Origin of the sequence: Rhizobium aouanii, assembly GCF_037002925.1 — a bacterium.
In the GTDB taxonomy this organism is placed as follows: Bacteria; Pseudomonadota; Alphaproteobacteria; order Rhizobiales; family Rhizobiaceae; genus Rhizobium; species Rhizobium aouanii.
On sequence record NZ_JBAMYD010000022.1, the window covers coordinates 55,661 to 97,628 of the forward strand.

The 41,968-nt window shown below is 60.8% G+C and carries 35 protein-coding genes and 3 pseudogenes (1 of these 38 only partly in view); 13 read left to right on the forward strand and 25 right to left on the reverse strand.

Features of this window, described 5'->3' with window-relative positions; translation table 11 throughout:
- The 3 genes from V8P77_RS30090 to V8P77_RS30100 all read left to right on the forward strand — a co-directional run.
- Positions 1-1,965: the 3' portion of a xanthine dehydrogenase family protein molybdopterin-binding subunit gene (locus V8P77_RS30090; RefSeq protein WP_335915836.1), read on the forward strand. It extends 351 nt beyond the left edge of the window; only the last 1,965 of its 2,316 coding nucleotides appear in the window; its start codon lies off the left edge, out of view; it ends in the stop codon at positions 1,963-1,965.
- A 179-nt stretch (positions 1,966-2,144) separates the two neighbouring features.
- Positions 2,145-2,786, forward strand: coding sequence for a DedA family protein (locus V8P77_RS30095; protein WP_335915837.1), 642 nt, complete (start codon positions 2,145-2,147; stop codon positions 2,784-2,786).
- 82 nt (positions 2,787-2,868) lie between these two features.
- Positions 2,869-3,486: a class I SAM-dependent methyltransferase gene (locus V8P77_RS30100; RefSeq protein ID WP_335915866.1), complete on the forward strand. Its 618-nt coding sequence runs from the start codon at positions 2,869-2,871 to the stop codon at positions 3,484-3,486.
- 429 nt (positions 3,487-3,915) lie between these two features.
- Here V8P77_RS30100 and V8P77_RS30105 read toward each other — a convergent pair whose 3' ends face one another.
- From V8P77_RS30105 to V8P77_RS30115, 3 genes are all read right to left on the reverse strand, one after another.
- The gene (locus V8P77_RS30105) at positions 3,916-5,013 is read right to left on the reverse strand and encodes an aldo/keto reductase (protein WP_335915839.1); all 1,098 of its coding nucleotides are present in this window, start codon (positions 5,011-5,013) and stop codon (positions 3,916-3,918) included.
- Positions 5,014-5,261: 248 nt separating this feature from the next.
- On the reverse strand, positions 5,262-5,846 hold the full coding sequence (locus tag V8P77_RS30110) for a dioxygenase family protein (protein WP_335915841.1): 585 nt from the start codon (positions 5,844-5,846) through the stop codon (positions 5,262-5,264).
- Between the two features lie 25 nt (positions 5,847-5,871).
- Positions 5,872-6,831, reverse strand: coding sequence for an MBL fold metallo-hydrolase (locus V8P77_RS30115; RefSeq protein WP_335915867.1), 960 nt, complete (start codon positions 6,829-6,831; stop codon positions 5,872-5,874).
- A gap of 138 nt (positions 6,832-6,969) precedes the next feature.
- Between V8P77_RS30115 and V8P77_RS30120 the strand changes: the two genes are divergently transcribed.
- Positions 6,970-7,929 carry a LysR family transcriptional regulator gene (locus tag V8P77_RS30120; RefSeq protein ID WP_335915868.1) on the forward strand — a complete coding sequence of 320 codons (960 nt, stop codon included), beginning with the start codon at positions 6,970-6,972 and terminating at the stop codon, positions 7,927-7,929.
- 339 nt (positions 7,930-8,268) lie between these two features.
- On the opposite strand, the gene V8P77_RS34850 is transcribed toward V8P77_RS30120, so the two are convergent.
- Entirely contained in the window at positions 8,269-8,421 is a 153-nt protein-coding gene (locus V8P77_RS34850) for a polysaccharide deacetylase family protein (protein WP_373694621.1), read from the reverse strand.
- Between the two features lie 173 nt (positions 8,422-8,594).
- A pseudogene (locus V8P77_RS30125) lies at positions 8,595-9,519 on the reverse strand (AraC family transcriptional regulator).
- Between the two features lie 398 nt (positions 9,520-9,917).
- On the opposite strand from V8P77_RS30125, the gene V8P77_RS30130 reads away from it, so the two are divergent.
- Complete coding sequence (locus tag V8P77_RS30130) at positions 9,918-10,769, forward strand: SDR family oxidoreductase (RefSeq protein WP_077976723.1); 852 nt, start codon at positions 9,918-9,920, stop codon at positions 10,767-10,769.
- A gap of 908 nt (positions 10,770-11,677) precedes the next feature.
- Here the strand turns inward: V8P77_RS30130 and V8P77_RS30135 are convergent.
- The 7 genes from V8P77_RS30135 to V8P77_RS30165 form a co-directional block, all read right to left on the reverse strand.
- The gene (locus V8P77_RS30135; protein ID WP_335915843.1) at positions 11,678-13,849 is read right to left on the reverse strand and encodes a xanthine dehydrogenase family protein molybdopterin-binding subunit; all 2,172 of its coding nucleotides are present in this window, start codon (positions 13,847-13,849) and stop codon (positions 11,678-11,680) included.
- A 10-nt stretch (positions 13,850-13,859) separates the two neighbouring features.
- Positions 13,860-16,016 (reverse strand): xanthine dehydrogenase family protein molybdopterin-binding subunit, encoded by a 2,157-nt coding sequence (locus V8P77_RS30140; protein ID WP_335915844.1) that lies wholly within the window; start codon positions 16,014-16,016, stop codon positions 13,860-13,862.
- On the reverse strand, positions 16,013-17,017 hold the full coding sequence (locus V8P77_RS30145) for an FAD binding domain-containing protein (RefSeq protein ID WP_077976719.1): 1,005 nt from the start codon (positions 17,015-17,017) through the stop codon (positions 16,013-16,015). Before V8P77_RS30145 ends, V8P77_RS30140 begins: the two co-directional genes overlap by 4 nt.
- Before the next feature lie 3 nt (positions 17,018-17,020).
- Complete coding sequence (locus V8P77_RS30150) at positions 17,021-17,593, reverse strand: (2Fe-2S)-binding protein (protein ID WP_131642924.1); 573 nt, start codon at positions 17,591-17,593, stop codon at positions 17,021-17,023.
- Positions 17,594-17,819: 226 nt separating this feature from the next.
- Entirely contained in the window at positions 17,820-18,725 is a 906-nt protein-coding gene (locus tag V8P77_RS30155) for an SDR family oxidoreductase (RefSeq protein WP_077976717.1), read from the reverse strand.
- A 78-nt stretch (positions 18,726-18,803) separates the two neighbouring features.
- On the reverse strand, positions 18,804-19,118 hold the full coding sequence (locus tag V8P77_RS30160) for a hypothetical protein (protein ID WP_335915845.1): 315 nt from the start codon (positions 19,116-19,118) through the stop codon (positions 18,804-18,806).
- Between the two features lie 83 nt (positions 19,119-19,201).
- Positions 19,202-19,669, reverse strand: coding sequence for a DUF6152 family protein (locus V8P77_RS30165; protein ID WP_077976715.1), 468 nt, complete (start codon positions 19,667-19,669; stop codon positions 19,202-19,204).
- A 116-nt stretch (positions 19,670-19,785) separates the two neighbouring features.
- On the opposite strand from V8P77_RS30165, the gene V8P77_RS30170 reads away from it, so the two are divergent.
- Entirely contained in the window at positions 19,786-20,751 is a 966-nt protein-coding gene (locus V8P77_RS30170) for an AraC family transcriptional regulator (protein WP_131661887.1), read from the forward strand.
- Positions 20,752-20,838: 87 nt separating this feature from the next.
- On the opposite strand, the pseudogene V8P77_RS30175 reads toward V8P77_RS30170, so the two are convergent.
- Positions 20,839-21,078, reverse strand: a pseudogene (locus V8P77_RS30175) (Lrp/AsnC ligand binding domain-containing protein); the annotation flags it as partial.
- On the opposite strand from V8P77_RS30175, the pseudogene V8P77_RS30180 reads away from it, so the two are divergent.
- Positions 21,078-21,275: pseudogene (locus tag V8P77_RS30180) on the forward strand (ISL3 family transposase); the annotation flags it as partial. The pseudogenes V8P77_RS30175 and V8P77_RS30180 sit on opposite strands and share 1 nt — an antisense overlap.
- 138 nt (positions 21,276-21,413) lie before the next feature.
- Entirely contained in the window at positions 21,414-22,526 is a 1,113-nt protein-coding gene (locus V8P77_RS30185) for a Fic family protein (RefSeq protein WP_168285969.1), read from the forward strand.
- Between the two features lie 335 nt (positions 22,527-22,861).
- Here the strand turns inward: V8P77_RS30185 and V8P77_RS30190 are convergent, their stop codons facing one another.
- The 8 genes from V8P77_RS30190 to V8P77_RS30225 all read right to left on the reverse strand — a co-directional run bounded on the left by V8P77_RS30190 (position 22,862) and on the right by V8P77_RS30225 (position 33,933).
- Positions 22,862-24,043, reverse strand: coding sequence for a Fic family protein (locus V8P77_RS30190; protein WP_077976712.1), 1,182 nt, complete (start codon positions 24,041-24,043; stop codon positions 22,862-22,864).
- 376 nt (positions 24,044-24,419) lie between these two features.
- The gene (locus tag V8P77_RS30195; protein WP_077976711.1) at positions 24,420-24,962 is read right to left on the reverse strand and encodes a GNAT family N-acetyltransferase; all 543 of its coding nucleotides are present in this window, start codon (positions 24,960-24,962) and stop codon (positions 24,420-24,422) included.
- Positions 24,962-25,270 carry a type II toxin-antitoxin system TacA family antitoxin gene (locus V8P77_RS30200; RefSeq protein WP_003563077.1) on the reverse strand — a complete coding sequence of 103 codons (309 nt, stop codon included), beginning with the start codon at positions 25,268-25,270 and terminating at the stop codon, positions 24,962-24,964. The genes V8P77_RS30195 and V8P77_RS30200 overlap by 1 nt, the downstream gene beginning before the upstream one ends.
- Positions 25,271-25,816: 546 nt before the next feature.
- Positions 25,817-27,343 (reverse strand): SulP family inorganic anion transporter, encoded by a 1,527-nt coding sequence (locus V8P77_RS30205; protein ID WP_221970428.1) that lies wholly within the window; start codon positions 27,341-27,343, stop codon positions 25,817-25,819.
- 4 nt (positions 27,344-27,347) lie between these two features.
- Positions 27,348-28,052, reverse strand: coding sequence for a carbonic anhydrase (locus V8P77_RS30210; RefSeq protein WP_335915849.1), 705 nt, complete (start codon positions 28,050-28,052; stop codon positions 27,348-27,350).
- Between the two features lie 445 nt (positions 28,053-28,497).
- On the reverse strand, positions 28,498-31,752 hold the full coding sequence (locus V8P77_RS30215) for an error-prone DNA polymerase (RefSeq protein ID WP_335915850.1): 3,255 nt from the start codon (positions 31,750-31,752) through the stop codon (positions 28,498-28,500).
- Entirely contained in the window at positions 31,749-33,260 is a 1,512-nt protein-coding gene (locus V8P77_RS30220; protein ID WP_335915852.1) for a Y-family DNA polymerase, read from the reverse strand. The genes V8P77_RS30215 and V8P77_RS30220 overlap by 4 nt, the downstream gene beginning before the upstream one ends.
- Positions 33,181-33,933 carry an ImuA family protein gene (locus V8P77_RS30225; protein WP_335915854.1) on the reverse strand — a complete coding sequence of 251 codons (753 nt, stop codon included), beginning with the start codon at positions 33,931-33,933 and terminating at the stop codon, positions 33,181-33,183. The genes V8P77_RS30220 and V8P77_RS30225 overlap by 80 nt, the downstream gene beginning before the upstream one ends.
- A 281-nt stretch (positions 33,934-34,214) precedes the next feature.
- Here V8P77_RS30225 and ligD point away from each other — a divergent pair, with 281 nt between their 5' ends.
- Both ligD and V8P77_RS30235 read left to right on the forward strand, forming a co-directional pair.
- Positions 34,215-35,279 carry a non-homologous end-joining DNA ligase gene (ligD, locus tag V8P77_RS30230; RefSeq protein ID WP_335915855.1) on the forward strand — a complete coding sequence of 355 codons (1,065 nt, stop codon included), beginning with the start codon at positions 34,215-34,217 and terminating at the stop codon, positions 35,277-35,279.
- Positions 35,280-35,342: 63 nt separating this feature from the next.
- Positions 35,343-36,116 (forward strand): SOS response-associated peptidase, encoded by a 774-nt coding sequence (locus tag V8P77_RS30235; protein WP_335915856.1) that lies wholly within the window; start codon positions 35,343-35,345, stop codon positions 36,114-36,116.
- Positions 36,117-36,408: 292 nt separating this feature from the next.
- Here the strand turns inward: V8P77_RS30235 and V8P77_RS30240 are convergent, their stop codons facing one another.
- A complete protein-coding gene (locus V8P77_RS30240) occupies positions 36,409-36,726 on the reverse strand; it encodes a hypothetical protein (RefSeq protein WP_335915869.1) in 318 nt (105 codons plus the stop codon).
- The gene (locus V8P77_RS30245; protein WP_335915870.1) at positions 36,609-36,869 is read right to left on the reverse strand and encodes a hypothetical protein; all 261 of its coding nucleotides are present in this window, start codon (positions 36,867-36,869) and stop codon (positions 36,609-36,611) included. The genes V8P77_RS30240 and V8P77_RS30245 overlap by 118 nt, the downstream gene beginning before the upstream one ends.
- A gap of 150 nt (positions 36,870-37,019) precedes the next feature.
- Between V8P77_RS30245 and V8P77_RS30250 the strand changes: the two genes are divergently transcribed.
- Positions 37,020-37,643: a plasmid pRiA4b ORF-3 family protein gene (locus tag V8P77_RS30250; RefSeq protein WP_335915857.1), complete on the forward strand. Its 624-nt coding sequence runs from the start codon at positions 37,020-37,022 to the stop codon at positions 37,641-37,643.
- 74 nt (positions 37,644-37,717) lie between these two features.
- Here the strand turns inward: V8P77_RS30250 and V8P77_RS30255 are convergent, their stop codons facing one another.
- Positions 37,718-38,644 carry an AraC family transcriptional regulator gene (locus tag V8P77_RS30255; RefSeq protein ID WP_335915858.1) on the reverse strand — a complete coding sequence of 309 codons (927 nt, stop codon included), beginning with the start codon at positions 38,642-38,644 and terminating at the stop codon, positions 37,718-37,720.
- Positions 38,645-38,744: 100 nt separating this feature from the next.
- On the opposite strand from V8P77_RS30255, the gene V8P77_RS30260 reads away from it, so the two are divergent.
- Positions 38,745-39,773 (forward strand): SDR family oxidoreductase, encoded by a 1,029-nt coding sequence (locus V8P77_RS30260; RefSeq protein WP_335915859.1) that lies wholly within the window; start codon positions 38,745-38,747, stop codon positions 39,771-39,773.
- Positions 39,774-40,327: 554 nt separating this feature from the next.
- Here the strand turns inward: V8P77_RS30260 and V8P77_RS30265 are convergent.
- The gene (locus tag V8P77_RS30265) at positions 40,328-41,203 is read right to left on the reverse strand and encodes a LysR family transcriptional regulator (RefSeq protein WP_335915860.1); all 876 of its coding nucleotides are present in this window, start codon (positions 41,201-41,203) and stop codon (positions 40,328-40,330) included.
- A gap of 172 nt (positions 41,204-41,375) precedes the next feature.
- Between V8P77_RS30265 and V8P77_RS30270 the strand changes: the two genes are divergently transcribed.
- Positions 41,376-41,968 (forward strand): AraC family transcriptional regulator (locus tag V8P77_RS30270; RefSeq protein ID WP_335915862.1); only part of this gene is annotated, 593 nt, incomplete at its 3' end.

Consider the following 41,968-nt stretch of genomic DNA (forward strand, 5'->3'; position numbering starts at 1 on the left):
CGCCCGGAAGAGGCGTCCGGACCGGTTGTTTGGGTGGGTCGGCGGGTGCTGGGGCAACTGGGCTTCATCGCCACCGGAGCGTCAGGCTCGACGATGGGTATGTGGCACCCGATGCGCGTGGCCGGTGCTTCGGCCCGCCACATGCTGCTGGCGGCGGCGGCGGCGCGGCTGGATGTGCCGGCCGCGGAGCTTGCCACCGGCGACGGATTTGTTCGCCACGTGTCGTCCGGCCAGCGGCTGTCCTACGGCGAGCTTGCCCGCGAGGCCGCCCTCCTGCCACCACCCGATCGTCCAGCGCTGAAACCTGCCTCCGAATGGCGGATCATTGGCCGGTCGCAGCCGCGGGTCGATCTCCCTGCCAAAGTGCGGGGTGAGCCGGTCTTCGGCATGGACATCGCTCTGCCTGACATGGTCCATGCCGCCATTCGGCATGCGCCGGTCTTCGGAGCCAAGGTGGGCCGCGTCGTCAATGAGGCCGAGGTTCGTGCTGCGCCCGGCGTGCGTGACGTCGCCGTCGTCGACGGGCAGAAGGTGGCTGTGGTCGCCGCTTCCTGGTGGCATGCCGAGCAGGCCGCCTGGCTCCTCGATATCGAGTGGACCAAGACCGATGCTGACGGTGTCAGCAGCACCGAGATGTCAGCGCGACTTCGATCCGCGCTCGCAAGCACGACCCCGTACGAGCATATTGACGACGGCGACGCCGATTCCGTGATCACAAACGCTTCGACGGTGCTCGAGGCGGATTACACGGTGCCATTCCTTCCCCATGCCTGCATGGAGCCGATCAATGCGACTGTGTTCATCCGCGACGACTTGACCGCAGAGGCGTGGGTCTCCTCGCAGTCGCCGATGGCCGTGCGGCAGGGCGTAGCCCGTGGCGCGGGGTTGGCGGGAGTCGAGCCAACCTCGGTGACCTGCAACATCACCATGAACGGCGGCGCCTTCGGCCGGCGCAGCGATCAGGACGTGGTGGCCGAGGCAGCTTTCCTCGCGGCGCGGCACCGTGGGCGACCGGTCAAACTGATCTGGTCGCGCGAGGAGGACATCGCACGCGGGCTATTCCGCAGCCATGCAGCTGCCCGACTGCGCGCTGCCCTCGGGCCGGACGGCCTGCCGGTTGCCTATGACGCGCTTGTCGCGACGCAATCAGTCATCGAATCGGTCGCCAGCCGCAACCTGCCCGTCAACCCCGGTCCCGATGGGGATCGCATTTCGGTCGAGGGGTTGGACAAGCTGCACTACGCCGTCCCCAACCGTCGGATCCGCAGCCAGCATGTACCCAGCCACATGCCGATCCACTTCTGGCGATCGAACGGCTTCTCGTTCAACACCTTCTTCACAGAGAGCTTCATCGATGAATGCGCCCTGGCTGCCAGGGCGGATCCTTTGGCCTATCGCAGGGCACTTCTTCGGGGCAGCCCGCGCCACCTCGCCGTGCTCAACCGCGTGGCCGAGTTGGCCAAATGGGGCACGCCTATGGCGCCAGGTCGCGGTCGCGGCATCGCCATCGAGGAGTGCTATCGCAGCGTCGTGGCGCAGGTGGCCGAGGTGACGGTGGCCGCAGACGGTGAAATCAGAGTGGACCACGTCTTCTGTGCAATCGATGCGGGGCTCGTAATCAACCCCGACGCTGTGATCGCCCAGATGGAGGGCGGCATCAGCTTCGGCGTGACGACCGCGCTGATGAGTGCCATTTCGCTCGATGCCGGCGCGGTCGTGGAATCGAACTTTCACGATTTCCCTATGCAGCGTCTGGCCAATGCGCCGGCGATAGAGGTCGCGATCGTCGACAGCGGCCTGCCGCCGGGCGGGGCGGGCGAGCCGGGGATCGTGCCCGTTGCCGGCGCGATCGCCAACGCCATCCAGGCAGCCACCGGCCGGCGGATACGATCGTTACCGCTGGCCGTCACCGAGACCGTCGACGAACGCCGAACCCGGACCGTTTTGTCCCCCGTCGCGACGTGAGGCGTGTGCTCGCCTTGGATCAGGAAAACTCCTGCCCGACGAGCCGACCAGAATTGCCACTGATCCTGTCTATCTGCGGGCGGCTTCAGAATCACCGGAGGCGGCCCACCTCCCTTCAGGTCGCGCGGTCCACATCCGGCGAAAGCTGCCCCTGTCATCGATCGAAGAGGAATGGCATTATGGATTTTGATCCGGTAGCAGCGATCATGGCGTGGATCGGCGCCTATGGGCTCGTTGGTCTTTTCGCCATCGCGCTGGCCGAGCGCTTCGTGCCGGTCATCCCATCCTACGGGCTGCTGCTGGCGATCGGAATCGGCGCAGCGGACGAGGCCTGGTCGCTGCCCGCTGCATTCCTTTCAACGGTCGCTGGCGGTATGTTCGGCTGCGCAGCCTTGTTCTACACCCTGCGTGGGTTGGGCACCACGCGGTCCGTGCGCCTCCTGAACGGAGCTGGGCGGATCTTCGGAATGTCAGTCGATCGCATTGAGCGCGGGACTTCGTCATTCCGCCGGAACCAGGCAATGCTTGCGTTCGCTCTCCAGCTCGTCCCCACCGTCCGGCTGTTCGCTCCGGCCTTCGCCGCCATTCTGCGCGGAAGGTCACGAAGCGTCCTCGTGGCATCGGCCGCCGGCATCGCCGTCTGGAACGGGCTGTTCATCGGCATCGGCTTCTACGCCTCCCACACGATCGAGAAGGGGAACATGACGGTCCTCGCTTTGGCAGCCCTGGGCTGCCTGCTCGTTACGGAAGTAGCCCTATTCTGGCTCGCACGATGGGTTCGCGCCCGTAGCAGACGGGTGCGCGCACTATGCCAAACCTGATGACATCTGGCGGGGGCGCGCAATCGACAATGCCACAAGCCCAAGAACATGTTCGGGGTGATATCCAATGAAACAGCAGCGTATGGCCGAGACGTTCGGCTTCTTACGAGCCTGGCTTAAGAATCCTCTGCGCATCGCCGCCGTCGCGCCGTCGGGACGGGCGCTGGCCAACCTCATCACCTGCGAAATATCGCGCGACACCGGGCCGGTGATCGAGCTTGGCCCCGGCACGGGCGCATTCACACGCGCCCTGATCGCCCGTGGCGTCAGAGAGGAAGACCTAACGCTGATCGAGTTCGGGTCCCAGTTCGCCGCTGCACTCCATTGCCATTATCCAAGAGCGCGCACGCTTTGGATGGATGCCGCCCGTCTGCGTACGATCGACCTCTCCGACGGGACGCTAGCCGGCGCCGTGGTCAGCGGCCTGCCTGTGCTGTCGATGCCGCCACGTAAGGTGATCGCGATCCTGACCGGCGCATTCCGCAAGATGAGACCGGATGGCGCCTTCTATCAGTTTACCTACGGCCCGCGTTGTCCGGTTCCGCCTCGATTGATGGACCACCTCGGGCTCCAGGCGGAACGGATCGGTGGCACGCTCGTCAACCTTCCTCCGGCGGCTGTTTACCGGATCAGACGCACGCACCCCAATCATTTCCACCTTGATCGCGTCTCATTGCGGCAGCGCGAGCCCGTTGGATAAAAACTGGAAAGGCGCGAACGGAGCTCTGATTGGTCCGAGCTGGCGTCTTCGAGCGATTAACTGCGCAACAACCTTTGTCGCCGCGAGTGGCATGTCCTGCCAACCTGTGAAGCACGCGGTTTTAACCATTGGGCGGATCGGCTGCTTTCGCGACCCATTTCCCGATAGGGACGGCACGGGCAGCGATGTCGAAATTCGCTGGGTATTTCCGTCTCGATGAAGGAGGCAAGAGCTGCACCTTGCCTCCTCCTAAAATCTTACAGGTCCAGCTGTGATCTTTGTCTTAAGCCGACTCGCCGCAGCCTCAGAACTGGGAAATTGCAGGTTCCCCCTCGAGCCGCTTCTCTGAACAGCAACATGCGACGCTCTGCATGAAGGCCGCTCTTCGCCCTCGATCCGCGAGAGCGTCTGCTGAGCGAAATTGAAATCTCATTGGCCCGTCCGAGCACGAGCTGTTGCCTGTGCCGCCCGGATCAACCCCTGATACTGGGCATCCTTGTCAGGATACCAGGGCATTCGTGCAATATCGGTGAAACCCGGGATCGTCTCCATATGCTGGACCATGCGCCGGCGCATCGCCTCGTCCGGTAAGGGGCCGTACATGGCCCGGACATTGTCCTCGGCATGCTCCGGATTCGAAGTACCGCATAGCACGGTCGTGACGGCTGGATGGGCCATGACCCACTTCAGGAAAAACTGTGCCCAGGTCGCGGCTTCGAATTCCCGAGCGAAGTCCGGCAACGGGCGACCTTCCACCACCTTCATCAGGCGTGCCTTTTCGAGCGGAAGGTTAATGAAGACGCCGACCCCGCGGTCGGCGGCGGCCGGTAGCAGGCGGCGCTCGGCGCTGCGGTTGAAGATCGAATAGTTCGTCTGAACGAAATCAACACCGCCACGCTCCACGAGTTCGGCGAGCTGATCCTGGGGTCCGGATTCATGGTGAGTCACGCCGACGTAGCGAATGCGACCTTCCTTCTTCCAGGCCTGCATGAGGGGCAGGACCACCGGTGCGTTGACGATGCTGTGGCACTGCATGAGGTCGATCGTGTCGCGCCAGATACGCAGCCTCGACTGCTCGAAACTTGCCACAGCATGGCTCTCGTCGCCGAGATATTCGCCGGTCGACCAAATTTTATTGGCCACGAAAATCTCGGATGCCTCCGGTGTACCCGCAAGGAACGCGCCAACAGAAACTTCCGCCGATCCGTAGAGGGGCGACGTGTCGATGACCCGACCACCCCCCGCGACGTAGCGCCGAAAGACCTCGCCAAGGCGCCTGCGGTCGTCACCCGGGCGGGCGTCAAAGGTCAGGAAGGTGCCGAGACCGAGTGTGGTGAGGGTCTGCTGCGTTCTCGGAATCGTTCGTGTTCGTGCGGATTTCGCGGGAGCCGTCTCCGGCACGCTCGCTTGGCCCTGGGCGTTGGCCCCACCGGAAAGGAACGGTGTTGTAGCCAGTATGGTGGCTCCCGTGCCTAGCGTACCGATGAAGCCGCGCCGGCTGAAGCCGGAATTCTGCCGTTCGCTCATGCAATTGTCTCCTTTTGTTGTAAACTTGACTTCATGCACGGACCTCTGCGCATCGCGGGCTGGGTGACCGAACCACCAGAGACCTTCGATGCGGATCGGCGGCTCTCGAAGACGCCGCCCAGTGGCATGAGAGATCGCGTTTGCGCGCACGACGGCTAGGTCACTGCCGCTAAGCAACGTGCGGTGACCGCTCCGACCCGCGAGGAGCCGGTGGCGCGGCGAGTTTGGATGGCTGAGATACCCATGGTTCAGACCACAAAGTCGAAGCGTGCGAACTGACCGTCGCCTGCGGGGCTAATGGTCATAAGCAGCGTTTCGTCGAAGATCCGGTCGCGCGCATTGCCCGGCTCGCCTGGGAAAAACAGCTGCGTTGTCAGGACAACTCCGCCCGGACGCTGAACCCGGAAATGAAAGTGGCGCGTGCGTCCCGGATACAGCGCCGGCACGACGGTGTTGAACCACCAGCGTCCCTGCTCGTCGGCGAACTGATGCCCGCGCAGGCGGAAGCCCGAACGATCGTACTCGCCGTTTTCGTCCGCCTGCCAGATCTCGACGAGGCTACGCGGCATGGGGCGACAGCGATCATCGAGGACGTAGCCGGCCACGGTGATGCGTTCGCCGCGGGGCGCCTCCAGATATAGATCCTGCTTCAGAGGTGAGTTCGGCTTGAAGAACGGGCCGGCCTCGCGGGCGGGCGTCGGTTCGTCTCCATCGGTGCAAGCGCGCGTCAGCGGCAGCGACGGCGCCTCCTGTCCGATAGCGACCGCTCCGGAAAGCGGCACGAGCGGCATGGCGAGAAAACCCGAAAGAAGTGCGCGCCTTGATGTCGTCATTGCGGGGCCTCCGTTGCTCACCGGATTAGAACTGCCAATCGACCGGGACCCAGGCATAGGCCGTGTCGGTCTTGAGTATGCGACCGAGACCCGGGAATGGATAGTGGAAGCCGAGAATGAGAAGCCGGTCTGCCGCCGCCATGTCGAAGATGCGGCGGCGGGAGGCGAGGGCGGTGTCCTTGTCGCGATCTGGCCCAGGCGTCCATGGCCGATCGACATTGACGATCGGGTGGTAGGCGAGATCGGCGGTCAGCAGGAGCTGATCGCCCCCCGATTGAACAAGGAAGTTTGCCATGCCGGGGGTGTGGCCGAGCGCCGGAAGCGTGGTCAGTCCGGGGACGATCTCTTCGCCGGCCTCGTACAACTCGATCCCGTTGGTGACGGGCTCGACGCTCCGCTTGATGGCGGCTGCGAAATTGCGACGGAAATCCCCTGGCACCGGCATATAGGAAAGGTCGGGATCGTTGCGGACGAAGAAGTCCCAGTCTGCCCGTGGCGCAAAGATTGTCGCGCGTGGGAAAGCCTTGCCGCCGTCCGCGGTTCGAAGGTTGCCCACATGATCCGGATGCGCGTGGGAGACCACTACGACGTCGATGTCCTCGGGCCGCAAGCCGATAGCCGCCAGGTTCTCGAATATGCGGCCACCTTGTGGTCCCATGGTCTGCCCGGCCCCGGCTTCGAGCAGAATTCTGCGGCGGTTCGTTTCGATGAGCAGCGTGTTGAGGTTCAGCGTCAGGCGATCAATCGGCAGGAAGGCGCGTTTCAGAACCTCCTGCAATTCTGCCTCCGGCGCATTGCTGGCATAGACGCGCGGAGGGCCGCCGATCAGCCCGTCGCTCAACACAGTTGCTGAGATGTCGCCGACGCGAAAGCGGTAATGGCCGGCATTCCACTGATTGGCGCGTAGCGTGTCAGGTGCTGTTTGCGAGAGGACCGCACCGGTCGGCAAAAAGAGCGCCGAGGCGCCGGTCGCGGCTGTCAGCATGATCTTGCGGCGATTGAGTGTGAGTTCGCTCATGGTTTTGATCCCGTTGATATATCTGCTGGCAGGTGCGCTTGATTTGAGCGTCGGCAGCAAGGGCCGCGATTATGCGCGGTGCCGCCTCGCTTATGTTCTCCAACGATGACACAGCTGGGGCGTGCGGATAAGCTAACGAAAACGGATCAGCCTATTAAGCAGGACTTTGCAATGCGACCGCTACGCCTAGACAGCTTAGAGATCTTCGAGGACGTCGTGCGCTGCGGCGGCTTTAGAGCCGCCGCACTCGGCAGGGGCGTTTCGTCGTCCGCCATCAGTCAATCGATCAGCGTCCTCGAGGAAGCGCTGGGCATTCGGCTGCTGAATCGAACGACACGCAGCGTCGCGCCGACGGAAGCAGGCGAGCAGCTTCTCGAACGGCTAAGGCCGGCGCTTCACGACATCAGAGCAGCGATCGACGATCTCAATCAGCTTCGCGAGCGCCCATCCGGCACCGTGCGGATCAATGCACCAGGTCCGGCCGCCGACCATGTTCTCTGCCCCCTGGCCTTCGAGTTCATGAAAATCTATCCCGATGTCAACGTCGAGATCGTCAGCGATGCTGCGATCATCGATATCGTGGAGCAGGGTTTCGACGCCGGCGTGCGCTTCGGGAACCAGCTCGCCCAGGACATGATTGCCATGCCCCTCGGTCCCGCCTTGCAATATGCGATCGTGGCCTCGCCCGATTATATTCGCAGGCGCGGTCGCCCTGGCTCGCCGCGCGATCTCTTGCAGCACGACTGCATTCGTCGCCGCTTCCCCGGCGGAACCATGGTGACGTGGAAATTTGAAAGAGACGGCGAAGAAGTGGAAATCACCCCGAACGGTCGGTTGACGCTGAGTTCAGCGCAACAAGAGCGGCAAGCCGCGCTCGCGGGATCGGGAATTGCTCACCTGTTCGAGGATTACGTCCGCGATGATATCGAACAAGGCAGAACTATCGAGCTGCTCAGTGACTGGAAAAAGAAACTGCCGAGCTGGTATCTGTATTATCCGAGCCGGCGGCATACGAGCGCAGCCGTGCGGGCTTTGCTCGAATACGTCCGTAACCAGAGATGGTAGTTAAGAAAAGACGGGCGGGAAGAAGCCGATAACTCCGTAGGTGCGGGCGGGTTCGCATCCGCCCGCACCTACCACCTTCGCCACGCCCGGATGTTGCCGAGATTCCGGTCTGCGCGCTATATATTCGTTAGCCGGGCGGTCGGGAAAACAGCTGAAGTAGCGAGTTCTGGCGGAGACCTATTCTCTTATATACCGGATCTCCAGCAGCGGTGGCCTCGAGCATACCCCGTGACTTGCGCGTGACCGCCACCCCGAAACCGCCGCTGGCGGTCAGTGTCGGTCGCTGCCAGGTCCAGAAACAGACAGCCATCCACCCTCGCACGCGCCAGCACCTAGGGATCACGTGGGGGCGGAGCGCATGCCTTCTGCGGAGATGCGCCTTGTCGGGTTAGGATACGCCTGGATGTTCGCCGCCGTTTTGAAGAAGGTCGCTTTGGCGCCGTGACATTTCAGCAGATCAAGTAGCTTAGGATTGACATCTGGGGCCATCATCGAACTGGCCGGCAACCGCTCCCCTCGCCGCTTCGGACACTTGAGACTTCATTAACTCATCGCGACGGGACGTTGTCTAACGGGGATCTCCGCACGTCCGTCAGAACACTGTTTCTTTTCGAGAAGGCCGCTCTTATCGAAGACTGTAAAAAGCCGCCTTCCCGGCGCGCGATTTACGCAGTACGAACTGTGCGGCTGGCATATTCGCTATTCAAGCGCTGCTGGTTCATCGCGTCACGCTTCGGCGCAGCGCCAAACATCCGGCAGTATTCGCGGCTGAATTGCGAAGCGCTCTCGTAGCCGACCTGATAGGCAGCCTCTGCTACGCTTGCAGCTTCAACCACCATCAGTCGCCTTGCCTCGAGAAGGCGCAGCTGCTTTTGGAACTGGAGCGGCGTCATCGAGGTGAGCGCCTTGAAGTGCTGATGGAACGACGACGGGCTCATTCGCGCGACCTCGGCCAGATGCTCCACATGCAGCGTCTGGGCGAAGTTCGTGTGCAGCATGGAGATGGCTTTCACGACCCGCTCGATATTCGATTCGGGTAACGCCAACCTGTAGAGTTCGCCTCCATGCGGGCTGTTCAGAAGCCAGAAGCAGATCTCGCGTACGATGGAGGGGTAGAGGATCGGGATCGCTTTCGGCGTCTCGGACAGCCTGACAAGACGCTGGATGCAATCCGCCAGAGGTACATCGACGGCTCACGAACATGCAGGGGCCGTGGCTGACAGGTGGGACAGGCGGCTCATCCAATTGTTCAACCACCTCGCGCATCACAGTCACGTCGAGATCTATGGTGACCCCGATGTAGGGCGCGTCGGGGCTCGCCTCAACGATCCGCCCGCTGGCCGGCAGTTCCACGCTTACGACAAGACACTCCATCGCGCCGTAGGACAGCATGTCGTCACCAAAGAGGATCTCTTTTCCTCCCTGGATCACGACGCAGAGAGATGGTCTGTAGATCGCCCGCATCGGCATCATCATTGCCTGACAAGAACGGACAATGTTGAAGCCGTCGATCGGGGTCGGAAACAGGCCCTCACCGCCACCCTGACCCTCGATATAGCCGGTAACCGCGGCAAGAAGCGACGACGACACGCAAGCCTCCGGTTTGTTGCGAGGCCAATGCAACACGCAATCCATATCCGGCAAGGAATCCTCACTTGTAGGAATAGGCAAGTTTCTTGAGAGTTCGGGCATTCTGTTCACGGTGCACTCCATCTAGCTTGAAGGTGCCAAACAAGCGAGGAGCGCGCCGAGCATGACAGAGACTCCCTTGCGGTCAATAGATGTTCAAATAGGTAAATCACCGGCGTCCAGGGAAGCAGGCCAGTCTCATTCGCCCTGCTGAACGCAAGTCAAAGCGTCGCCGCTTCCACAACATTAACGGTATTTCCGCCCACGCAGATAACCGGGCGTGGCGCGCACCGTGCGAGACGTCAGCGCAGCCTTGCCGAGCAAGTCTTGTAACAGCCTCAACAAAGGAGACTTTTGAAATGTCCGATACTGATAGCTCCCGCCGCACGTTCATGGCCCTCGCCGCCGCGGCGCCGGCGGCTCTCGCCCTGACGAGCGCGGCCTCGGCGCAGACGTCCACCGCCGGCACCGGCACCCTGCCTGGCGCCGGTCGGGCTGCGGTTGTGACCGGATCGTCGCGGGGCATCGGCGCCGCTACCGCTAAGCGTCTGGCGCAGGACGGCTACGCCGTGACCGTGAACTATCTCACCAACCGCGATCTGGCCGGCCAGGTCGTGGCCGACATCGAGGCGGCTGGCGGTCGCGCCATCGTTCGCCAAGCGGACGTGGCTGATCCCGCGGCGGTCAAGGCGCTCTTTGATGCCAATGACGAAGCCTTCGGCGGGGTTGATGTGGTGGTGAACAATGCCGGGATCATGAATGTCGGCCCCTTTGGTCAAATGACCGACGTGGCATTCGATCGAATGATGGCCACCAACGTAAAAGGCAGCTTCAACGTTCTGCGCGAGGCGGCGCGGCGTACGCGTGACGGCGGCCGGATCATCAGCCTCAGTTCGAGCATCATAAAGACGCCGCCCCCGGCAACTGGCGCGTATGCGGCCACAAAAAGCGTCCAGGTGCTCTTTTCCAGCGTCCTCGCGAAGGAACTAGCCGGCCGCAACATCTCGGTCAACTCTGTAGCTCCCGGCGCAGTCGACACGCAACTCCTCCGTCAACACGGAGAAGAAGCACTCCGAGGAATTCCCGAGCAGACGCCGCTCGGTCGCCTGGGACTGCCGGATGACATCGCCAGCGTGATTGCTCTTCTTTGCTCTCAGGAAGGTGCCTGGATCGATGGTCAGAATCTATTCGCGAACGGCGGCCTAGGCTAAGGGAGAGCAACCGGCTTGCCCGTGCCGCCGAAGCTGCCAAGCGCCGTCCCCGACGGCGCAGGCTGAATGCAATCGAGATCGGATCAGAGGACCACTGCCCGGTCTCGAAGATCCGGAAAGGAGATCGCTGGATACCCCATCAGCCAGCGATCTCCAAGCCACCGAAGACCGTTTCCGGAACCTAGACGCCTTTGGTGGCCCCATCCCCATAGCAACGAGCCGAGGCGAAGCTTATGGCCTTCGACCCGGCGACTGCATTCGCGGCCATGATCAACGCCTATGGCTCCGTGAGTCGCTTTGCCGTTTTACTGCCAGAGTGCTCCATGCCGATGATACCGTACGGGCTCGCCGAGCGGATAGAGGCGTATAAATCAACCTGTTTCGTTAGATTTGACATACGTTTGCGGGAGCCTGAGCGCGCAGTCGGTGTTTGGCGAGACCACCCGCGATGATCGTCGCCCGTTCGACAGCGGCGACTGTTATGAGGGCGCCAACCGTCCGGACTAACAGCTCGCAGTTCATTTAAGGCACCGTCCGCGGCAAGGTCGCAAATACTTCCGCGGCGGCCCCTCTCCGGTCTGAGCAGAATTATCCCCGTCGCAGCTTGGGGCGGTTGAGCAGCCCCCTCCTTGGGATATGCCAGCCCTCGCCTAAATATGCGCTCGTAGGCGCCGCAAAGGCGCATTGGCGTGCACGACAGACACCGGGACAGCGAACATGTCATGTGACTGGAGGCATCGAAGCTGGCAGATTGCCGTAGCTTCTGAAGGAGGCGATTGCTGGAGTTTGGATGGCGGCTATCCGCACAAGGGGCCGGGCCAACCACTTTCGACGCGAGCTAGATAAAAATATGACAGTCGCTGCCGCTTCACGTTTGGTGCCGCGACCCCACTTGATTATTGCCACCTCTATGGAATCGGAACCTGCAGGAGATGCTCGATCCGAACCGGCAATTTTCGCAGCCGCTTGCCGGTTGCATGAAAGATTGCATTCACGATAGCTGCCGATGCGCCGACCATCGCCACCTCGCCCAGTCCCTTCACCCCTACGCTATTTGCCACCGGGTCGGGTTCATTGATGAAGTCGACCTCGATCTCCCCAATATCGGCGTTCACCGGCACCACGTAATCCACCAGATCATTGTTAAGGAAACCGCCGAAGCGCGGATCGACTTCGGTTGCCTCACGAAGTGCTGCGCCGAAGGCCCACACGACGCCACCACGCACCTGACTGACCGCAGTGCGCGGGCTGACCACGCGCCCGCAATCGGCGAAACTCACCACGCGCGGCAACCTGATGCGCCGGGTGGTCGGCTCGACCTGGACCTCAACAAAATGGGCAATGTAGCTCATTGCTGTAAATTCGGGAAAGGTCGGACCGGCGATCGCATATTGCCCCCTGCGCAACCGTTCCAGTGCTGCAGCATCCTGACCGGGTCCGAGCAGCGAAACGTCAACAGTTAAAAACGGGCGGCGTATGGCGGCGAGCTGCTGATGAATGGTTCCGGAAAACTGCCTGCCTGCGAGCAGTTCGGATATCGCGGCGCGCATCCGCTCGACAGCGAGTGCTGCAGTCGGCACCACGCTGAATGTTCCCCAGGACCCGGCAGTGATCTGCTGGGGAGCAACGGTGGTGTCGCCAAGGACAATGTCGAGCTTTGCCGCGTCTATCTCCAGACCGTCGAGCAGTACGGCACCAATCGCAGTCTTGATACCCTGGCCGAATTCGTGATGCGTTGTCGCGAAACGTGTCGTACCGTCTGCGCTGATGCGAAGCGTCGCCACGGTTGCGGTGACCAGGGCGGGATAGATGCCGCTCGCAACACCCCAGCCGACCAGCGAGCCGTCCGCCGCCCGCATGGATCCGGGCTTGGGCGTGCGTTTCGACCAGCCAAAACGTTGGGCGCCGCGGCTGAGGCATTCATTGAGATGACGGGACGACAGTGGCCGGCCGTTCTGGGGATCGACGCGGGTATCGTTGGCGATGCGAAAATCGACCGGGTCCGCGCCAAGGCCATACGCCAATTCGTCAACTGCGCATTCAAAGGCGAAGCACGCCGGATGCTCGTGTGGTGCGCGCATATGCCCGGGAGGTTGGGTGTCGATCCTGTAGTCCACGCCGCCGCCATAATAGTTTCGAATGCCGTACAAGCGTGTGGGGCCAGCATGATAATCGGGCGGAAAGGTACCTCGGCGGGACTGCTGCTGATCGGCGACATAATGTACGCCCGTCATTTTTCCCGCAGCATCGGCTCCAAGCCTGATGCGGTGCGTGCTGTTCGGCCGGAACTTGGCAAGGTGAAATATCTGCCCCCGCGGGGTGACCAGCTTGACTGGCCGTCCGAGCAACATTGCTGCCCGGGCGATGATGGCCGTTTGCTGCTGTACCCAGCCCTTTTGACCGAATGCTCCGCCGACCGACGGGCTTTTAACGTCGACAATACCCGGGTCGATCCGCAGGATCCGCGCAACAACCTCCTTGATCCCACTGGCGAACTGGGTCCCTTCATAGATGGTCAGCCGGCCATCCGTCCAGACAGCGGTCGTCGAAATCAGCTCGATCGGATTGTGATGCTGGGCTGGTGATTCGTATTCGACATCCACCGTCATGGTAGCTTGCGCCAGAGCGGCTTCAGCATCGCCGAAAGCGGTTGGCCGCGCCTCCTCGCGGACTGCGAGCGCGCTGCGCTTGGTGGCCGCAAACGGCTGTGTCTCGAATGTCGCCGCCACGCGCTCAGCTCCCTCCGTCGCCGCCTCCAACGTCTCGGCGACAACCAGCGCGATCGGCTGGCCACGGAAGGCGATGTCTCGATGAAGGGTCGGAGGCGCGTCAGCGTTGGGGAAGCGCACCGGCTCCGGTGGCGGCGGAAAATCATCTGGCGTCAGTATACGCACCACGCCCGGCACACTGACGGCGTCTTCGACGTGGAGGGTCGCGATACGGCCTTTGGCCACCAACGATGGTACGAGCATTGCGTACAGCATTCCCGGCACGGGAATGTCGGCGGCATAGGCCGTTGCGCCCCGAACCTTGTCAACAGCGTCAATTCTCGCCCGGTCCTTGAACGGTGTGGTGGTCATGAGGTTCTCCCTAAAGCAGATGTTCGATGCGGATCGGCAACTCGCGTATTCGTCTGCCCGTCGCATGGAAGACGGCGTTGGCGACGGCCGCCGAAATGCCCACCATCGAGACCTGGCCCAGTCCCTTGACCCCGGCAGGATTTGAGAGGGGGTCCGGCTGGTCGATCAGGCCGATCTCAATCTCGCCGATGTCGGCATTCACGGGCACGATATAATCGGCCAGGTCTTCATTGAGGTAGCCGCCGTAGCGCGGGTCGATCTCAGTCGCTTCGCGCAAGGCGTGGCTCAAGCCCCAGATCACACCGCCGTACACCTGGCTCCGCGCGGTACGCGGGCTTATAACCCGGCCGCAGTCGGCGATGCTCACCACGCGCGGCACCCGAATGCGCCGGGTGCGCGGCTCGATGCGCACCTCCAGAAAATGGGCGCTGTAGCTGAAGGTCGAGAATTCCGGATAAACAGATTCGGCGACGGCAAAGCCGCCCTGACGCAAGGTCTCCAGCGCGGCCTGATCCTGGCCCGGTCCCACGGTCGTCACCTCAACCTGCAGGAAGGGACGGCGGATGCTTGCGAGCTTCCGGTGAAGGTTTCCCGAGATCTGCCGGCCGTCCAGCAGGTCCGCGACGGCAGCCCGCATCCGCTGCGCCGCCTGCATGGCCGCCGGCACGACGCTATTGGTGCCCCAGGATCCGGCGGTCATGTGCTGTGGCGCTGCCCTCGTGTCACCGAGCGCGATTTCCAGCCTTTCGGGGTCGATATCCAGGTCCTGAAGCAGCACCGACGCGATGGCCGTCCGCATGCCCTGGCCCATTTCGTGACCGGAGATGGCAAAGCGGGTATGGCCGCGCGCGTCGATCCTGAGCGTCGCGATCGCCGGTGTCGTCGCCGACTGGTAGATACCGCAGGCCATGCCCCATCCGATCAGGCTGCCGTCAGCCGCGGTCATCGACCCCGGCACCGGCGAGCGCCGCGACCAACCGAAGCGCCGCGCACCTTCCTTCAAGCATTCGTTCAAGAACCTCGAGGACAGGGGATGGCCATTCTGCGGATCAACGCGTGTGTCATTCGCCAACCGAAATTCGACCGGATCGCGGTTCGTCTTATGGGCAAGTTCGTCGATTGCACTTTCGAACGCGAAGAATGCAGGCTGGGGATGCGTGCCGCGCATGTAGCCTGAATCCTGGCGATCAAGCCGGATATCGGCGCCGGTCCCCAGATAGTTTCGAATGCCATACATCCGGATTACGTCCCGGTGATATTCGGGGACAGCGAAATATCCGTTTGGCGACTGCTCCTGTTCGACGTGATGCTGCACACCGACAATCGTTCCGTCCACGTCCGCACCTATGCGGATCTGATGCCGCGTACGAGCCCGGTAGGTGGCGGTATGAAATATCTGGGCCCGCGGCTGCACGAGCTTGACCGGCCGGCCCGTCAGAATCGCGGCACGCGCAACAAGCGCTGTCTGCCGTTGCACGGCCTTTTGCCCAAAACTGCCGCCCGTAGTTGCGCCGCGCACATGGACGAGGGCTGGATCCAGCCGCAATGCCCCTGCGACGGCACCTTTGACGAGTGAACTGGCCTGGGTCGATTCGTGGATCAACAACGCGCCATCTTCCCAGAGTGCAACCGTCGCGATGAGCTCAAGAGGGTTGTGATGCTGCGTGGGAGAATTGTAAGTCGACTCTACCGTCGCCGCCGCACCGGAAAGGGCTGCTGGAGCGTCCCCGAATGCGACTTCATCCGCAGGCTGACGCCGCGCGCCGGCGCTTTCCATCACGCAGGCAAACGCCTCCGCCACGTAGGTCGGGCGGATTACCTCAGCGCCTTCAATCGCAGCTTCCAGCGTTTCAGCGATGACCAACGCGACCGGCTGGCCGCGGTAGGCGATGGTTGTTTCCAGGGTCGGAGGCGGCGGCGGGGGACCATCTTCGCTGAACGGCGGAGGTGCCGGAAAATCTTCAGGGGTTAGGACACGGACGACGCCCGGCACGCGGAGCGCCGCATCAACGGGCAGCGAGGATAAGCTGCCTTTGGCGATGGTGGCCGGGACAGTCATCGCGTAAAGCGTTCGGGGAAGCACCAGGTCGGCCGCAAATCTTGCCTCTCCCCGCACTTTGGCAAGAGCATCGACGCGGGCGCGATCGGGAAAAGCGGTGGTACTCATGTGCGACCTCTTCCGGCGGCAATGATAAGGGCATCAGCAATGGTGCGGGCGCCGAGCTCTGTCTTGAAGCTGTTATGCCGCCCGGGTCGCGCATCACGGAAGGCGGCTTGGCCGGCAGCGAGCGCGAGTTCCGGCGTGAGCCGATGGCCGATCAGAACCTCTTCGGCCTCGGATGTGCGCCACGGCCGCGTTGCCACGCCGCCAAGCGCGATCCGCGCCCCCTCCACCCGATCACCGCTCATCTCCAGCGCTACCGCAGCTGAAGTGAGCGCGAAGGCGTAGGATTCCCGATCCCTGATCTTATGGTAGGTCGACAGGCGGCCGGCCGGCGTCTTCGGCACCGTGATTGCAGTTATCATCTCGCCGGGCCCGAGGGTAAATTCAAGATGCGGGGTATCGCCCGGCAATCGATAGAGATCGCCGACGGGCAGCGAACGTGAACCAGCCGGTCCCAAAAGCTCGATGGAGGCATCCATCGCGACAAGGGCCACCGGCCAGTCCCCCGGCGAGACGGCGGTGCAGGCCTGGCTGGTTCCGAGAACCGCTTGGCCGCGATCGAGCCCTCCGATAGCAGCACAGCCACTGCCCGCTTCGCGCTTGTTGCAGGGATAAATCCCACCCCCACCGTTGCGGAAGTACATGCAGCGCGTACGCTGGAGGAGATTGCCGCCGACGGTCGCCATATTGCGAAGCTGCTGGGAGGCCGCCTTCGCCAGAGCCTCCGACAGAACCGGATAGTCGCGCCCGACGACGGGATCCTCTGCAACGGCGCTCATCGCTGCGTTCGCCCCAAAGCGAAGCCTATCGCCGACCGTTTCGATCCGGTCCAGCCCCTGGACAGCGGTCACGTCGATCAGATAGTTCGGCCGCTCGATCATAAGCTTCATAAGATCGTAAAGCGTGGTGCCGCCGGCAATGAAGCGTGCACCTTCGCCGGCTTCGGCGAAAGCACCGACTGCTTCTTGAGGTGTTGCCGGACGGATGTAGGTGAATGGGCGCATTTTTCAGCCCCTTCCCATCTTGGCAGCAGCATCTTCAATGGCAGCGACGATGCCGACATAGGCGCCGCAGCGACAAATGTTGCCGCTCATATATTCACGGATTCGTTCGCGTGACGTAGCGTTGCCCTCGGCGACGCACGCCACCGCAGCCATGATCTGACCAGGCGTGCAGTAGCCGCATTGAAGCGCATCGTGATCGATGAACGCCTGCTGCATCGGGTGTAGCGTGTCGCCTTCGGCAAGGCCCTCGATTGTGAGCACTTCCCGGCCATCGACTTTGGCTGCCAGCGTCAAGCAGGAGGCGACACGGCGGCCGTCTATGTGAACAGTGCACGCACCGCACTGCCCGTGGTCGCAGCCCTTCTTTGCCCCCGTCAGCGCAAGCCGTTCGCGAAGCAAGTCGAGAAGGGAGGTCCTCGCATCAACCGTAAGCTCCACCGTTTGGCCGTTAACCGACGTGCGAATTATGAGCGCCTGATCCGCAGAGACGGGCAAAGCAGCTTGGCGAGGCCCGCTTTGAGCGCGAGCGGAGTCTGCGAAATGGCTGGCGGCGACAACCGCGACGCTTGCGATCATCGCATCTCGCCGTGATACGAGGAGTTGGTTGTCCGGGATCTCCGGCGCGACGTCAGGATCATTGCACATTGTTGCTCCTCTCGATTGGAAGTGTTGCGGCAGAATCTGCATTGCTCGGACGGTTCTTTCCTCTGAGCAGGTGACGTGTTGGGATAAGAGCCCGTAGGACAACCGATTGAATCCTCCCGTCGGCGCTATCTGATTTGGCAGCACCGATCGGCGCGGGCTAACTCCCGCCAAAATAAACCCCTGCAGCGAGATCTTCCAAAAGCGTGGAGCCGCCTGGCGACCAGCCCAGATTGCGGCGCGTTTCGGCACTGGATGCACGGATGTCCATCGCCGCGAAGTGATTGAACCAGCCGAAATGGTTAAGCGCGGCTTCTGCGTCGATCGGTGCGACCGGAAGGTCCAGACCGGTGCCGATTGCGGTCGCGATATTCCGCAAGGGAATGCCTTGCTCGGCAACTGCGTGGAAGCGCGCATGGGTCGACGCCCTCTCGGCCGCCAATCGATAGAGCCGGGCCGCGTCGCAGCGATGGACGGCGGGCCACCGGTTCTCGCCGTTGCCGACATAGGCCGAAAATCCCTTTGCCCGTGCGATATCGATGAGAGTTGGCACGAACGCACGATCCCCTTCGCCATGAACACTCGGCGGCAGACGGACGATCGAGACCGGCACCCCCAGCTCGGCCACCGCATCGGCGGCAATTTCCGAAGCAGCGCGCGGATTGGCGGCTGCGTCGGACAGAGGAACAGCGTCCGTGGCTTCCGTAACGAGCCCGTGCTTGGGCAAGACGCCGATTGCCGACGTGACGATGAGTGGCCTATCCGAGCCGGTAAGTTCTCCACCGAGAAATTCGATGACATCGCGATCGGCTTCGCAGTTCGCGCGGAACTGCGAAAAGTCGTGATTGAAGGCGGTATGTATAACGCCGTCAGCCCGAGCCAGCGCCGCCCGCAGGCTGTCTCGCTCGCGCAGATCGGCCGCATAGGCTTCCGCCCCGAGGGTCGCCAGCATTCCGGCCGCGGCGGCGGACCGGACTAGTCCGATTACCCGATGTCCGGCATCGACCAGATCCTTCACCACAGCCGAGCCGACAAAACCTGCTGCGCCGGTCACCAAGATACGCATAGCAATCTTCCTTTAACTGAAGGCAATCCAGCGGCCGGCGAAGACGGCGCTGACCCAGAAACACAGCGATACGGCACCTTAGAATCGCGCGGCTCGCCTTCCAACCAGGACCGCGAGATTAACGCCCAGCCCCGCCTGCCGCAGAAGCAGCGCGTTGCCGCCGGCTGCCGCAATGATCATCATCTTGATGAGGAAAACCGGATTTTCCGCGTAGTTCGCAATCCGCACCGATAGCAGCAACAGCCCGGTCGTCGCTGCCAAAGCAAAGCCGCAGAGCGCCATCCTCACCAGCGCCGGCAAGGCCGCATCGAATTGCGGGCCAAGAATCCGCAACAGCCGCAGGTCGACCGCGACGATCGAGCCCAGCAGGGTCCCTATGCCGATGATGTGCAAGGCCGAAACCACAGGATAGACCCACGGCACCGCAACGATCAGCCGAACAACGCCAAGGTTCTCGATCTCTTGAAACATCAAGGCTAGCATCCGTCCACTCCCGGCGCCCAGTCTCTGGAGTAGGATAGCATCTCCCCGTCCCTCAGCCGTATCCAGGTGCTGCGCAACTGATGCGGGGGCAGGCAGTTGCGAAGCGCAACCAGTGTGACGCGATCACCGGGCTTTACCTTAGCTTCGAGGTCGTAGAACATGCGGACCGGAGAAAGTTCGACCTCACGGACCTGTCCGAGGTCCTCGGGACGAGCTGATACCGGTCCAAAATACTCGTCCGGACGGCCGAGTTGCCCGTCAGCGACCTTTGCTTGCTCGACACGGACGGAAAGAACGGGGTGCGGCGGCGAGAAGGTCGTTGCCGTGACGATGCCGGAAATGAGTATTGGCCTGGAGGCATCGTAGCGGCCGGTAATCCCATGATGCGCGAGCGCGCTGCCTGCTAGTCCGCTGGCAAGGACGACGGCTGCAGTATGCCTCAAATGAGTCATAGGAAACATATTACGCTCCATCGGCAACAGATGTTTCTGTCCTAGTCGATGCAAACGTAGAGGCTTGATGCAGCACGATCCATGCCCTACCGTCCGCGATATCGTCGCGATCGTCCGGAATTCGTATGGATCCACTTTCTGAAGTCTTGTCGCTACTCAGAACGCGCAGCTATGTGTCGTCCGGTTTCAGGGCCGGCGGCGAGTGGTCGCTTCATTTTGCGCTCAAGGACGACGTGATCAAATGCTACGCTGTCGAGGCTGGCGGATGTTGGCTGGCGGTGGACGGGATCGGTGAGCGGGTCAGGCTTGAAGCTGGAGATTGCTTCGTCCTCCCAAGTGGACGTCCGTTTCGCCTTGCCAGCGATTTGACGCTCTCGCCGATGGATTCGAAGGCCGTGTTCCCTCCCGCCCTGCCAGGTGGCACCGTCACGCTGAATGATGGCCGTGACCTGCTCCTCGTGGGGAGTCGCTTTACCGTGGCGGGACGGCACGCAGGCATGCTTCTGAAGATGATGCCACCGATTGTGCATATTCGAAAGGATGTGGATCAGGCGGCATTGCGCTGGTCAGTGGCGAGGATGCGTGAGGAACTTCGCGATGGTCAGCCTGGCGGCGCGTTGATTGCGCAACAGCTGGCCCACATGATGCTGGTTCAAGCGCTGCGCCTCCATCTGCTGGAAGGTGTTCATGAGCCCGGCTGGTTTGCAGCACTAACTGACACCCGTCTGTGCGCGGCGATATCGGCAATGCATGCCAATCCTGCGGAGCGCTGGACCTTGCAGGAACTTGCTGCAGAGGCCGGAATGTCGCGATCGGTCTTCGCGCAGCGGTTCAGGGAAGCGGCCGGTGAAACACCTTTGGAATACCTGACCCGCTGGAGGATGCTTCTGGCCGGCGAGGAACTGGAGGTTGGACGATCGGTTTCGGCGATCGCACCCGCGCTCGGCTATGCATCCGAGAGTGCCTTCACCAGCGCGTTCAAGCGCGTGATGGGCTGCACGCCAAGGGACTATCTGAACAAAAGTAAGACTAGGCTTCCGCTTCAGGCCGCTCAGACCGGCCGCGATACCCACAGAAGGCTTCGCGGCTGAATCGAATGATACTCCCGTGCGGGTCCCAAGGCCCCGAAGCCGGGCGAAATGCCGTCTGCCCGGCTTTCGCAGAAATCCTGATTTTTGCTACAGGGGCGGCAAGCGTCGTTTGACGGACGTTCCCTTGATGACGGCCGTGCTGGTGACGGCGTGTTCTGAGAGCGCTTCGAGGACGTCGTCCATCTGCTCGATCGTATGGACTACCAGACGAGCAAGGAATGGATCATCGCCGGTGATCTTGTCGCATTCGACAAATTCCGGACGCTCCTGAATGAGCCGTTCGACGAGGTGCAGTTTGCCGGGGAGCGGCCGGATGCGCACCATCGCGTTGTCGAACAGGCTTGGTCGCGTCCTTCGCGAACGGCGTCGTCAAGGACCGTGCAGCCGTCAGCGCCGCGATCACGTCGCCATGGTCGAATGGCCAGACCGAAGGGCAGATCACCAAGCTCAAATTTGTGAAACGCCAGATGTATGGCCGCGGAAAGATTGACCTCCTCCAGGCCCGCGTCATCGGCACGGGATAAAATCCATCACCACCAAAACTGCGTCAGAGCCAATTTTGGACGCCGATTAACAGCCCTCGGCGGGATGAGCGAAAAAAATTGCTTTTATCGCTCAGATTATTGCGGCATTGTGGGCGATAAATATGGAGTTTATCGCCCATGGCGTGGAATTGGGAATTGGCGGGGTGGCCGAAGTTCGAGTGGAACCCTGAGCTTCTGCGGGAGAGGGAGCTGGCATCCATGGAGAATGCAGCTATCGCGGTCGGCACCATGCGCCATCTCGGGAAGAACGATCGCGAGGACGTCGTGATCGAGCTTCTCAGCTCCGATGCTTTGAGCACATCAGCCATCGAGGGGGAAGTCCTCGACCGTGACAGCGTTCAATCGTCCCTTCGGCGGCAACTCGGACTGTCTGCGGCACCTCTCCGCAGCAGTCCGGCAGAGGCAGGCATTGCAGAGATGATGGCAGATCTCTACCGCCACCCACTTGACCCCATCACCGAGGAGCGGCTGTTCGAATGGCACCGGATGGTGATGAATGGCCGCCGGGACATCGCCGACATCGGCAGCTATCGCCGTCATGACGAACCGATGCAGATCGTCTCCGGCGCTTTCGGCCGCCAGCGCATACACTTCGAAGCACCTCCATCCGAGCGCTTGGCAGTCGAGATGAGCCGGCTTCTCGAATGGCTTGAACACACCTCTCCGGAAGGGGCGCACCCGCTTGCTGCCGTCACCCGCGCCGGCATCGCGCATCTGTGGTTCGAGAGCATCCACCCTTTCGAGGACGGCAACGGCCGTATCGGCCGTGCGATCGCCGAAAGCGCACTTGCACGAGCGATCTCGACTCCGACTTTCAGCGCATTATCGAAATCGCTGCTGAAACACCGCAGGGACTATTACGCGATGCTGGAGGCGGCGAGCTCCACGCTCGTTATCGATGACTGGCTCTCATGGTTCGCGGATCGGGCGCTCGAAGCCCAGTATTCCGCGGACGAATTGGTCCGCTTCCTGATCGAAAAGACACGGCTTATGGATAGGTTGCGTGGCGCGCTGAACCAGCGACAGGAGAAGGTCCTTCTTCGCATGCTCGCCGAGGGTCCTGAAGGTTTCACCGGGGGTTTGAGCGCCGGCAACTACGCCACGATCACAGGCGCTCCGCCCTCGACTATAACCCGCGATCTAGCCGACCTGGTCGAGAAGGGCGCACTGCTGCGCACCGGCGAGCGCAAGGCGACGCGCTACCGGCTGAATCTCGCAACCGAAACATAGGCGAGCTGGCCGAGGCGTTCCGTCAGCAAAAGTGAATCAGGCAGCAATACTCTGCGCCTCAGTGTCATCACAGGCGGATTTCGCCAGGGCCTCCTCCACCTCACGCAAACTTCCCACGCTTCTCAGCCGGGTCGTCAGCAAAGGCAAAGTTGTCAGCCTGCCGCGACTGGTAGGAGGAAAGCCGCCGCGGGTACTCCGCCAACCTCTGGCGATAACATTCCCGCTCCTCTTCGAATCCCTCGAGCAGCGGTCGATTAGCTGTGACAAGCCATTGACATCAACTAAGTGACCGCCTTGATGGGACTCGAACCGCAGACCGGTGAATTGGTTGGTTTTCAAACTGCTGCGGGAAGAGGATCGGTGCCTTCACTAAGGATCGCGAGATACCGTCTATAGCTGAAAACGCGACCACGCTTGCGGCCGGTCACCTCCTCAACTATGCCGAACCGCTCCAGATCGGTGAGTGCCGCATTGACGGTAGGGGCCGATAGGCCCGTCTTTTGAACAAGCTGATTTGCCGTCAGGAACGGATTTTGCTGAAAAAGATCATGGATGCGAAGCGCTGAACCGGCTCGGTCGCTGTCAGTTGTGATGCGCTCGCGGTCTTCCTTGAACACCTCGACGATCCGAGTGGCGGCGTCAAAAGCCTGGTTTGCGGTGTCGGCGACGCCGGCAAGGAAGAAGTCGAGCCAACCTTCCCAACTGCCGTGTTCGCGGACCTCCTGGAGCAGTCGATAGTATTCCGTTCGATGGGTCTTCAGGTAAAGACTTAGATACAGTAGTGGCTTACGCAGAACCCCATTCATGCAAAGGTAGAGCGTGACTAGCAAGCGGCCGATACGACCGTTGCCATCCAGGAATGGATGGATCGTTTCGAACTGGACGTGCAGAAGGCCGGCCTTGATGAGTGCAGGCAGCCGCGACCGATCTTCATGCATGAAACCTTCGAGCGCATCCAAGCAGGTGTCCATCTCCGTGACAGGTGGCGGCACGAAGAGCGCATTGCCAGGTCGTGTCCCCCCGATCCAATTCTGCGAGCGCCGGAATTCGCCGGGATTCTTGGTACCGCCGCGCCCACTTTGCAGCAATCGCGCGTGCATTTCACGGATCAGGCGTAGGGACATTGGCAGAGATTCCAGTCGTTCCAAACCATACATCATGGCATCGACGTAGTTCGAAACTTCGCGGATATCATCGATAGGTTGTCCCGCCTGCGCTTCCGTCTCAAAACGCAGAAGATCGGAGAGCGTTGACTGTGTTCCTTCGATCTGCGAGGAAAGAACAGCTTCCTTCCTGACATACATGTAAAGAAAGAGCTCCTGACGAGGGAGCAGCATCGTGATACCATCTAGCCGTCCGAGAGCTCGCTCCGCCAAGCTAAGACGCTCCAGAAGTGAAAGCACATCAATGGCAGGCATAGGCGGCAATGGCGGAGGTACGAATGCCCGCACGGTTTCGCCAGCAACTGCTGTTTCGACAAAGCGGCCGAACCGCTGATTTAGCTCGGAATCAGACATAGGCCGATTATGATTTTCAGCTACTATTTAAGCAAGTGGGCCTTCGCTTAAATAACGAAGCAGCTAAGGTAAGCGCTCTTAAATAAGCGTACGCCCAGTCGAGCGCCTTGAATGAATGCGACCCGCAGACCTGATCATGGGTTCAAGTGGGATAACGGCGATTTATGGAACTCTTTGAGAGACGTGGGACATGACCGGAATTCAACCTACCGCTGATCGGGTCTTCGAAGATGAGGTTCTTGCACGCCCGGATTTCGCGATCCTAGCTGGGCTGCAGTCGGTCTCGCTGCACCCCTGGTCGACGAGACCTCACCTTCTAAACTCATGACGAAATCCTTACGACAGGCCCGCCGAGAACTCCATGAGCGGCAGGGTTTTAGTCAAACATCTTTTTGATCGTCGCGATTGGGATGAACATCCGCATCGCATTTGTTGGCAGAGGCTGGAAGCCGTATTCCTTGTAAAGCTTTACTCGTCTCTCGGTCCGCTCTGCATCACCGCAATCCAGGACATCGAGCAAGACGATTGCCGTACCTATGTCATCCGAGATACGCGCTATTCGCGTCAAGCAGTCGATCAGCAGGTCACCGCCGTATCCGCTGCCAGCGAATTTCAAGTCGCGACCGATCATTGAGATGTAGGCCGCGGGAATTGACCCATGTCCCGGCCGGTCGCGGGCGAACCTTTTCGGAAGCTCCGTATAATCAACAGCGTGGCTGTTGATGGCGTAGAAGCCCATCACCGGGCCTGCGTCCTGCGTCATTACGAAAACACGAACATTGTCGCTCTTCTGAAGCTTGTTTGCGGTCTTCTGAAAGAAATTGTCGACCTGCTCAATGCCGCACGAAAAAGCCGCCCGATCATGTTTTAGGGGATCGAGCGGCTCGATGATTGGCTTTGGCGCTTCGTTTTGCGGCATTATTTTGAAACGACAGTCTCGCTGTGACGCTTGAAAGCAGCCTTAAGTCTATCTGTCGGCTCTGGCGGGTTGTCCAGTGCAGCAAAAAACGCAGCGTGATCGGCTGGCTGCAAAAAGGTCCGTTCATGGACGGCGATCGTCGTCATGGCGGCTTGATAAGCAGCGTTGATCGTGAAAGCGGAGTCGTCTACACCGGACAGCGCAGCAGCGCGTTGAATTGCCGTCTTGATGCGCGCCTTCGTACGGAAGCCCATACGTGCGTCGTTTGGTTCATCGATTTCGGCAGTCATGTCTTTGAAAGCAAGCATAGTCGCCTCCTCTTCGGGTGTAACTGTGTGGTTATGTGTACGTCAAAATGACGTACCCGTCAAGTTGATATACGGATCTTCGTACGTCGCGTGTGCGTACGTTCAGTGAACGTCGCGCAACAGTTCCTGCGCACCGTGTATGTGGGCAGGCGAACGTCAACGGCTCATCGTTAGTCGAGACTGGCCTCGCTACGGCAGCCGATACGAACGGACGGATTGATATCGAGCATCTGGGCAAGCGGTGCCCACTCAACATGTGCCAGCGTCGTCAGCGATATCGCGAGAATAGAGGCCCGTGCATACGATAAGCCGTGAAGCGACGATATTGCGCCAGCCCAGGGTCTGATTTTGTATTGAAGGGTATGAAGGTACAATCGTTTTTGCGGTTGCTGGCCTTGCCACGGCGACGAGTGTCGCAGCACGTCGCTTCACTTCCAAGAGCGTCTCGGAGACGTCGTCCATGTCGAAGAGACCGATCCGACCGAATTGACTTTACAGCTCAGCGCAATGAGACAGGGAGGGCAACGGATCGCCCTCCCGCAAACGTCATGCAACTTCGGCAGAAAACCGCGCAAATAGCGGCTTCAGGCGGGGATGCCGTGCCGCCCGAGGCGGATGGATCTCGATGTTTCGGCCGGATTTCGTCTCGCGCCTAAGCCATTCGCTGATGGTCTCAGCGCTGGTGTGATCAATGTAAAACAGGTGTTTGCCGATGATATTGACTTTACGGCCGTCGGGTAGCCCTTCGAACGTGCTGAGTAGCGCCGGCACGTCTTTGCAGGTGACCGCTCCGCGCAAACGGACATGGATTTCGTTATCGACCTCAGCATGCCTGATCACAAGCTTTCGACGCAGATAGGGGAGAATTTCCAGAATCGACAGCGCAAGGCCGAGCGCCACGCCGACCAGCAAATCCTGCAGGACGACCATGGCCACCGTCACTGCCCATATTCCGACCGGTACGAGACCATGGTGCTCGAACAAGTGACGCACATGGTGGAGACTGATCAGCCTCCAGCCAGTGACGAGCAGGACGGCGGCAAGCGCCGTCAACGGCACCATTCCCAACACGCCCGGTAAAAGCGCCACCAACGCCAGGATCCAAACGCCATGTAATATTGCCGAGGTGCGCGTGCGAGCTCCAGCCTGGATATTGGCCGATGATCGAACAATGACACCCGTGATCGGCAATGCCCCGAGCAATCCACAAAGGCCGTTACCGACGCCTTGGGCGAATAGTTCCTTGTTGAAGCGGGTACGTTCTCCATCGTGCATTCGGTCGACGGCGGCCGCGGAAAGAAGCGTTTCGGCGCTTGCAATGACGGCAATCATCAACGTCATTAAAATAATGCCCGGCTGCACAAGCTGGGCGAAATTCCCGGCCGTCGGAAAGGATATGCTGTCAACTAGAGAGGCGGGCACGTCCACGCGGGCGATCGGGAGTTCAAGCGTGATTGTCAAGATTGTAGCGGCAGCAACACCGACAAGAGCTCCCGGGACCAGCGACAGTGATTTCGGGCGGAATTTCTCCCAACACACCATCGCAAGAAGAGCGATGAGGCCGACCAACAGTGCGACGGCCTCGTTGGTGACATTGGTGCCCGTTAACCGGCTGACGCTCTCGTCGATGGCGGTGACGTTCTCTATGCCGCCTGCTGCGGGCTTGGCACCCATGAGAACATGGATCTGTCCCAGGATGATCAAAATGCCGATGCCGGCCAGCATCCCATGAACCACCGCCGGAGAAATCGCTCTGAACCAGGAGCCGATTCTCAGGAAACCCGCCACGATCTGCAGAAGTCCGACAACGAGCAGCACAGGACCGAGCATGGCAATGCCATGCTGTTCGACGAAGCCGAAGACGATCACGGCAAGACCGGCGGCAGGCCCGGAGACCTGAAGAGGTGAGCCTGCCAGCACGCCCACGACCAGCCCTCCTACGATACCGGAGATCAGCCCCATGGCCGCGGGCACCCCCGATGCGATTGCAATGCCCAGGCAGAGCGGAATAGCAACAAGGAAAACCACGAGAGACGAAGCGAGGTCGCGTGAAACAGAGCCGGTGTTTGTCATGGCACTACTCCCCTGCAAGCGCTGCGGCAATCCGCGGCATGACATGCGGATGGCCTCGTCCTGTGAAGGCGACCGGCAGCGGCTCCCTCTCCTGTACCTCCGTAAACCTGGCCAGAACCCCGTCATAGACCTGGACCTCACCCGTCTCGATATCGAAGAACCAGCCGTGGAGTGTGATTTCGCTGGTCGCGAGCTTTGCCGCCACTGATGGATGGGTCTTCAGGTGGTCAATCTGTACGACCACATTTTCCATCGCTACCGCACGTACACGCTCAGCGTCGGAAAGATCGTCGGGATAGGCCTGGCAAACAATCGAATAAGCGGCGTGGCTGTGCCGCAGCCAGGCCGCGACATTCGGCATTGGTTCCAGCATTTGTGGGTGGCACAGCCCTTTCATCGCCCCGCAATCGGAGTGACCGCAGACGATAATGTCACTGACGCCGAGGGCCAGGATGGCGTATTCGATTGCGGACGAGACGCCGCCGTTGAGGGTCGAGAAGGGTGGAACGATATTGCCTGCATTGCGGCAGACGAAGAGATCGCCGGGGCCGGACTGCGTTATCGTTTCCGGCATCACGCGGCTGTCGGCGCAAGATATCATCAGCGCATGGGGCTGCTGGCCTTCGCGCGCGAGTTTGCGGTAGAGCGCCGAGTGGGTCGGGAACACGGCGCCGCGAAAACTGGAGATGCCTTTCAGGAGATCACCCATATTCGGATCCTCTTTCTGGCCGGACACTGGGAGGAATGTCTGTCGTCCGGCGGGTTGCAGAAGCGATCTGTTCGCACGTGCACAATAAAGGACAAGACGAGAGCAAAAGAAGAGCCGCGGAGCATATTGCATCGCAACATTATTTGAACAAATGTGATCTGCAGTTGCCGCTGATATCGCCCAATTTCGTGATCGCGCTGGCAAACATGGAGTTCGGCAAGTGGCCTGAACGACTGGCCGTTGGCTCACCAGGTCGAACTGCATTCTTCGTCCAGAAGGCTCTGACCGAGCGCACAACAAGCTCGGCATCTTCACCCAGGCATGGGCGCCGATCGGCGGCGTCAAGCGCCACTGGAGGAAGGCCAAGAGCGGCAGGACCTCGCTTCGGCCTCAGGCGATCACCGCGCAGCCACTCGTGCGAAGTGTTCAATCGCGCTGGGTTTTGTTAGTGAAAATTCCGGCTCTTCACCTTCAATGTATCGATATGAAGGTCAGGCACAAACATGTCGCGCGCGGCGACAACAGGCTTCGGCTTGTCCCGTGGATCAGGCCCTCCGCCTCTGGCAAACTCATCACCACGACCGGCCGGAAGCTTGAACTCTTCATCACGATCGGCAAGCCCGAGCAGATCGCCTGAGAGGTCGAACAGCTGCTGGGCGACAAGATGGACGACCTCCCCTTCCCGCTGAATCCGGCCATTGATCGCCATCATCGACGACCCGAGAACGACCCGCCGTCGTTTTTCAAACAGCGTCGGCCAGACGACGAGATTGGCAGGCCCGGTCTCGTCCTCGATGGTGATGAACATGACGCCCTTGGCCGATCCTGGCATTTGCCGCACCAGCACAAGACCTGATGTATAGACCCACCGCCCGTCCCTCGAATTCATCGCCTCGGCACAGGTGATGATGTTGCGCACTGACAAATCCTTGCGCAGGAAGGCGATCGGATGCTGCCGCAATGTCAGTCCGGTATGGCTGTAGTCCTCAATGACGTTATGCCCGTCCGTCATCTGCCGAAGTGCCACCTCCGGCTCCTGCTGCTCTGCGATCGCCGCCATCTCCCGTTCGGCCGCGGCGGCAAACAGCGGCAAGGGTTCATCGCGCAGCGCCTTGATCGCCCAAAGCGCGTCGCGGCGTTCAAGCTTCAGCGACGGCAGAAAGGCATCGGCCTTGGCAAGCTGGACGAGCGCCTCCGATGGCACGCCGGATCGACGCCACATATCGTCAACGGAGACAAAGGCGTGGTTCATGCGTGCCGCGACAATGCGCGCCGCGTCAGCGGCCGCCAGTCCTTTCACCTGTCGGAAACCGAGCCGGACGGCATGGCGGCCAGTATTGCCGATCCGCTCCAGCGTACAGTCCCACCGGGACCGATTGATGCAGACCGGCCGTACCTCGACGTCGTGGGCTCTCGCGTCGCCGACGATCTGCGCAGGCGCGTAAAAACCCATCGGCTGCGAATTGATGAGCGCCGCGCAGAAGGCTTCCGGATAATGGCATTTGATGTAGCTCGACGCATAGGCGATCAGCGCGAACGAAGCCGCATGGCTCTCCGGAAAGCCGTAGCTTCCGAATCCTTCAAGCTGCGAGAAAGTCTTCTCGGCGAATTCCGGCGTGTAGCCATTCCTCACCATCCCCGATACCAGCTTGTCCTTGAACCGCGAGACGCCGCCTGTGAACTTGAAGGTCGCCATCGACTTGCGCAGTTGGTCGGCCTCGCCACCGGTGAAGCCGGCGCAGACCATCGCGACCCGCATCGCCGACTCCTGAAACAGCGGCACGCCGAGCGTCTTGCCGAGCACCGCCTCAAGCTCGGGCGTCGGATATTCAACCGCCTCCTTGCCTTCTCGTCGGCGAAGATAAGGATGCACCATGTCGCCCTGGATCGGCCCTGGCCGGACGATCGCCACCTGGACGACAAGATCATAAAATGTGCGCGGTTTCAGGCGTGGCAGCATCGCCATTTGGGCGCGGCTCTCGATCTGGAAGGTGCCGAGCGTATCGGCCTTGCGGATCATCGCATAGGTCGCCTGATCCTCCTGTTCGACGGCAAGGTCGAGCGTCCGACCGTTGTGCTCCTCGATGAGCTTGAACGCTTTCGCCATGCAGGTCAGCATGCCGAGAGCCAAGACATCGACCTTCATAAACTTCAGGGCTTCGACATCGTCCTTGTCCCATTCGATGATCTGCCGGTCCTTCATCGTGGCCGGCTCGATCGGCACCAGATCGTCGAGCCGGTCATGGGTGAGGACGAACCCGCCCGGATGCTGGCCGAGATGCCGTGGCGCCCCCATCAATTGCTGGGCGAGCTTCAAGGTCAGCACAAGACGCCGGTCGTCCGGATTGAGATTGAGCTCGCGGACATTGCGATCGCAGACCTCCTCCGACCAGGCCCACATGCCCGACGACAGCGCCTTGATCACGTCCTCCGGCAGACCGAGCGCCTTGCCGACATCGCGGATCGCGCCGCGCGCCCGGTAGCGGGTCACGGTGGCGCAGAGCGCTGCCTTTTCTCTGGTATAGGTTCGATAGATCCACTGGATCACCTCCTCGCGCCGCTCGTGCTCGAAATCCACATCGATATCCGGCGGCTCGTCGCGCTCCTGGCTGACGAAGCGTTCGAACAGAAGATCGTTTGTCGAGGGATCGATGCTGGTGATACCGAGAATGTAGCAGACGGCGCTGTTGGCGGCGGAGCCTCTGCCCTGGCAAAGGATGCCTTGAGACCGGGCATAGCGCACGATCGAGAAGACGGTCAGAAAATAGGGCGCGTATTTCATGGTGCGGATCAGATCGAGCTCGTGGCGCACGACCTTCAACACATCGGGCGGCAGTCCTTCGGGATAGCGATCGGGCACGCATTGCCAGACGTAATGCTCCAGCGAAGCCTGGGCATCCTTGCCCGGTACGATCGCCTCCTCCGGATATTGGTAGGTGAGCTCCTCAAGCGAAAAAGTGCACCGACGGACGATCTCCATGGTTCGCGCGAGGGCCTCGGGATATCGCGGAAACAAACGCTCCATTTCGTCCGGCGGCTTCAGGTAGCGATCGGCGTGGCGCTCGCGCTCGAAACCGACCTCGTCGATCGTCGTGCGGGTGCGAATGCAGGTAACGATGTCCTGTAACTGCCGGCGGCCTGGCTCATGGAAGAGGACATCATTGGTGACGACCGTCCGCACCCTGAGCCGCGCCGCGAGATTGGAAATCTCATGCAGCCGCAGCTGGTCGTTCTGCCGGCGCCGCAGACAAAGCGACACATAGGCCCGATCCCCAAACACCTCCGCCATCTTGCGCAGCTGGATCGCGCAGGCGTCATCCGGCAGATCCGGCACCAGCACGCCAATCATGCCGTCGTTGTATGCGATGACGTCGTCCCAGTGCAGGATACAGTTGTTCTTGCCGCCGCGCGACTTGCCGAGCGTGATGAGACGGGTCAGCCGGGAATAGGCAGCCCGGTCGGTCGGATAGACCAGCACCGACATACCGTCTTGTAGATCGAGCCGGCAACCGACAACGAGGCGTAATCCCGTGGCGCGCGATGCTTCGAGCGCCCGGACAATCCCCGCCAGCGAATTGCGATCGACGATGCCGAGGACTTCGATACCGAGAGCCTTGGCGGTCTCGAACAGTTCCTGCGCCGAGCTTGCACCGCGCAGAAAGGAAAAATGGGTCGTGACCTGCAGCTCGGCATAACTCATGCGAAGATCCCATGGCAGAACCAGCGGTGGCTTCCGGTTTCGGGATCGATGCCATCACCGGAGCGAAACACCCAGAGACGCTCGCCAGCCTCGTCTTCGATGACGAAATAATCCCTCACCGCCTCCATCTCCGCGTCGCGCCGCCACCACTCGCCAAAGATCCGTTCCGGACCGTCGGCGCGCTTGACCTTCCGCCGCTTGCCGCGCCACGTGATCGAGACCGGCGGCCGGTCCGGCAGCAAGGCGATGGCCTCGATCAGCTCCGGGCGGGCCAGCAGCCGGACCGGCCGGCGCCAATGCCTGACCCAGGCAACCTCGATCAGGTCGGCCGCGGCGCTGATGCGCTGGACGGAGCGCTCCGGCACGTCGGACGCAACGGGTGCCACCCGATAAACACGCTGGCCTCGGTTGCCGTAGATATCGATCAGTGGCGTGACGTCGGTGACCTCGTCCTCGACCAGCGACGACGACTTCTGGCGCTCCTCCAGCGGCTCAGTCATCACCGCAACCAGGTTGAGCTTCTCGATCCCGAAGCCGGGCTCGATCTTTTCCGTCCGGTCGCGAAACAGCTTGGTCAGCCAGGCGACATCGCGCACCGGCTTCACCGTGCCGGCGCGGATTGCCTGCCGCGTCCCGTCAACCTTTTCGACGATCAGGTCGGCGCGCCGAACACCAAGGCCGCGCCTTTGCAGCTCCTCGATCAGTTGCACGACCAGCCGGCCGACATATTTGTTGATGGTTTCGGCAGCACCGATCGGCTCGGCGAAGGCGCGGCTCACCTCGACGAGCTCAGGGGTACGGATCGGATCGATCTGCTCGCAGACGCGGCCCAACATCTGGTCGAGCCGCCGGCCGATCTCCGGACCGAAACGGAGCGTCAGCGGCGCGCGCGGCGTGTTGGCCAATTCGCCGATGGTCTGGAAGCCGAGCGTGCGCAGATCGCTGACGACTTTGCCGGGAAGGCGCAGCAACGATATCGGCAGCTTTTCGACGGCTCGGACGGTCTCACCTGAAGGCACGATGACCGTTTCGCGGCTGATGGCGCGGGCGCAGGCGTGGGCTGCACCCCAGGTGTCGGCGATCGCGACCCGAGGAGTGAGCTTCTTTGCCAGGAACTGATTGGCGATCTTCGTCACCATGGCGAGCTCGCCGCCCTGTAGGTGGTCGGCACCCTCGGTGTCCATGACGATGCCATCGATCCCATCGACCGCGACGATCGGCGAATAGAGCGTCAGCGCCCAAAGGGTTATGCGTTCGAGTGCTGCGGCATCCATTGCAGGATCCGCCTCGATCAGCATCAGGCCGCGGAAAAACGCCTGTGCCTTGGCCGCCGGCATGCCGACATGCACGCCGGCCTTTCGGGCGGCCGCGTCGGCGGCCGACACCCAGCGCTTCGAGCCGCTCCTGGCGATCACGGCGATCGCCTGTTCAGGCGGAATAGACGGATCGGCGCGACGAATGCGATCCGTCGGCAGATCCGGAAGATAGATCGAGACGACCCTTGTCATCGCACGCCCTCACGAGAAACTCAGCACATTCACCCGATTTCACGCGCATCAATTCCAGCAACCATTGGGCCCTTCCCACACCCGGCACCGGCAATTCCTCCGACGGCATGACGCTGACCCGCCACCGCGTGGTCGACGCCGTCGGCTGCCCGAAATCATTGGCCTCCGTCTGCCGTCGCCAGCGTCGCACGGCAAGCGCCATCGTGCCCGTTCGCTCGGCCGCCAGCTGCAGCCGGCGCGAGCTGACCATCGGCAGGCGAACGAGTTCACCGACCACGGCGCCGAGCCCACCAAAGGACAGCCCTTCCTCCATGTTTGCCAGTACGTCTTCCTCCCTGTCGGATTCGACAAAGATCACCCGGTCGGGATGGAGGCCGACCTCAGCGAGCGCGGGAAAAAACAGGTCTGGCCGCGTCAGGCACCAGACGATCGGGCCTTTGGTGCGGGCCGCGATGCCCGCCGCAAAGAGCGCCGCCGCCGCACCATCCACCGTGCCCGACCCGCCGCCTGCAAATTCGTGCAGGGCGCCATAGGCCAGACCACCTCCCGGCAACACCGCATCGATTTCCGGCACGCCGAAGGAGAGACAACCAGCCTTTCTGGCTGACACGCCCTCCAGCGAGGCGATGCGCTCGCGCAAATCGGAAATCACCCTTTCACGGGCAGCAGTCATCGTTCACGGCTCCCTTCAAGGTCGTGTTGGCGGCCGACATCATGTCAGACAAATGCAGATGTTCTCTTTCTGTTCCCGAGCAGCAAAAGAGTCAAGCAACCGGAGGAATGGGAATATTATCCTGAACATTAGAAATTGGCAGAATACCCATGGAAATCAGCCCAATAGCGGGCGGCGGATTTTTTTCCGAGCGTTTGCGGGCGCTAATCCCTTTGTGTGAATTGCGGGGACAAGTCGGTATCGCCACAGTGTCTTTAAGATTTTTCTGCTGAACTGTCGGCATGCCGAAGCCTGCGAGATCAAAACCCCTTCTTCGTGACACCGAGGCCCCGGTCCGTTCCCGGCCGCGAGGCAAGCGCAATCCCGCCCAACCACAGCTCCTGTTCGATCCCATGCCTGAGCGTGTCGAGCCTGCGCTGGCGCAACTGAAGTCCCGTCCCCCAAAAGGAAAGGAGTGGAGCTGGGAGCTGAAATTGGATGGCTATCGCCTTGCCGTTCATATCGAGCCCCAGGGGATCCGGATCCTCACGCGTGGCGGCCATGACTGGACGCATCGGTTTCCGGCCATAGAGCAAGCCGCCCGAGCGCTCGGGCCGGCGACGATGATCATCGATGGCGAGGCGGTTGTGCTTGATGAAGAGGGTCGGCCGGATTTCGGGCTGCTGCAGCAATCGCTGGGCGCATCCGGCAAACAGGCGGGAAACCGTGCCTCCAACGCTGTCCTTTACGCTTTCGATCTTATTTATCTGGACGGGCACGACCTGCGCGGTGTCGAATACCGGTCCCGCCGACACCTTCTCGAGGACACGTTAAACGTCGCAAACAATGATGAAGCCGGCGCCGTCAGGCTATCGGAAACACTCGATGCCGAACCGACTGTCCTCCTGGAGCATATCTGCCGCCTCGGCCTGGAAGGCATCGTCGGCAAGCACCTCGATCGGCCCTACCGTTCCGGCCGGACCGGCGATTGGGTGAAAGTCAAATGCGTCCAGAGCGAGGCCTTCTTCATTGTCGGCTATGAGAGGTCGACAGCGTCCCCTGCCGGCTTCGGCTCGCTGGTGCTTGCCGCCTACCGCGATGCCGACCTCGTCCACGTCGGAAGTGTCGGCACCGGCTTCAAAGAAGGTGAGGCGATCAGAATACGGAAGATGCTGGACACGCTGCGCTGGAAGCGAAAGCAGCCGCCCCTGCCCTATTCCGGAGGTACCGATATTGTCTGGGTCGAACCGACCCTAATCGCCGAGATCGAGTTTCGCGCCTGGTCGACAGACGGAAAGCTTCGCCATCCATCCTACAAGGGCTTGCGAGAACGCCAGGACAATGCCGACGTCTTCCGGCTCGACTAGCGAAATCAGCGCCATCCGCTAGATTGTCCACCATTCGAGCTCAAGCGGAGTAGATGGCCTGCTATGTGCAATCTTTATCGCATGGAAGACAAGGACTGGGTCGCGAAGTGGGCCCAGGACGCCGAAAGCCTGATCAACCTGATGCCCGCCTACCAGATGAACCCCGACCAGATGGGGCCGATCGTCCGCAACACCGCCGACGGGAAGAAGCAACTGGTCCATGCGCGCTGGGGACTGCCCTCGCCGCGCTTCGCACTTGAAAAGGGGGCCAAAGCCAAGGCCGAGAAACTTGCGGTCAAAGGCAAGCCGTTCGATCTCGAGGAACTGATCCGCACGGAAGCCGACCGCGGTACGACCAACGTGCGCAAGCTCAGTTTTCCGCACTGGACGCGATGGTTCGGGGTCGAAAACAGATGCCTCGTCCCGGTCACCAGTTTCGCCGAGCCGGATCCGGCCAGCCAAGAGCAAGGCGGCAACGTGCCAAACGCCTGGTTCGCCCGCGACGAAAGTAAGCCGCTGATGTTTTTTGCCGGTCTCCATGTGCCGCAATGGCAGAGTGTCCGAAAGGTCAGGGACGGGCTGACCACCGACGACCTCTATGGCTTCTTGACCACCGATCCCAATGACCTGGTGAAGCCAATCCATGGAAAGGCGATGCCGGTCCTGTTGCTGACGAAGCAAGAGACCGACATCTGGATGCGGGCGTCCTGGGAAGAGGCCAGGGAACTGGCCAAGCCGCTACCCAATGACGCGCTGATCATTTCCTCACGCGAACCGTACGGATCCACGATCGTGTCGAAATCCGGAGATCCGGTCGAGCAGGGAAGTTTATTTTAGCGCCTGATCTGAGCTTGATTGTATCGGAAAACGAAAAAGCCTGCCGAGGGAGGAGGTGCGGCAGGCTTTTTCAAACAATTGAACAACGGCTGGGAGGAGGAGTGCCGCTGTTCCGTCAGGCTCCCCTTGGGAGGAGGAGTGGGTCGCCTGAAACACGAAGCTCTGCGGGAGGAGGTGCATTGCTTCGATGTCCTGAAGATACCAGAGGCTGCCCCAATCGCTAGCGCTGAGATCGCAGTACAGCCATGCGTTTGCTGCAATGCAATGTGGTCTTGTGCTCATTTTTCGGCCATTATGGTGGAGGCGCAGCTTTCTTCGTACTCGGCTCGAAGCCGAGAACGAATTCGACCACCGTCGCAGAGGACATTTCGCACGGCTTCAGCATCGGCCCCGACCTAATCAATCGATAGAAGTTAAAGCTGACGATATCGGTTCCGCCAAGCTCCTCGCCATAGAGCCAGGTTCGTTTGCCATCCTCCGACCGCTTGACGGTCACGCCCCATGATCGATTACCAAAAATTCCGTCAACATAGCCTTCTGGCAATTTCGCAAGCGCGGATTCGAATGACGCAGGAACAGAAGGAGGTGCTTCTCGTCGCAGATCCCGCAGCCGTCCTCGTCCATGCTGGATGCCGGGCGCAACTTTCGACAACACGGACAGGTGGTTGCATCCGAAGCGCACGGCTCTTCGCGGTCCGGCGGAAGAATTTCGATGCAGACTTTCGGCAGCAGATCGGCCGCGCTTTGATCCATGGCGATGCTCCTGTTCAGGGTCGTATCAGAGATAGTAAGCGTCAAAGGCTGCACAAGCCGGCAGATCGCTATCAATGAAGGCCAATGCGAATATGACTACAATCGAGCGGCCTTCTTGACGACCCTCCTCCGACCTTGTTCATTTGTGCCATGTTCAAACGCGCGAATGCTGTGCAGATCAGAGTTTCCATCGACGAGATCGACCCGGGCGTCTGGCGCCGGTTGGTCCTGCCTACCCATTGGAACCTGGAGCATCTGCATCTCGGAATTCAAGCAGCATTCAATTGGTGGAACTATCATCTCTATGAATTCCGCATCGGTGGTCTGCGGTATGGCGACGTCGAGACCCTAATGGAGGATGCGGCCGATGACGATCCTCGTGTTTTCGATCAGGAAGAGGTTCGTTTACTGGACTTCGAACAATGTTCTGCTTTCAGCTACCATTATGATTTCGGGGACAGCTGGCGGCACACCGTCGTGGTCGAGGAATTCCTGACGATTTCTGCGACGCCTAAACATGGTACCTGCGTCGCCGGCGCGAGGGCGCGACCGCCCGAGGATGTTGGTGGCGTGTCCAGATATGAGCGGTTCCTGGAGATCATCGCCGATCGGGAAGATCCCGAATATGCCGAAACCATTCACTGGTGCGGTGGCTATTTTGATCCCGAATGGTTCGACCTGTCGGTGGTAGACAAGGACGTGCGCAACGCTCTGCGCTCAAACGTCAAACGGCGTCTCTATCAACCGAAACCGAAAACCGCCCCAAAGAAATGAGTTGGGTGAGGGTTCGAAGTGGAACGTCTCGAAAAAACCCGAGCCTACATCCATCCTGACCCGCAGCAACGGCTTCAAGCCGCGTTGGCTCCCGCTTGTCTTTCGCGCCACAGAGAAGGCGACAGGCCGGTCGCCCGCTTGAAGGCATTGCTGAACGCTCCTTGCGAGGAATAGCCTATCAGGGCGGCAACCGATGCCACCGGCAAATCGTCGTCCCGCAGCGCCTTGCAAGCAATGTGAATACGCCACCGAGCAAGATAGCCGAGCGGCCCGATACCTGCCGTCGCGGTAAAGCGCGCGGCGAAGCTCGACCGCGACATCGCGCAGGCCCGGGCCAGTTCGTCTAAATGCCACGAGCGCGCCGGGTCCTCATGCATGAGCTGCACGGCCGGCGCGAGGCGTGGATCGCCTAGTGCGCGCAACCAACCCCGGGGAATGCGGCTGTTGCCATTCATCTGTGCCCGCAAAATCTGAACGAACAGCAATTGCGCCAGCTGCGATGCGACAAGGGCGTTTCCCGGAAGGCGCTGCGTGCGCTCGGTCACCAGTTCGTCGAGCAACCACCGAAACCGCCCGGCCTGCTCGGTCGTACCGTCGATGCGCAGCCACGGCGGCAGGGCTTCCGACAGAAGCGTTCCGCTGGTCGGATCGAGCAAGACATGCCCTCCCAGATAACTGCAATCCGCTGCATCGCCTAGGGTGACGAACGAGCGGCCGCGCCCGGAAAACAGCGCCATCGCGTCGAGCGGCGTCACCGACGGATCGCTCGATACTGTGTAGGGGCGCTGCGCCGTCAGAAGACCGACATCCCCTTCTTCGAAGCGCACAGGCGCTTCGCCATCGATCTGCGTCCAGCATGCGCCCTGAGTCAGGGCGAAAAACTTGATCGACTTCGGGGCCGGAAACCGGAGGGCCCATTGCCCCCCTGCGTCAAAGCCACCGGTTACCATCGATTCCACGGTTGTGAGATGGAGAATTTCGGAGAGTGCGTCAGAAGTCATCTTTGGACTATCGCGTATGTATCTTAGACGCTCAAGCATTCTCAATCCGACTTGACCGGCTATTTTACGGTTGAAGACATTAACCGCTTTCGGAGCATTTATGGCAGACGACACAGTCCTAATCACCGGGGGAACCGGATTTATCGGGCAGCACACGATCATCGCGGCGCTTGCCGCCGGTTTCCGGGTACGGGCCGCGATTCGATCGCTCGACCGGGAAGAAGAGGTCCGTGCCTATCTGGCCCATGGCGGCGCCGAGCCGGGGGACCGGCTAAGCTTCGTCGAGACCGACCTGCTCAAGGACGAGGGATGGGCCGACGCCGCGCAAGGTTGCGTCTATGCCATTCATAGCGCGTCCTCCACGCCCTCAGGAAACTATGCGAGCGAAGAAGACTGGATCCCGCCCGCCGTCGACGGCAACCTTCGGCTGCTCCGTGCGGCCCGCGACGCTGGGGTGAAACGAGTGGTGCTGACCTCCGCCTTCGGGGCCATTGGCGCTGGCAAGGCCAGTCCCGGTCGCCCCTTCACCGAGGAGGATTGGAGTGATCTCGACGGTCCTATCGCGCCTTATCAGAAATCGAAGACGTTGGCGGAGCGCGCCGCCTGGGAGTTCATCTCCGATGGACGCGGTCAGATGGAACTGGCAACGATAAATCCGACCGCCGTCATGGGCCCGGCTCTTGGCCCGGACACCTCGCATTCGCTGATGATGCTGAAGGGCATGATCGAGGGCCAGCCCGGGCAGCCTAGGATCCAGTCCTGTTTTGTTGACGTTCGCGATGTGGCTGACCTTCACTTGCTGGCAATGACTGATCCGGCCGCCGCGGGCGAACGCTTTCTCGCGACCTCTGGTGACGCGCTATGGCTCGTCGATGTAGCCAGGATTCTCAAGGAACGCCTCGGCGAGCAGGCGCGAAAGGTATCCACCAAAGAGGTGTCGGACGCAGACATGAAGGCCGCAGCCGAGACCGATGCCAAGGTGAGAGCGCTTCTTCCGCTTCTTGGCATTGATCTGTCGGCCAGCGGCGCCAAGGCCAGGCGGCTTTTGGGATGGCAACCGCGACCGCCCGCCGAGGCGATCGAGGCGGCCGCGCGGAGCATGATCGAGGTCGGCATAATCAACGTCTGAGAGCGCCCCTATGGCCCGAGACGGGGGGGACGGGATCGGACCCATCCTGCCGTCTCGCCAGCCTCGAGCGCCCATCGTCGCCAGGTCCTCCCAATTTCTGGAAAGACTGAATCAGAACTTCCCACCGACAGCAACGCCGACTTTTCAACGCAATCCGCCGTTGGGGGCTCTATCTGCTCGCCATAGCGAACGGTAGCTTAACGCCCCGTTCCGAAATGCCTGAACGATCGACATGACGGGCGCCAAGCCAACGTTCAGCCAGCTAATCTTCATTTCCAATTTGGCGCTTGCGAAAGCGAGCCAGCCTTGCGCGCCTTGAAGGGACTCGAACTACCGACACGCAATATCATCTCGATAAACGCCTGATAATTCGCTTGTTCTCGAAACACCCGCGTCCCGCCCAATTTCTATAAGGGTATTAAATCGACTGATGCGCCTATTGCTTTTGGCGCTCAGACAAAAGCCTACCCGTAGCGGTATGCGGTGCGGATACTACGACGGACCGCGATAACGAGGTCTTGCTGCACAGTATGCATAACACGGTGTTGTACTCGTCAGTACAGCTCGTTGAAGACCCGTTCAGCCATAAAATCAATGAAAGCACGAACCTTTGGAGCCCGCGCAGACATCGGAGGCCACACAAGCGAAACGCTGCCTCGCTCTTCTGTGTAGTCTTCAAGAACGGGTTGAAGGCGGCCGGCCGCTATGTCGTCTTTGACGAGATAGCTTGGTACTTGAATAATCCCCAAACCACCAAGCGCTGCGGATGCAAGTGCCTCGCCATCGTTCAAAATGATAGCAGGTTTAATCGGCTTTAACTGACTGGAGCTCTTAAACGCCCATATCTCCGGACGGCCGGTCGTCGGAAAACGATAAAAAATGCAATCATGTTTCTGAAGATCCGCCGGATCTTGCGGGACGCCAGACTGAGTGAGATAACACGGGGAAGCACAGGTGGTGAACGTATGGGGACCAATCCTCCGCGCCCGCAACGTCGATTCGTCCAACTCACCAAGCCGGAGGACCACGTCGTAGCCGCCTTCGATGATATCGACCTTCACATCATCGAGGAAAACGTCAGTTGTAACATCCGGGAATTTGGCCTGGAAACGTCTCAACGCCGGCATGATGACCTTGCGCCCCAACACGGTCGGTACGCTCACTTTGAGGCGACCTCTCGGCGCAGCTTGAAGCAGATGAAGCTCTTGCTCTGCATCTTGTAGATCTTTCAAGATGCGCGCGACGTATCGATTGAGAACGTCGCCTTCACCGGTCACAGCCAGGGACCGTGTCGTCCGGTTGAGCAATCGCAGCCCTAAACGCGCTTCAAGCCGTTCCACCGATTTGCCAACGGCCGATGAAGACAGCCCAAGCTTTCTCCCCGCGGCCGCGAAACTCCCGGTTTCCACGGCAACTGAAAAAGCGACCAAGCCACTAAGGGACTCTATGGAAAGGACTGACGACATTATGTCCGGGATGATGCGACATGTAACCCTATTCCGTCAACCGTCGTGATCCTCCACATTTCAGCACGGCGATGGCACAGTCTGAGTGGCCGGCGGTTTTGAGCATTTAGCTTTTGAATCCCGTAAGGAAAAAGTCATGACGGCTCCGACCTTCAAAACTTGGGCTGACTGGATCAAGAGAGGCAGCGTTGCTCCGCATATTCTGACTTTTAAGTCGGCGGGCACAAAGCTTGACATGGTGGAGGCCATCCGACCCAAAGGAGATCTTTCTCGGATGGCGTTGCCGAGTATGGTTCTAAATCAAGATTTGGTCGGCGGCTTACACTTGTGCGGCGATTTTGGCGGCGGCCCCTTCGCCGGGACGAGCCTCAAAGGAGGCTTCTATCTCGCCCCACCTAATGCAGATTACAAGCTTACCGTCGATGCTGAGCATCATACTCGCGCGCTCGCTTTTTCAATTGAGTACTGGCAAATGGTTGTCGACTGGGCTGCAGATCGCAACTTCTCACTGACGGGCTCGAAGCTTTATAACGGTAGATGCTTCCGCTCACCTTTGATCCATTCGATATTTCGGCAGCTATGGCGGATAGGCGACGAAGAGGGGGCGCCGTCGCGAATGCTAGCGCAAGCAGCTGGGTGCGAAATACTGGCGGAGTTGTGTCGACTGCACCGCGCCCCATTCTCCCCCGAAAATGGCGGCTTAGCGCCTTGGGCGGAGCGGCGTTGCAT

Coding starts and splice junctions, on each gene's coding strand:
- V8P77_RS30105 (WP_335915839.1), bottom strand. CDS start 5,013: ATGAGCGAACGGCAGAATTCCGGCTTCAGCCGGCGCGGCTTCATCGGT.
- V8P77_RS30120 (WP_335915868.1), top strand. CDS start 6,970: ATGACACAGCTGGGGCGTGCGGATAAGCTAACGAAAACGGATCAGCCT.
- V8P77_RS30150 (WP_131642924.1), bottom strand. CDS start 17,593: ATGATCGCAAGCGTCGCGGTTGTCGCCGCCAGCCATTTCGCAGACTCC.
- V8P77_RS30205 (WP_221970428.1), bottom strand. CDS start 27,343: ATGACAAACACCGGCTCTGTTTCACGCGACCTCGCTTCGTCTCTCGTG.
- V8P77_RS30225 (WP_335915854.1), bottom strand. CDS start 33,933: ATGACTGCTGCCCGTGAAAGGGTGATTTCCGATTTGCGCGAGCGCATC.
- V8P77_RS30250 (WP_335915857.1), top strand. CDS start 37,020: ATGTTCAAACGCGCGAATGCTGTGCAGATCAGAGTTTCCATCGACGAG.
- V8P77_RS30130 (WP_077976723.1), top strand. CDS start 9,918: ATGTCCGATACTGATAGCTCCCGCCGCACGTTCATGGCCCTCGCCGCC.
- V8P77_RS30200 (WP_003563077.1), bottom strand. CDS start 25,270: ATGCTTGCTTTCAAAGACATGACTGCCGAAATCGATGAACCAAACGAC.
- V8P77_RS30140 (WP_335915844.1), bottom strand. CDS start 16,016: ATGAGTACCACCGCTTTTCCCGATCGCGCCCGCGTCGATGCTCTTGCC.
- V8P77_RS34850 (WP_373694621.1), bottom strand. CDS start 8,421: ATGATGGCCCCAGATGTCAATCCTAAGCTACTTGATCTGCTGAAATGT.
- ligD (WP_335915855.1), top strand. CDS start 34,215: ATGCCGAAGCCTGCGAGATCAAAACCCCTTCTTCGTGACACCGAGGCC.
- V8P77_RS30220 (WP_335915852.1), bottom strand. CDS start 33,260: ATGACAAGGGTCGTCTCGATCTATCTTCCGGATCTGCCGACGGATCGC.
- V8P77_RS30100 (WP_335915866.1), top strand. CDS start 2,869: ATGGCCGAGACGTTCGGCTTCTTACGAGCCTGGCTTAAGAATCCTCTG.
- V8P77_RS30110 (WP_335915841.1), bottom strand. CDS start 5,846: ATGACGACATCAAGGCGCGCACTTCTTTCGGGTTTTCTCGCCATGCCG.
- V8P77_RS30155 (WP_077976717.1), bottom strand. CDS start 18,725: ATGCGTATCTTGGTGACCGGCGCAGCAGGTTTTGTCGGCTCGGCTGTG.
- V8P77_RS30210 (WP_335915849.1), bottom strand. CDS start 28,052: ATGGGTGATCTCCTGAAAGGCATCTCCAGTTTTCGCGGCGCCGTGTTC.
- V8P77_RS30235 (WP_335915856.1), top strand. CDS start 35,343: ATGTGCAATCTTTATCGCATGGAAGACAAGGACTGGGTCGCGAAGTGG.
- V8P77_RS30145 (WP_077976719.1), bottom strand. CDS start 17,017: ATGCGCCCATTCACCTACATCCGTCCGGCAACACCTCAAGAAGCAGTC.
- V8P77_RS30185 (WP_168285969.1), top strand. CDS start 21,414: ATGGCGTGGAATTGGGAATTGGCGGGGTGGCCGAAGTTCGAGTGGAAC.
- V8P77_RS30135 (WP_335915843.1), bottom strand. CDS start 13,849: ATGACCACCACACCGTTCAAGGACCGGGCGAGAATTGACGCTGTTGAC.
- V8P77_RS30255 (WP_335915858.1), bottom strand. CDS start 38,644: ATGACTTCTGACGCACTCTCCGAAATTCTCCATCTCACAACCGTGGAA.
- V8P77_RS30190 (WP_077976712.1), bottom strand. CDS start 24,043: ATGTCTGATTCCGAGCTAAATCAGCGGTTCGGCCGCTTTGTCGAAACA.
- V8P77_RS30245 (WP_335915870.1), bottom strand. CDS start 36,869: ATGGATCAAAGCGCGGCCGATCTGCTGCCGAAAGTCTGCATCGAAATT.
- V8P77_RS30260 (WP_335915859.1), top strand. CDS start 38,745: ATGGCAGACGACACAGTCCTAATCACCGGGGGAACCGGATTTATCGGG.
- V8P77_RS30170 (WP_131661887.1), top strand. CDS start 19,786: ATGGATCCACTTTCTGAAGTCTTGTCGCTACTCAGAACGCGCAGCTAT.
- V8P77_RS30165 (WP_077976715.1), bottom strand. CDS start 19,669: ATGTTTCCTATGACTCATTTGAGGCATACTGCAGCCGTCGTCCTTGCC.
- V8P77_RS30195 (WP_077976711.1), bottom strand. CDS start 24,962: ATGCCGCAAAACGAAGCGCCAAAGCCAATCATCGAGCCGCTCGATCCC.
- V8P77_RS30215 (WP_335915850.1), bottom strand. CDS start 31,752: ATGAGTTATGCCGAGCTGCAGGTCACGACCCATTTTTCCTTTCTGCGC.
- V8P77_RS30095 (WP_335915837.1), top strand. CDS start 2,145: ATGGATTTTGATCCGGTAGCAGCGATCATGGCGTGGATCGGCGCCTAT.
- V8P77_RS30115 (WP_335915867.1), bottom strand. CDS start 6,831: ATGCTGACAGCCGCGACCGGCGCCTCGGCGCTCTTTTTGCCGACCGGT.